Annotated in this window: 50 protein-coding genes (2 of these 50 cut by a window edge); 34 read left to right on the top strand and 16 right to left on the bottom strand. The window is 65.1% G+C overall.

The window, feature by feature from the left end; all coding sequences use genetic code 11:
* Positions 1 to 753 carry the 3' portion of a sulfite dehydrogenase gene (gene soxC, locus LC062_RS01755; protein ID WP_224909300.1) on the top strand. It extends 537 nt beyond the left edge of the window, so 753 of the gene's 1,290 nt are visible here — the last part of the coding sequence; its start codon lies off the left edge, out of view; the stop codon is at positions 751 to 753.
* The gene (locus tag LC062_RS01750) at positions 737 to 1,402 is read left to right on the top strand and encodes a c-type cytochrome (protein WP_224909299.1); all 666 of its coding nucleotides are present in this window, start codon (positions 737 to 739) and stop codon (positions 1,400 to 1,402) included. The genes soxC and LC062_RS01750 overlap by 17 nt, the downstream gene beginning before the upstream one ends.
* Before the next feature lie 79 nt (positions 1,403 to 1,481).
* Here the strand turns inward: LC062_RS01750 and LC062_RS01745 are convergent, their stop codons facing one another.
* Positions 1,482 to 2,438: a DMT family transporter gene (locus LC062_RS01745; protein WP_224909298.1), complete on the bottom strand. Its 957-nt coding sequence runs from the start codon at positions 2,436 to 2,438 to the stop codon at positions 1,482 to 1,484.
* A 90-nt stretch (positions 2,439 to 2,528) separates the two neighbouring features.
* Positions 2,529 to 3,614: an SPOR domain-containing protein gene (locus LC062_RS01740; protein ID WP_224909297.1), complete on the bottom strand. Its 1,086-nt coding sequence runs from the start codon at positions 3,612 to 3,614 to the stop codon at positions 2,529 to 2,531.
* 301 nt (positions 3,615 to 3,915) lie between these two features.
* Between LC062_RS01740 and glmS the strand changes: the two genes are divergently transcribed.
* On the top strand, positions 3,916 to 5,742 hold the full coding sequence (glmS, locus tag LC062_RS01735) for a glutamine--fructose-6-phosphate transaminase (isomerizing) (protein ID WP_224909296.1): 1,827 nt from the start codon (positions 3,916 to 3,918) through the stop codon (positions 5,740 to 5,742).
* 63 nt (positions 5,743 to 5,805) lie between these two features.
* Here the strand turns inward: glmS and LC062_RS01730 are convergent, their stop codons facing one another.
* Positions 5,806 to 6,549, bottom strand: coding sequence for a peptidoglycan-binding domain-containing protein (locus LC062_RS01730; RefSeq protein ID WP_224909295.1), 744 nt, complete (start codon positions 6,547 to 6,549; stop codon positions 5,806 to 5,808).
* 241 nt (positions 6,550 to 6,790) lie between these two features.
* Here LC062_RS01730 and LC062_RS01725 point away from each other — a divergent pair, with 241 nt between their 5' ends.
* Entirely contained in the window at positions 6,791 to 7,144 is a 354-nt protein-coding gene (locus LC062_RS01725; RefSeq protein WP_224909294.1) for a hypothetical protein, read from the top strand.
* A gap of 430 nt (positions 7,145 to 7,574) precedes the next feature.
* On the opposite strand, the gene LC062_RS01720 is transcribed toward LC062_RS01725, so the two are convergent.
* Complete coding sequence (locus LC062_RS01720) at positions 7,575 to 7,922, bottom strand: YbaN family protein (RefSeq protein WP_224909293.1); 348 nt, start codon at positions 7,920 to 7,922, stop codon at positions 7,575 to 7,577.
* Between the two features lie 278 nt (positions 7,923 to 8,200).
* Between LC062_RS01720 and LC062_RS01715 the strand changes: the two genes are divergently transcribed.
* Complete coding sequence (locus tag LC062_RS01715; RefSeq protein ID WP_224909778.1) at positions 8,201 to 8,878, top strand: DUF502 domain-containing protein; 678 nt, start codon at positions 8,201 to 8,203, stop codon at positions 8,876 to 8,878.
* Positions 8,879 to 8,906: 28 nt separating this feature from the next.
* Here LC062_RS01715 and recG read toward each other — a convergent pair whose 3' ends face one another.
* Complete coding sequence (gene recG / locus LC062_RS01710) at positions 8,907 to 11,009, bottom strand: ATP-dependent DNA helicase RecG (protein WP_224909292.1); 2,103 nt, start codon at positions 11,007 to 11,009, stop codon at positions 8,907 to 8,909.
* Between the two features lie 174 nt (positions 11,010 to 11,183).
* Between recG and LC062_RS01705 the strand changes: the two genes are divergently transcribed.
* The 11 genes from LC062_RS01705 to LC062_RS01655 all read left to right on the top strand — a co-directional run bounded on the left by LC062_RS01705 (position 11,184) and on the right by LC062_RS01655 (position 23,366).
* Positions 11,184 to 11,480, top strand: coding sequence for an FAD assembly factor SdhE (locus LC062_RS01705; protein ID WP_224909291.1), 297 nt, complete (start codon positions 11,184 to 11,186; stop codon positions 11,478 to 11,480).
* 79 nt (positions 11,481 to 11,559) lie between these two features.
* The gene (gene mfd / locus LC062_RS01700; protein ID WP_224909290.1) at positions 11,560 to 15,060 is read left to right on the top strand and encodes a transcription-repair coupling factor; all 3,501 of its coding nucleotides are present in this window, start codon (positions 11,560 to 11,562) and stop codon (positions 15,058 to 15,060) included.
* A gap of 191 nt (positions 15,061 to 15,251) precedes the next feature.
* Entirely contained in the window at positions 15,252 to 15,521 is a 270-nt protein-coding gene (locus LC062_RS01695; protein WP_224909777.1) for an FtsB family cell division protein, read from the top strand.
* Positions 15,522 to 15,718: 197 nt separating this feature from the next.
* Positions 15,719 to 16,771 carry a pyruvate dehydrogenase (acetyl-transferring) E1 component subunit alpha gene (gene pdhA, locus LC062_RS01690; protein WP_224909289.1) on the top strand — a complete coding sequence of 351 codons (1,053 nt, stop codon included), beginning with the start codon at positions 15,719 to 15,721 and terminating at the stop codon, positions 16,769 to 16,771.
* A 15-nt stretch (positions 16,772 to 16,786) separates the two neighbouring features.
* Positions 16,787 to 18,169, top strand: a complete 1,383-nt coding sequence (locus LC062_RS01685; protein ID WP_224909288.1) for a pyruvate dehydrogenase complex E1 component subunit beta — start codon at positions 16,787 to 16,789, stop codon at positions 18,167 to 18,169.
* A gap of 13 nt (positions 18,170 to 18,182) precedes the next feature.
* Complete coding sequence (locus LC062_RS01680) at positions 18,183 to 19,535, top strand: pyruvate dehydrogenase complex dihydrolipoamide acetyltransferase (protein ID WP_224909287.1); 1,353 nt, start codon at positions 18,183 to 18,185, stop codon at positions 19,533 to 19,535.
* Positions 19,536 to 19,647: 112 nt separating this feature from the next.
* Entirely contained in the window at positions 19,648 to 21,096 is a 1,449-nt protein-coding gene (gene lpdA, locus LC062_RS01675) for a dihydrolipoyl dehydrogenase (protein WP_224909286.1), read from the top strand.
* A 147-nt stretch (positions 21,097 to 21,243) separates the two neighbouring features.
* Positions 21,244 to 21,492 carry a GlsB/YeaQ/YmgE family stress response membrane protein gene (locus LC062_RS01670; protein WP_224909285.1) on the top strand — a complete coding sequence of 83 codons (249 nt, stop codon included), beginning with the start codon at positions 21,244 to 21,246 and terminating at the stop codon, positions 21,490 to 21,492.
* Complete coding sequence (locus tag LC062_RS01665) at positions 21,489 to 21,731, top strand: GlsB/YeaQ/YmgE family stress response membrane protein (RefSeq protein WP_224909284.1); 243 nt, start codon at positions 21,489 to 21,491, stop codon at positions 21,729 to 21,731. The genes LC062_RS01670 and LC062_RS01665 overlap by 4 nt, the downstream gene beginning before the upstream one ends.
* A 66-nt stretch (positions 21,732 to 21,797) precedes the next feature.
* On the top strand, positions 21,798 to 22,787 hold the full coding sequence (lipA, locus tag LC062_RS01660) for a lipoyl synthase (RefSeq protein ID WP_224909283.1): 990 nt from the start codon (positions 21,798 to 21,800) through the stop codon (positions 22,785 to 22,787).
* 123 nt (positions 22,788 to 22,910) lie between these two features.
* Positions 22,911 to 23,366, top strand: coding sequence for a type II toxin-antitoxin system RatA family toxin (locus LC062_RS01655; RefSeq protein WP_224909282.1), 456 nt, complete (start codon positions 22,911 to 22,913; stop codon positions 23,364 to 23,366).
* A 24-nt stretch (positions 23,367 to 23,390) separates the two neighbouring features.
* Here the strand turns inward: LC062_RS01655 and LC062_RS01650 are convergent, their stop codons facing one another.
* The 3 genes from LC062_RS01650 to LC062_RS01640 all read right to left on the bottom strand — a co-directional run bounded on the left by LC062_RS01650 (position 23,391) and on the right by LC062_RS01640 (position 25,714).
* A complete protein-coding gene (locus tag LC062_RS01650; RefSeq protein WP_224909281.1) occupies positions 23,391 to 23,852 on the bottom strand; it encodes a hypothetical protein in 462 nt (153 codons plus the stop codon).
* 105 nt (positions 23,853 to 23,957) lie between these two features.
* Positions 23,958 to 24,461, bottom strand: coding sequence for a CinA family protein (locus LC062_RS01645; protein WP_224909776.1), 504 nt, complete (start codon positions 24,459 to 24,461; stop codon positions 23,958 to 23,960).
* A complete protein-coding gene (locus LC062_RS01640) occupies positions 24,458 to 25,714 on the bottom strand; it encodes a bifunctional 2-C-methyl-D-erythritol 4-phosphate cytidylyltransferase/2-C-methyl-D-erythritol 2,4-cyclodiphosphate synthase (RefSeq protein ID WP_224909280.1) in 1,257 nt (418 codons plus the stop codon). The genes LC062_RS01645 and LC062_RS01640 overlap by 4 nt, the downstream gene beginning before the upstream one ends.
* 202 nt (positions 25,715 to 25,916) lie before the next feature.
* Between LC062_RS01640 and dusB the strand changes: the two genes are divergently transcribed.
* From dusB to hflX, 9 genes are all read left to right on the top strand, one after another.
* Positions 25,917 to 26,900, top strand: a complete 984-nt coding sequence (gene dusB, locus LC062_RS01635; RefSeq protein ID WP_318246088.1) for a tRNA dihydrouridine synthase DusB — start codon at positions 25,917 to 25,919, stop codon at positions 26,898 to 26,900.
* Between the two features lie 17 nt (positions 26,901 to 26,917).
* Positions 26,918 to 28,027 (top strand): two-component system sensor histidine kinase NtrB, encoded by a 1,110-nt coding sequence (locus LC062_RS01630; protein WP_224909775.1) that lies wholly within the window; start codon positions 26,918 to 26,920, stop codon positions 28,025 to 28,027.
* Between the two features lie 18 nt (positions 28,028 to 28,045).
* Positions 28,046 to 29,491, top strand: coding sequence for a nitrogen regulation protein NR(I) (gene ntrC, locus LC062_RS01625; RefSeq protein WP_224909278.1), 1,446 nt, complete (start codon positions 28,046 to 28,048; stop codon positions 29,489 to 29,491).
* Positions 29,492 to 29,739: 248 nt separating this feature from the next.
* Positions 29,740 to 32,001 (top strand): sensor histidine kinase NtrY-like, encoded by a 2,262-nt coding sequence (locus LC062_RS01620; RefSeq protein WP_224909277.1) that lies wholly within the window; start codon positions 29,740 to 29,742, stop codon positions 31,999 to 32,001.
* On the top strand, positions 31,991 to 33,358 hold the full coding sequence (gene ntrX / locus LC062_RS01615) for a nitrogen assimilation response regulator NtrX (protein ID WP_224909276.1): 1,368 nt from the start codon (positions 31,991 to 31,993) through the stop codon (positions 33,356 to 33,358). Before LC062_RS01620 ends, ntrX begins: the two co-directional genes overlap by 11 nt.
* 43 nt (positions 33,359 to 33,401) lie before the next feature.
* Positions 33,402 to 34,778: a Trk system potassium transporter TrkA gene (gene trkA / locus LC062_RS01610; RefSeq protein WP_224909275.1), complete on the top strand. Its 1,377-nt coding sequence runs from the start codon at positions 33,402 to 33,404 to the stop codon at positions 34,776 to 34,778.
* 92 nt (positions 34,779 to 34,870) lie between these two features.
* Entirely contained in the window at positions 34,871 to 35,734 is an 864-nt protein-coding gene (locus LC062_RS01605) for a D-amino-acid transaminase (protein ID WP_224909274.1), read from the top strand.
* Between the two features lie 200 nt (positions 35,735 to 35,934).
* Positions 35,935 to 36,192, top strand: a complete 258-nt coding sequence (gene hfq / locus LC062_RS01600; RefSeq protein WP_224909273.1) for an RNA chaperone Hfq — start codon at positions 35,935 to 35,937, stop codon at positions 36,190 to 36,192.
* Positions 36,193 to 37,677 (top strand): GTPase HflX, encoded by a 1,485-nt coding sequence (gene hflX, locus LC062_RS01595; RefSeq protein WP_263625389.1) that lies wholly within the window; start codon positions 36,193 to 36,195, stop codon positions 37,675 to 37,677.
* Here the strand turns inward: hflX and mazG are convergent.
* The gene (gene mazG / locus LC062_RS01590) at positions 37,663 to 38,559 is read right to left on the bottom strand and encodes a nucleoside triphosphate pyrophosphohydrolase (RefSeq protein ID WP_224909272.1); all 897 of its coding nucleotides are present in this window, start codon (positions 38,557 to 38,559) and stop codon (positions 37,663 to 37,665) included. The two genes, hflX and mazG, sit on opposite strands and share 15 nt — an antisense overlap.
* 205 nt (positions 38,560 to 38,764) lie before the next feature.
* Positions 38,765 to 38,968, bottom strand: a complete 204-nt coding sequence (locus LC062_RS01585) for a hypothetical protein (protein WP_181761366.1) — start codon at positions 38,966 to 38,968, stop codon at positions 38,765 to 38,767.
* 147 nt (positions 38,969 to 39,115) lie between these two features.
* Here LC062_RS01585 and LC062_RS01580 point away from each other — a divergent pair, with 147 nt between their 5' ends.
* The 6 genes from LC062_RS01580 (at position 39,116) to LC062_RS01555 (ending at position 47,503) form a co-directional block, all read left to right on the top strand.
* Positions 39,116 to 40,036, top strand: a complete 921-nt coding sequence (locus tag LC062_RS01580) for a LysR family transcriptional regulator (RefSeq protein ID WP_224909271.1) — start codon at positions 39,116 to 39,118, stop codon at positions 40,034 to 40,036.
* A 923-nt stretch (positions 40,037 to 40,959) separates the two neighbouring features.
* Positions 40,960 to 42,639, top strand: a complete 1,680-nt coding sequence (locus tag LC062_RS01575) for an ABC transporter substrate-binding protein (RefSeq protein WP_224909270.1) — start codon at positions 40,960 to 40,962, stop codon at positions 42,637 to 42,639.
* A gap of 109 nt (positions 42,640 to 42,748) precedes the next feature.
* Positions 42,749 to 43,699 carry an ABC transporter permease gene (locus tag LC062_RS01570; protein WP_224909269.1) on the top strand — a complete coding sequence of 317 codons (951 nt, stop codon included), beginning with the start codon at positions 42,749 to 42,751 and terminating at the stop codon, positions 43,697 to 43,699.
* A gap of 19 nt (positions 43,700 to 43,718) precedes the next feature.
* Complete coding sequence (locus LC062_RS01565; protein WP_224909268.1) at positions 43,719 to 44,738, top strand: ABC transporter permease; 1,020 nt, start codon at positions 43,719 to 43,721, stop codon at positions 44,736 to 44,738.
* Positions 44,739 to 44,749: 11 nt separating this feature from the next.
* Complete coding sequence (locus LC062_RS01560; RefSeq protein WP_224909267.1) at positions 44,750 to 46,828, top strand: dipeptide ABC transporter ATP-binding protein; 2,079 nt, start codon at positions 44,750 to 44,752, stop codon at positions 46,826 to 46,828.
* Between the two features lie 63 nt (positions 46,829 to 46,891).
* Positions 46,892 to 47,503, top strand: coding sequence for a pyridoxamine 5'-phosphate oxidase family protein (locus LC062_RS01555; RefSeq protein ID WP_224909266.1), 612 nt, complete (start codon positions 46,892 to 46,894; stop codon positions 47,501 to 47,503).
* Positions 47,504 to 47,556: 53 nt separating this feature from the next.
* Here LC062_RS01555 and LC062_RS01550 read toward each other — a convergent pair whose 3' ends face one another.
* Entirely contained in the window at positions 47,557 to 48,555 is a 999-nt protein-coding gene (locus LC062_RS01550) for an SLAC1 anion channel family protein (protein WP_224909265.1), read from the bottom strand.
* Between the two features lie 204 nt (positions 48,556 to 48,759).
* On the opposite strand from LC062_RS01550, the gene glmU reads away from it, so the two are divergent.
* Positions 48,760 to 50,139, top strand: coding sequence for a bifunctional UDP-N-acetylglucosamine diphosphorylase/glucosamine-1-phosphate N-acetyltransferase GlmU (gene glmU, locus LC062_RS01545; protein WP_224909264.1), 1,380 nt, complete (start codon positions 48,760 to 48,762; stop codon positions 50,137 to 50,139).
* Positions 50,140 to 50,490: 351 nt separating this feature from the next.
* Here the strand turns inward: glmU and LC062_RS01540 are convergent, their stop codons facing one another.
* Both LC062_RS01540 and galU read right to left on the bottom strand, forming a co-directional pair.
* Positions 50,491 to 51,504 (bottom strand): NAD-dependent epimerase, encoded by a 1,014-nt coding sequence (locus LC062_RS01540; RefSeq protein WP_224909773.1) that lies wholly within the window; start codon positions 51,502 to 51,504, stop codon positions 50,491 to 50,493.
* Between the two features lie 51 nt (positions 51,505 to 51,555).
* Positions 51,556 to 52,437: a UTP--glucose-1-phosphate uridylyltransferase GalU gene (gene galU / locus LC062_RS01535; protein WP_224909263.1), complete on the bottom strand. Its 882-nt coding sequence runs from the start codon at positions 52,435 to 52,437 to the stop codon at positions 51,556 to 51,558.
* A gap of 220 nt (positions 52,438 to 52,657) precedes the next feature.
* Here galU and kdsA point away from each other — a divergent pair, with 220 nt between their 5' ends.
* Together kdsA and eno are read left to right on the top strand one after the other, a co-directional pair.
* On the top strand, positions 52,658 to 53,509 hold the full coding sequence (gene kdsA / locus LC062_RS01530; protein WP_224909262.1) for a 3-deoxy-8-phosphooctulonate synthase: 852 nt from the start codon (positions 52,658 to 52,660) through the stop codon (positions 53,507 to 53,509).
* Positions 53,510 to 53,638: 129 nt separating this feature from the next.
* Positions 53,639 to 54,913, top strand: a complete 1,275-nt coding sequence (gene eno, locus LC062_RS01525) for a phosphopyruvate hydratase (RefSeq protein ID WP_224909261.1) — start codon at positions 53,639 to 53,641, stop codon at positions 54,911 to 54,913.
* A 224-nt stretch (positions 54,914 to 55,137) separates the two neighbouring features.
* Here eno and LC062_RS01520 read toward each other — a convergent pair whose 3' ends face one another.
* The 3 genes from LC062_RS01520 to LC062_RS01510 form a co-directional block, all read right to left on the bottom strand.
* Positions 55,138 to 55,893 carry a hypothetical protein gene (locus tag LC062_RS01520; protein WP_224909260.1) on the bottom strand — a complete coding sequence of 252 codons (756 nt, stop codon included), beginning with the start codon at positions 55,891 to 55,893 and terminating at the stop codon, positions 55,138 to 55,140.
* 62 nt (positions 55,894 to 55,955) lie between these two features.
* On the bottom strand, positions 55,956 to 56,618 hold the full coding sequence (locus LC062_RS01515; RefSeq protein WP_224909259.1) for a DsbA family oxidoreductase: 663 nt from the start codon (positions 56,616 to 56,618) through the stop codon (positions 55,956 to 55,958).
* 78 nt (positions 56,619 to 56,696) lie between these two features.
* On the bottom strand, positions 56,697 to 57,671 hold the 3' portion of the coding sequence (locus LC062_RS01510; RefSeq protein WP_224909258.1) for a PleD family two-component system response regulator. The gene runs 252 nt beyond the window's last position; the window shows 975 of its 1,227 coding nt (coding positions 253-1,227); the start codon falls outside the window, past its right edge — the gene reads right to left on this strand; it ends in the stop codon at positions 56,697 to 56,699.

The following is a 57,671-nucleotide window of genomic DNA, read 5'->3' as shown; positions in this document are numbered from 1 at the left end:
GGCATGGTCCATTGCGTGATGTACACCGGCGTGCCGCTGAAGTACCTGCTGGAAGAGGCCGGGCTGAAGACCAATGCCAAGTGGATCATGCCCGAGGGCGGCGATGCCGCCGGCATGAACCGCTCCGTGCCCATTGAGAAGGCGCTGGACGACTGCCTCGTCGCCTTCAAGATGAACGGCGAGGCGCTGCGCCCGGAGCAGGGTTACCCCGCCCGTCTGGTGGTGCCGGGTTGGGAAGGCAACATGTGGGTGAAGTGGCTGCGCCGCATCGAGGTCGGGGACATGCCCTGGCACGCCCGCGAGGAAACCTCGAAATACACCGACCTTCTGGAAGGCGGCAAGGCCCGTCGCTTCACCTGGGTGATGGACGCCAAGTCGGTGATCACCAGCCCGAGCCCGCAGGCGCCGATCCTGCATGCCAAGGGCGCGACCGTGCTGACCGGGCTTGCCTGGTCCGGCAATGGCCGCATCACCCGGGTCGATGTCACCCTTGACGGCGGCGAGAACTGGCATGAGGCGCGGATTGACGGTCCGAGCCTGCCGAAAGCGCTGCACCGGTTCTATTTCGAGTTCGACTGGGACGGTTCGGAACTCTTGCTGCAATCGCGCGCCCATGACGAGACCGGATATGTGCAGCCGACCAAGGACGCCTTGCGCGCGGTTCGCGGCACCAATTCCATCTACCACAACAACGGGATCCAGACCTGGTACGTGAAGGCCGACGGGGGAGTGGAAAATGTCGAGATTTCTTAAGGTTGCGGCCCTGTCGGTCGGCGCCGCGCTGGCGCTGTCGCAGCCGCTCCAGGCCGGCTCCTTCGGTCTTGGAACGCCGGCCTCGCCGGAGGAAATCGCCGGTTGGGACATCGACGTGCGTCCCGATGGCGCCGGCCTGCCGGAGGGGCGCGGCACGGTGGCGGAAGGCGAGGCGATCTTCACCGAGCAATGCGCCGTCTGCCATGGTGATTTCGGCGAGGGCGCCGGGCGCTGGCCGGTGCTGGCCGGCGGTCAGGACACCCTGACCAGCGAGGCGCCGGTCAAGACCATCGGCTCCTACTGGCCGTATCTGTCGACCGTCTACGACTACATCCACCGGGCCATGCCCTATGGCAATGCCCAGAGCCTTTCCGCCGACGAGACCTACGCGGTGGTCGCCTATCTGCTCTATCTGAACGACATCGTCGACGATGAGGAATTCGAGCTGTCGAAGGAGAATTTCAGCTCCGTCCGCCTGCCGAATGAAGGTGGCTTCATCGACGATGGCCGCCCGGATACGCCGCTGGCGAGCGAGGAGCCCCCTTGCATGAGCGAATGCAAGGCCGAGGTGAAGATCACCAAGCGGGCACGGATCATCGACGTGACGCCGGAGGAAGACGGCGAGGTCAGCGGCATGGCCGTCGACTGATCGCCGCGACCGTATCGTCTTGAGATGAAGGGCCCGGCCACGCAGGTGGTCGGGCCTTTTTCATGGGCGCTGAAGGCCCTTAGCGCGCCTGCGGCTTCAGCCGGGAGAGGAGCCGCAGCGACAGCCGCTGCACCAGCGCCGGCGGCGCGGTCGCCAGCACCAGACCGCTCATCACCAGCAGGAACCCGGCGAAATGATAGGCGTGCAGCGCCTCGCCCAGGAACACCACCGCCATCAGCACGCCATAGGGCGGCAGGAGATACATGAAGACACCGGTCACCGACGGGCCCACCACCTTGATGCCATACTGGAAGCAGGAAAACGCCAGCACCGAGGAGACCACGGCAACGCCGAAGATCGAGACCCACGCGTCGGAGGTGACCGGGAACTGTCCGGTCTCGGCGATCTCCCAGATCGCGAAGGGAAAGAGGGACACGGTGCCGGTAAGGGCCAGCGCGGCGAACAGCGACAAGGTCGGCACGGCGGTGAATTCGCCCCGCTTCAGCAGTACGGAATAAACCGCCCAACTGAGAGCGGCGAGGGCGAAGATCACATCGCCGCCGTTGAAGCGCAGGCTGAGCAGGGCCGACAGCGAGCCTTCGACCACGATGGTGATCACCCCGAGAATGGCAAGGACGATGCCCACCGCCTCGCGCGCCGAGATGGAGCGTCCGCGAAACAGCCACTCCAGCATCAGGATCAGCACCGGTGACGAGGTGTAGATCAGCGTGCCATTGGTGGCGGTGGTGAAGCGCAGGGCGAAATAGACGCCGGCACCGCAGAACCACATGCCGAGCAGCCCCATGATGCCCAGAAGGTCCCAATGGCGCAGCAGCGTGCCCCGATGGCGGGCAAGACCGCGATGGGCGAAGGGCAACAGGATCAGGAAGGCCAGCGTCCAGCGCAGGAAGGCCAGCGTCCACGGCTCGACCGTTTCCACCGCAGCTCGCCCGATCACCATGTTGGAGGAGAAGAACAGCGGCATGACAAACAGCAGCGCGAACGCCCGATGCCGGGGGGAAGACAGGTCAAGCATGAGGGCAAACCGTTGCGTCGAAGGGAAAAGAACCATTGGAAGCGGGCGCAGGGCATCCGCCGGGAAACATCAATTTATGAGCCGGGAGCGTTATTTCACAAAAACAGTCGGCTTGCAGGGGAATTCCTCTGCCGTCAGGAAGACGCAGGCACCGGCGGCATCGGCGGCGTTGGGGAAGGGCCCGGCGGTCAGTCGGGTACCGCCCTTCGCGGGCGCATCATCGAGAATCCGGCGGCGAACGCCGGAAAGCAGTTTCGGGTATTTTCCGGTCAGGCCGCTCCAGGCTGCTTCGGCGGCCGCCAGCGATCCGTAGGAGCCAAGATCCACGGCGAAGTCCGTGCGGCTGATCCGCTGGCCGCTGATCGAGGCCACCCGCCCGGCGGCCCGGGTCACCGGCAGGGCGTAGCGCTGCGGCGTGTCATCGGGTGCGCCGGCGCTGCCGCCGATGGAGGCGGTTGAGGATGGAACGATGCTGTCCTGCGGCGGCAGGACGATCCGCACCGGTGCCGGAGGAGGGACTGGGAGGACCTTCGCCGCCGGCGCAGCGACAGAGGCTGCGGCGACGGAGGCGGCTTCGGCGGGGGCTTCAGCCGGTTTGCCCTCCGGCTTTTGGGGCAGGACCGGCGCCGGCAGGGTCTCGATCTTGCTCGCCGGGCCGACAAGTCGCTCCACCGCGGTCAGAATGCGATCGCCAAGCCGTGCCACGGGCGCGGGCAGCGCGGCGGCCGCAGGTGCGGCCGGGACACTTCCGGTGATTTCGACGTCTTCCGGCGCGGTCGTCCTGTCACCTGGCTTGGAGACCGTGTTGCCTGGCGTGCCGGGAGTGGTGCCGGCCCGGGCTTCGGCACGAACACGAAACTCATCCCGCAAGGCGGCGAGCGCATGCTTCAGCGTCCCGACTTCTCGTTTCAGGGCGGCGATATCCAGCCATATGCGCCGGTGCTCGTCGGCGGCATCGCTTCCGCCTGCGGACGGGTAAAGGCCAACATCCAGCGGCGACAGGCCGTCGATCGAGGCGGTGGAGGAGACATCCCCGGACGGCGGCAGGGTGACCTGAGCGAAGCTGCGCCCCGTGAAGCCCACTGTCTGGTTGATGAACAGCGAGGAAATACCGACGACACCGAACAGAATCGCGGCACCACCCCACAGGAGCACCCAGCCCATGTCCCGAGACACGGACCGCCGTGGCGCCTTCCCTCTGCTGGTTTTGAGTGGTTTCACGCCACGGGTCCCGGATTCTCGCTAGCTCCTTTCTAGAGAACTCCAAATATGGTTAACAACCGATAAAATCGCCGGTTAAGGTCAGGGAAAACCCGGCGGAAACGTGCCTTTTCAACGCGGTTTTCCGGGGGGGGCGGCAGCGCTTGTCACGAAGTGAAACAGGTTTTGATTGTGCGGATGGGCTCTAGCCTCTCTATGAGTGAGCGCCATCGGGCCCGCCCGATGCCAGACTGCGTGAATCAGGAGACAGCAATCGATGTGCGGAATTGTCGGAATTCTTGGAAGCCAGGCGGTTGCCGCTCAGTTGGTCGACGCGCTGAAGCGCCTTGAATATCGCGGATATGATTCCGCCGGCATCGCCACCCTGGACGGCGGGCAGATCGTCCGGCGCCGGGCCGAAGGCAAGCTGCGCAACCTTCAGGAAAAGCTGGAGCGCGCGCCGCTGGCCGGCAACATCGGCATCGGCCATACCCGCTGGGCCACCCACGGCGCCGCCACCGAACACAACGCCCACCCCCATGCCGCGCCGGGTGTTTCCGTCGTCCACAACGGCATCATCGAGAATTTCCTGGAACTGCGCATGGAACTGGAGGGGCAGGGCGCGCGCTTTTCCAGCGACACGGACACCGAAACGGTGGCCCATCTCGTCTCGCGGGAACTCGCCGCCGGCGCCGATGCGCGCAGCGCAGTTGCCCGGGTGCTGCCACGTCTCAAGGGGGCCTTCGCGCTCGCCTTCCTGTTCGAGGGGGAGCCCGATCTTCTGATTGGCGCCCGGCGCGGCTCGCCGCTGGCCATCGGCCACGGGGAGGGCGAAATGTACCTGGGTTCCGACGCGATCGCCCTGTCGCCCTTCACCGACCGGATCACCTATCTGGAAGAGGGGGACTGGGCGGTCCTGACGCGCGCCGGCTGTGAGATCTTCGACGCGGACAACGCCCCCGTGTCCCGTCCGGTACAGACCTCGCGCGCCATGGCGCAGATGATCGACAAGGGCAATTTCCGCCACTTCATGGCTAAGGAAATCCATCAGCAGCCCGAAGTGATCGGCCATACCCTGACGCGCTATCTCGATCTGGCGAATATGAAGACTATACTCGAAGGTGCGGAAAAGATTGACTTTTCCAAGCTTGACCGGCTGATCATTTCTGCCTGCGGTACCGCCTATTACGCCGGGCTGGTCGCCAAATACTGGTTCGAGAAGGTCGCCCGCCTGCCGGTCGACATCGATATCGCCTCGGAGTTCCGCTACCGGGAAATGCCGGTGAAGGCGGGCGATCTGGCGCTGTTCATCTCCCAGTCCGGCGAGACGGCGGACACCCTGGCGGGCCTGCGCTATTGCAAGGGCGAGGGCATGACCATCGCCGCCGTGGTCAATGTGCCGGAATCGACCATTGCCCGCGAGGCCGATGTGGTGTTCCCCACGGTTGCCGGGCCGGAAATCGGCGTCGCCTCGACCAAGGCCTTCACTTGCCAGCTCTCGGTGCTGGCGGCGCTTGCGGTCCACGCGGGCTATCAGCGTGGGCATCTGGATGACAAGGGCGCGGCGGAGCTGGTGCGCGCGCTTGGGGAAACCCCCGGCTACGTCAACAGGGCGCTCGCCCTGGAAAGCGAGATCGAGGCGCTGGCACAACCGCTGTCGCGGGCCACGGATGTGCTGTATCTCGGTCGGGGCACCAGCTTTCCGCTGGCGATGGAAGGGGCCTTGAAGCTCAAGGAAATCTCCTACATCCACGCCGAAGGTTATGCGGCGGGGGAGCTCAAGCATGGCCCGATCGCGCTGATCGACGAGGACATGCCGGTGATCGTCATCGCCCCGCATGATCCGATCTTCGAAAAGACCGTCTCGAACATGCAGGAAGTGGCCGCCCGAGGCGGCAAGATCATCCTGATCACCGACGAAAAGGGCGCGGAGGCAAGCGGCGCGCTCGCCTGGAAAACAATTGCCTTGCCGGACGTGCCGGAATTCGTTGCGCCGATCGTCCACGCCCTGCCCATCCAGTTGCTCGCCTATCATACGGCGGTTTTCATGGGCACGGACGTGGATCAGCCGCGCAATCTGGCGAAGTCCGTCACGGTCGAATAACCGCTTCCAACATGAAAAAACCGCCCGGCGCTGGTCCGGGCGGCTTCTTCTTGGGCTCGGCCGCTACTGCGCGGCGGGAGCCTCACCGGCTTCTGCTTCGGACGGAGCCTCAGGCTCCGGGCACAGCAGGCCGAGCGACCCGACGCTGATGCAGGACTGACACCAGGTGATGCCCTGGGCTTCCGCCCGTTCCTGCAACTGGGCATCGTCGAGCCCTTCCGGAGGCGGGATGCAGGCACGCCCGCAAGGCTCCACCGATGCGCCTTGCGCGGTCAGCAGCGTGTAGAGCTTGCCGGTCGCGCATTGCGCCCGGTCCGGGGCAAAGTCCGCCAGTCCGGTGGGCTCGGCAGGGGTCTGAGCCGGGCCTGAGGCATCATCGGCGTCCTCCGCAGGAGCCGGTCCCTCGCTGTCATCCGGCTGACTGGCCTCGGCATCACCATCCGCAGGCGGCGTGCCTGCCTCTTCCGGCTGACAGGCCTTGAACAGGGCCGCCAGGGTTTCCGGATCGGTGTAGGGAACCTTCGCCTCGCCGAGACCGGCTGCGGCTCGGAACTCCTCCCAGGCGGAGCGGGTGCGCCGGCCAGCCAGACCATCGACCGTCCCGGCGTCATAGCCGGCGGCGTTCAGGCAGGACTGGATCCAGGTGATGTTGTCCTGCGGGGCCGGACGGGGCCGCTCGGGGGCACAACCGGCGCCATAAGGCCGGTACCCTTCAGCGCAGACGCAGCGCCCCTGGCTCGCCGAATAGACGAAGGGGAAGCTGCAGACCTGGCTGTCGCGCCGGACGCATTCGCCGCCTTCGACCACGTACCCCGACGGACAGATGCAGCCTCCGGCGGAGGTGGAATACTGCCAAGGCGGGATACACGCCGGCGGGGGCGCGATCGGCGGAATCGGTACGGGCAGAATGCACCGACGCTGGAGTGCCGAATAGACATAAGGCAGCCGGCAGACCACCGGCGGGCGAGGCGGCATCACGCAGCGGCCGTTACGCAAAACGCGCGGCGGAGCACAGACCACCGGCGGACGCGGCATCACGCAGCGACCGTTGCGCAACACGCGCGGCGGGGCGCAGACCACCGGCGGGCGCGGCATCACGCAGCGGCCGTTGCGCAAGACGCGCGGCGGAGCACAGACCACCGGCGGACGCTGGGGCATCACGCAGCGGCCGTTGCGCATGACACGCGGCGGAGCACAGACCACCGGCGGACGCGGCATCACGCAGCGACCGTTGCGCAAGACGCGCGGCGGGGCGCAGACGACCGGTGGACGCTGGGGCATCACGCAGCGGCCATTGCGCAAGACGCGCGGCGGGGCACAGACGACCGGCGGACGCTGGGGCATCACGCAGCGGCCGTTGCGCATGACACGCGGCGGGGCACAGACGACCGGCGGGCGCTGAGGCATCACACAACGGCCATTGCGCATGACACGAGGAGGAACGCAGACGGCAGGCCGCAGCTCTGGCCGGATATCGGGCAGGTTCGGGCGGAAATCCGGGACCTGGGCCTGTGCGGAGCCGAGAGCGAGCAAGGTTGCGAGTAAAGCAAGGCAAGCGCTGAGAAGCCATCCGGCTCGGGGATCGATCCCTTCTCGGCGTCGGTTCGGCGTCGATCCGGGGGTGTCTGGGCCTCTGATGAACATTTTCTTACCTCTCGCTTACCTGCTTTACATGACTCCAACGCACGTTCCTGATGGTCATCGCGCCGAGGCTTCCATCCTGACGATTGTCAGCCATCGTGCCGTGACCCGCGTCACAGCGTCTCACAAGAGAGTGATTTTTGGTAAACGAACTGCGCGGAAAGCTCCAGGCCCGTGTCAGGTCTCTGGCGTCACGTTTCCGGCGTCGGGCGCGACAGCACATAGGCCGCGCAGCAGGCGAGGGTGAGGGCGACGGCCAGCGCCAGCGGCCAGTCCGGGTCGGCGCCGAGATAGAACATGTAGAAACCGAATCCCATGCCGCCGACCGCCAGCATCTTCGCGCGCGGGGCAATCGCGCCGTTTTCGCGCCAGGCACGCACCCCGGGACCGAATTGCGGATGCGAGACGATCCACTCTTCCAGCCTCGGCGAAGACTTGGCGAAGCAGCCAGCGGCGGCGATGAAGAAGATGGTCGACGGCAACAGCGGCAGAAAGGCGCCGATCACGCCAATGGCGACCGAGAGGGCGCCAAGCGTCATGAAAAACGCACTTCTGGTGCGCTGATGTCGGATAAGCCCGGAAAGCTGGCGCATATTCCCCGTTACCGCCTGTGTATCAATTCCCCTTTGACCGGGAGTGGCCTATGTAGGTGTCATCACTGTCACGGAAACCCGGGCATGATGGCTGGCAAGAAAGATCCGGCCGACTTCGACACAAGATCAACGTCGGCACAAACAAGGTTGAGCACGCAATGACCGGCAGTTCCGAGGCGGACGATCACGACGACGCAGCGCCGAAGCATACACATTCGAGCGGCATGACCCGTTTGCGCAATTACTTTCTGACCGGTCTCGTCATTGCCGGTCCGCTCGGCATCACCGCCTATCTTACGTGGTCGATCGTTCAATGGATCGACGGCTGGATCAAACCGCTGATCCCCTCCGTTTACAACCCCGATACCTACGTTCCTTTTCCGGTTCCCGGTATCGGACTGATCGTCGCGTTCGTCGGCCTGGTGCTGATCGGCTTTTTCACCGCCAACATCGCCGGACGCACGCTGGTGTCCTACGGCGAATTGCTGCTCGGTCGGATGCCCGTGGTGCGCAATCTCTACAGCGGATTGAAGCAGATCTTCGAAACGGTGCTGGCCGAACGCTCCAACTCCTTCAAGAAGGCCGCCATCATCGAGTATCCCCGGCGTGGGCTGTGGGCGATCGTCTTCATCGCCACCGACGCCAAGGGCGAGGTGGCGGACAAACTGCACGCCGAGACGGATGTGACGGCCGTGTTCCTGCCGACGACGCCGAACCCGACCTCCGGCTTTCTGCTGTTTGTGCCGCGCAACGAAATCATCGAGCTGGATATGACGGTCGAGGCAGCGGCGAAGCTGGTGATCTCCGCCGGCCTCGTCAATCCGGACTACGACAAGACCCTGCCGCGCAAAGGGGCCAAATCCGACAGCGACACCATCCAGACGCCGGAAACGGTGGATTGACGCTGGGAGCGGCAGCGAGGGTGGGCCGTTATCCCGCCCGCAGCAGCCGGATCGCCTCATCGCGGGAAAACAGATAGAGCAGGGAGCGCAGCGCCGGGCCGCGCTTGCCGGTCAGATCGCCGTCGGTTTCCAGCACCAGCTTGGCATCGTCGCGCGCCATGTCCAGGAGCCCTGCGTGCTCGTCCGCCCGCGCGACCTTGAAGCCCGGCGCACCGGACTGGCGGGTGCCCAGGATCTCGCCCTCTCCGCGCAGTCGCAGATCCTCCTCGGCGATGCGGAAGCCGTCGTTGGTCTCGCGCATGATCGCCAGGCGCGCCCGCGCGACCTCTCCAATCGGTGTCTTGTAGAGCAGGAGGCAGGTGGATGCCTCCGCGCCGCGCCCGACCCGGCCGCGCAACTGATGCAACTGCGACAGGCCGAAGCGTTCCGCATGTTCGATCACCATGATGGTCGCATCGGGCACATCGACCCCCACCTCGATCACGGTGGTCGCCACCAGAAGCCGCTTGTCGCCATCCTTGAAGGCGGTCATGGCCGCGTTCTTTTCCTCGCTGGACAGACGGCCATGGACCAGCGCGACCCGATCGCCGAACACCTGTCGCAGCGCCTCGAACCGCTCCTCGGCGGCGGCGAGGTCCGACTTTTCCGATTCCTCCACCAGCGGGCAGACCCAATAGGCCTTGCGCCCCTCATCGAGCGCCCGATGGAGCCGGCCCACCACCTCGTCCATGCGCTCCGACGGCACGGTGACGGTGGTAATCTCCTGGCGCCCGGCGGGCTTCTCGGTCAGGCGCGAGACGTCCATGTCGCCGAAATAGGTGAGAACCAGCGTGCGCGGGATCGGCGTCGCCGTCATCACCAGCATGTCGACCCCATCGCCCTTGGCCGAGAGCGACAGGCGCTGATGCACGCCGAACCGGTGCTGCTCATCGACCACCGCCAGGCCGAGATTGTGGAACGCCACATCCCCCTGAAACAGCGCATGGGTGCCGATGACAAGGTCCAGTTCGCCGGCGGCCAGCGCCTCGCGGGTCTCGCGGCGATAGCGCGCGCCGTCCTTGCCGGTCAGCACCGCCGCGCGAATGCCGGCGGCCTCGCACAAGGGCGCCAGCGAAGCGTGATGCTGGCGGGCGAGGATCTCGGTCGGCGCCATCATCACCGCCTGCGTCCCGGCCTCCACGGCGGCGGCCACCGCCAGCAGCGCGACGATGGTCTTGCCGGCGCCGACATCGCCCTGCAGCAGGCGCAGCATCCGCACCGGCTCGGCAAGGTCCGTTTCGATCTCGGCAACGGCGGCGGCCTGCCCGGCGGTCAGCGCGTAGGGCAGGGCGGCGAGGATCTTCGCCTTCAAGCCGCCGGAAAACACCCGGGCGATGCCCTTGGTCTGGCGCAGCTTGCGCCGCACCAGCGCCAGCGCCAACTGGCTGGCAAGGAACTCGTCGAAGGCCAGCCGCTCCAGCTCCGGCGTCTCGGTGCTCCACGGCCGTTCCGGATCCGGGTGATGCAGGGCAAGCAGCGCCTGCCGGAATGATGGCCAACCGTGCTGCTGGCGCAAGGCCGGATCGAGCCATTCGGCCAGATCGGGAACGAGGTCGAGCGCCGCCGCCATCGCCTTTTGCAAGGTCTTGCCGGACAGCCCTTGCGTCAGCGGATAGACCGGCTCGACCAGCGGCAGATCGCCCGCATCCTCCGCCGCGACGATATGGTCCGGATGCACCATCTGCGGCTGGCCGTTGAACCATTCGATGCGGCCGGAGACCACCAGATCCGCGCCGACGGGGAGGGTCTTCTCCAGCCACGCCGTGTGCGCCCGGAAGAAGACCAGCGTCAACTCGCCGCTGTCGTCATGCACGCGGATCCGGTAGGGCGCGCGGCTGGAGCGGGGCGGCGCCTGATGGCCGTCAACCCGCACGTCCAGGGTAACGATTTCGCCCTCCGGCGCGGCGGCGATGCTGGGCCGGGCGCGCCGGTCGATCACCGAGGTGGGCAGATGCAGCAGAAGGTCGATGACATGCGGTTCGCGCTCCACGCCGGTGCCCAGAAGCACGGCGAGCTGGCGCGCGGTGCGCGGTCCGATGCCGGGAAGCGAGGAAACGGGCGCGAACAGGGGATCGAGTTGGGTGGGCCGCATGGTCCTCTTGCCGGCTGAGGTGGCGAAACAGCGACGGATTGAGTTTCCCGCCGAGGCCGTTATAACCCGCGAACCGGTTGCCGTCTGTCAAGGCCGCTGCTTCGAAACGCAAAGCAAGCGGTGGATGATGGCCCGCGCCGGCGACGATCACCCCCGGGGCGAAGGAACCAGAGCATGGGCGAGCAGTTGCAGACGCCATCGACCGACGACGCGGACCCGAACGCGCCGCGCCGCAAACGGATCCTCTATCGCTGCCAGCATCGCGGCATGAAGGAAATGGACATCCTGCTCGGCGGCTTCGCGCAGCATCGTCTGGCCGAGCTGGGGCCGGAGGAGCTGGACGTGCTCGAAACCCTGATGGATGTGCCGGATCAGGACCTGTTCAGCTGGATGATCGGCCGGGTGCCGGTTCCGGAGGCGTTCGACACCCCGATCTACCGCGAAATCGTCGCATTGCGCGGCAAGATCTGAAGCGGTCGATCCACGGACGCCGGGCGGCGCGCGCTGCCCGCGGGTGAATGGCAAAGCGTGAAGCGCAAGGAACGAAACGGTGCTTGAGACCCTATTCCAGCAGCAGAGCAACACCGTCGTCACCGGCGTGCCCGATGGCGCGGAGGCCTATGTGCTGGCCCGGCTGCTGGCCGGGGGCGGCAAGGGGCTTTCCTGCCTGTTCATCGCCCGCGATGCGCCGCACGCCCGTTCGGTGCAGGACGCACTCGGCTATTTCGCCCCCGATGTGGAGGTGATCGATCTGCCGGCCTGGGACTGCCTGCCCTATGACCGGGTTTCCCCCAACGGCACCGTTGTTGCCCGGCGGCTGGCGGCAATGGGGCGCCTTGCCGGCGGCCTGGCGAATGACCGCCAGACCGTGCTGATCACCACCGTCAACGCGGCGCTGCAGCGGCTGCCGACGCGGGACTGGGCGCGGGCACAGAACTGGCAGGCGCTGCCGGGCAACAGCGTCGACATCCAGGCGCTGGTGACCTGGTTGGAGACCAACGGCTTTTCCCGTTCGCCCACGGTGCAGGACACCGGCGAATACGCCGTGCGCGGCGGCATCATCGACATTTTCGCCCCCGGCATGGCCGCGCCGGTGCGGCTCGACTTCTTCGGCGACACGCTGGAATCAATCCGCGAATTCGACGCCGACAGCCAGCGCACCACCCGTCAGCTCAAGCGCATCGAATTGCTGGCGATGAGCGAGACCACTTTGTCGGAGGAGGTGATTTCCCGTTTCCGCAAAGGCTATGTGGCGCAGTTCGGCGCCACCGACCGGGACGATATCCTCTATCAGTCGATCAGCGAGGGGCGCCGCTACGCCGGCATGGAGCATTGGCTGCCGCTGTTCCACGAGCGGATGGAGACCGTCTTCGACTACGCCGAGGGCGCGCCGGTGGTGCTGTCGGCGGCGATCGACGACGTGGTGCGCGAACGGCTCGATCAGGTGGGCGAACACTACGCCGCCCGACAAGAGGCGATGGGAGCCGGCAAGGCCAGCGGCGCCGTGCCCTACCGGCCGCTGCCGCCGGGTGCGCTCTATCTCGACCAGAGCGGCTGGAACGCGGCGCTTGCCGATGGAACCTCGGTGCGCCTTTCGCCCTTCGATCTGCCGGCGGATGGCAGCGGCCGGCAAACGGTGGCGCTCGATGGCCGCAAGGGGCGCAGCTTCGCCGCCGAGCGCGCCGCCGGCGACATCAACATCTTCGATGCGCTGACCGCCCATGCCTCCGCCCGGCGCAAGGACGGCAGCCGGATCGTCATTGCCTGCTGGAGCGAGGGCTCGCGCGAGCGCCTCTCTCATGTGCTGGCCGATCACGGCCTTGACCGCGCCGCACCGGTCGCCTCCGACGCGGATGCGCGGGCCCTGCCGAAAGGCATGACCGCACTGGCGATTCTCGGTGTGGAATCCGGTTTCGAGATCGATGACCTGACTCTGGTCAGCGAGCAGGACATCCTTGGCGACCGGCTGGTGCGCCAGAGCCGCCGCCGTGCCAAGGGCGCCAATGTGCTGACCGAGGCGGCCAGCCTGTCGCAGAACGATCTGGTGGTGCATGTCGACCATGGTATCGGCCGCTTTATCGGCCTGAAGACCATCGAGGCGGTGGGCGCGCCGCATGACTGTCTGGAGCTGCAGTATGCCGGCGGCGACAAGCTGTTCCTTCCGGTGGAGAACATCGAGCTTCTGACCCGCTACGGCTCGGAGGATACCGAAGCCCAGCTCGACAAGCTGGGCGGCGGAGCCTGGCAGGCGCGCAAGGCGCGCATGAAGAAGCGCATCCTTGAGATCGCCGACGGCCTGATCAAGACCGCCGCCGCCCGGGCGCTGCGCACCGCGCCGCCCATCGACCCGCCGGAAGGGGTCTATGACGAGTTCGCCGCCCGCTTCCCCTATGACGAGACGGACGATCAGCTGAGCGCCATCGACGCCGTTTTCGCCGATCTGACCTCCGGCCGGCCGATGGACCGGCTGATCTGCGGCGACGTCGGCTTCGGCAAGACCGAAGTGGCGCTGCGGGCCGCCTTCATCACCGCCATGACCGGCCGTCAGGTGGCGCTGGTGGTGCCGACCACCTTGCTGGCACGGCAGCATTTCAAGACCTTCTCCGAACGCTTCCAGGGTCTGCCGATCACCGTTTGCCACGCCTCCCGGCTGGTGCCGCCCAAGGAGCTGTCGGCCACCAAGAAGGGCTTGGCGGACGGGTCCGTCGATATTGTCGTCGGCACCCATGCGCTGCTCGGCAAGGGCATGACCTTCCGCGATCTGGGCCTCCTGATCATCGACGAGGAGCAGCATTTCGGCGTGAAGCACAAGGAGCGGCTGAAGGAGCTGAAATCCGAGGTGCACGTCTTGACCCTGTCGGCAACCCCGATCCCGCGCACCTTGCAACTGGCGCTGACCGGCGTGCGCGAGCTGTCGCTGATCGCCACCCCGCCGGTGGACCGGCTGGCGGTGCGCACCTTCATTTCGCCGTTCGATCCGATCGTCGTGCGCGAGGCGCTGCTGCGTGAGCGCTATCGCGGCGGTCAGAGCTTCTACGTCTGCCCGCGCGTGTCGGACCTTGCCGACACCAAGGCGTTCCTCGACGAAACGGTGCCGGAGGTGAAGGTGGCCGTCGCCCATGGTCAGATGCCGCCGGGCGAGCTGGAAGACGTGATGAACGCCTTCTACGAGGGCAAGTACGACGTTCTGCTCTCCACCACCATCGTCGAATCCGGGCTGGACGTGCCCACGGCGAACACCCTGATCGTGCACCGGGCGGATATGTTCGGCCTGGCCCAGCTCTATCAGCTGCGTGGCCGCGTCGGCCGTTCCAAGACCCGCGCCTATGCGCTGTTCACGGTGCCGGCCAACAAGACCCTGACCGCCACCGCCGACCGGCGGCTGAAGGTGCTGCAATCGCTCGACAGCCTCGGCGCCGGCTTCCAGCTCGCCAGTCACGATCTCGACATTCGCGGCGCCGGCAATCTGCTCGGCGAGGAACAGTCCGGCCACATCAAGGAAGTGGGTTTCGAGCTCTACCAGCAGATGCTGGAGGAGGCGGTGGCCCAGCTCAAGGCCGGCGACGACAGCCTTGGCGAGGAAGCGTGGTCGCCGCAGATCCAGGTCGGCACACCGGTTCTGATTCCCGAGCCTTATGTTCCGGATCTGCAGCTGCGCCTGTCGCTCTACCGCCGCCTGTCGGAGCTGGCCGAACCGGAGGAGATCGACGCCTTCGGCGCGGAGCTGATCGACCGCTTCGGGCCGCTGCCGGAGGAGGTGGAACACCTCTTAAAGATCGTCTTCATCAAGGGACTGTGCCGCCGTGCCCATGTGGAGAAGATCGACGCCGGCCCCAAGGGCGTCGTCATCGCCTTCCGCGGCAACGAGTTCGCCAATCCGGCGGGGCTCGTCGCCTATATCGCCGAACAGGGCGTCCTGGCCAAGATTCGCCCCGACCAGAAGATCGTGCTGTCGCGCGACTGGGATACGGCGGAGCAGCGGCTGAAGGGCACTGCCGCCGTGCTTTTGAAGCTGGTGCGGCTGGCGGAGGCGGAAAGCAAGGCCGCCTGAGGGGCGAGCAAGGCGCTGACGCGGGAAAATTACGTTCCGGCGGGTGCCGGCAACGAAGCATTAAGCCTGATGGCACATAGTGAGGGCCGTCGAGCAGTGTGTTCCTGTCAGGTCTCGTCCCCGTGTCATTCAAAACCACCCGATATCGTCGCAAAACCCTTTGGCAGCGCCTCATTGCCCCGTTCGTGGCGATGGCATTGCTGGGCTATTTCGGCTTCCATGCGCTCAATGGCGAGTTGGGCCTTGTCGGCAAGGCGCGTCTGGAGCACCGCTTTGCCGCGCTGGAAACCGAGCTTGCCGAGCTGCGCGGCCAGCGCGAGGAGCTGGAAAGCCGGGTGGCCCTGATGCGCCCGGAGAGCCTCGATCCGGACATGATCGATGAGCGCGCCCGCGCCAGCCTCAATCTCGTGCATCCGGATGAGCTGGCGATCCTGCGCCCCTCGGCAAGGGCTGGTATTTAATCAAGATCAGGTTGATATGGCCATTTCAACCTGATTTCGATTAATCGGCAAATCCGTCATATAATTCATATGCTAAGCGCTGTATGGTCATCGCCGTACGTGGCCTTTTATTGACATTCTCCATCAGGTACCGTCCGCTAGGATTTTCTAGGGGAAGCGCTGTCCCGCAAGGGACTTAAATCATTGAGACGAGGGACATGGCAGCAACGTCGAAGAAAGCAGCCGCCTCGCGCGCGGGAAGCGCCGGGCGGTCCAGGGGAGGGGTGGCGAAAGCAGCGCCCGCGATCGCGGAGTTCACCAAGGAGCAGGAGTTCGACGCCTATCGGCACATGCTCATGATCCGCCGGTTCGAGGAAAAGGCCGGCCAGCTTTACGGCATGGGTCTCATCGGCGGATTCTGTCACCTCTACATCGGTCAGGAAGCGGTCGTCGTCGGCATGCGCATGGCGGCCAGCGAGGGCGACCAGATGATCACCGGGTACCGGGATCACGGCCACATGCTGGCCATGGACATGGACGCCAAGGGCGTCATGGCCGAGTTGACCGGACGCCGGGGCGGCTATTCCAAGGGGAAGGGCGGCTCCATGCACATGTTCTCCAAGGAAAAGAACTTCTACGGCGGTCACGGCATCGTCGGCGCGCAGGTGTCGCTCGGCACCGGCCTCGGCTTTGCCAACAAGTACCGTGAGAACGGCGCGGTCGCGATGACCTACTTCGGCGATGGCGCCGCCAACCAGGGGCAGGTCTACGAAAGCTTCAACATGGCCGAGCTGTGGAAGCTGCCGGTGATCTACGTCATCGAGAACAACAAATACGGCATGGGCACCAGCATCGAGCGTGCCTCCGCCACCACAGATCTTTCCCATCGCGGCGCCTCCTTCGGCATTCCCGGCGAGCAGGTCGACGGCATGGATGTGCGCGCGGTGATGGCCGCCAGCGAAAAGGCGCTGGAGCACTGCCGCTCCGGCAAGGGCCCCTACATCCTCGAAATGATCACCTACCGCTATCGCGGTCATTCCATGTCCGATCCGGCCAAGTACCGCTCCAAGGAGGAGGTGCAGAAGATGCGGACCGAGCACGATCCGATCGAGCAGGTCCGCGCCCGTCTTCTGGAAAAGGGCTGGGCCAGCGAGGATGAGCTGAAGGCCATCGATAAAGAGGTTCGCGAGATCGTCGCCGAGGCGGCCGAATTCGCCCAGACCGACCCGGAGCCGGATGCGTCCGAGCTCTACACCGACATTCTTCTCTGAGGGCGGGGACCTACGATGCCGATTGATATCTTGATGCCGGCCCTCTCGCCGACCATGGAAGAGGGCACCCTGGCGAAATGGGTGAAGAAAGAGGGCGACCAGGTGTCGTCCGGCGACGTGATCGCGGAAATCGAGACCGACAAGGCGACCATGGAGGTCGAGGCGGTCGATGAGGGCACCATCGGCAAGATCCTGGTGGCCGAGGGCACCGAGAACGTCAAGGTGAATACGCCGATTGCCGTTCTGCTGGCCGACGGAGAGGACGCTTCCGCCATGGACGCGGCTCCCGCATCGGCTCCGGCCGCCGAGGCCGCCCCGGCACCGCAGGCGGCCGCGCCCGTCGCGGCGGCGCCTGCGGCGGCTCCTGCTTCCGCAGAGGGGGCAAGCGAGCCGGATGTGCCGGAAGGCACGAAGATGGTCAGCTCCACCGTGCGCGAAGCGCTGCGCGATGCCATGGCCGAGGAAATGCGCCGCGATGGCGATGTGTTCCTGATGGGCGAGGAGGTTGCCGAATACCAGGGCGCCTACAAGATCTCGCAAGGGCTGCTTGAGGAATTCGGCGCCCGCCGGGTGATCGACACGCCGATCACCGAGCATGGCTTCACCGGCCTCGGCGTTGGCGCGGCGATGGCCGGGCTGAAGCCGATCGTCGAGTTCATGACCTTCAACTTCGCCATGCAGGCCATCGACCACATCATCAACTCCGCCGCCAAGACGCTGTACATGTCCGGCGGCCAGATGGGCGCGCCGATCGTCTTCCGCGGCGCCAATGGCGCGGCGGCCCGCGTCGCCGCCCAGCACAGCCAGGACTATGCCGCCTGGTATGCCCATGTTCCGGGCCTGAAGGTGGTGCAGCCCTGGTCGGCGGCGGACGCCAAGGGCCTCCTGAAGGCGGCGATCCGCGACCCCAACCCGGTCGTGTTCCTGGAAAACGAGATCCTCTACGGCCAGACCTTCGATCTGCCGGATGTAGAGGACTTCGTGCTGCCGATCGGCAAGGCGAAGATCGAGCGCGCCGGCAGCGATGTCACCATCGTCTCCTGGGGCATCGGCATGACCTACGCGATGAAGGCGGCGACCGAGCTGGAAGCTGCGGGCATCTCCGCCGAGATCGTCAACCTGCGCACCATTCGCCCGCTCGACATCGACACGGTGATCGCCTCGGTCAAGAAGACCGGGCGGCTCGTGACGGTCGAAGAGGCCTATCCGATGTGCTCGGTCTCCGCCGAGATCGGCTATCAGGTGCAGGAAAAGGCGTTCGACTGGCTCGACGCGCCGATCCTGCGGGTCACCGGCAAGGATGTGCCGATGCCCTATGCCGCCAACCTGGAAAAGCTGGCGCTGCCGACGGTCGGGGAAGTCATCGACGCGGTGAAAGCCGTGACCTACACGGCCTGAGGGGGAGACACAGATGCCGATCAAGATTTTGATGCCGGCCCTCTCGCCGACCATGGAAGAGGGCAATCTCGCCAAATGGCTGATCAAGGAAGGAGAGACCATCTCCGCCGGTGACGTCATTGCCGAGATCGAGACCGACAAGGCGACCATGGAAGTGGAAGCGGTCGACGAGGGCACCATGGGCAAGATCCTGGTGGCCGAGGGCACCGAGGGCGTGAAGGTCAATGAGGTGATCGCCCTTCTGCTGGAAGACGGCGAGGATGCTTCGGCGCTGGAAGGCGCCGCAAGTGGCGTCGGCGGCGACGGTGGCGGCCCGCAAACTGCCCCTGCGGAAACGCCCGCTGCAGCCGTTGCGCCTGCCGCCGAGGCACCGACGCCGGCCGCGCCCGCAGCGCCTGTGGCCGCCTCCGGCGAGCGCATCTTCGCCTCGCCGCTGGCCCGCCGGCTCGCCGCCCAGAACGCGCTGGACCTCAAGGCGCTCACCGGTTCCGGACCGCATGGCCGGATCGTCAAGCGCGACATCGACAAGGCCGTCAGCGAAGGCACGGGCAAGGCGGTGGCTGCGCCGGCCGCGGAAGCGCCGAAGCCTGCTGCGGCGGCGCCCGCGCCGGCCATGCCAACCGGCCCGTCCAGCGATCAGGTGCTGAAGCTGTTCGAGGAAGGCTCCTACGAGCTGGTGCCCCATGACGGCATGCGCAAGACGATTGCCCGCCGTCTGCAGGAATCCAAGCAGACCATCCCGCATTTCTACGTCACCGTGGATTGCGAGCTGGACGCTCTGCTGGCCCTGCGCGCCCAACTCAACGCCGCCGCGCCGACGAGCAAGGACGGCAAGCCCGCCTACAAGCTGTCGGTCAACGACATGGTGATCAAGGCGATGGCGCTGGCGCTTCGCGATGTGCCGGAGGCCAACGTCTCCTGGACGGATGAGGCCATGGTCAAGCACAAGCACGCCGATGTCGGCGTCGCCGTGTCGATCCCCGGCGGCCTGATCACGCCGATCGTGCGCAGCGCCGAAATGAAGCCGCTGTCGGTCGTCTCCAACGAGATGAAGGACATGGGCACCCGGGCCAAGGAGCGCAAGCTCAAGCCCGAGGAGTACCAGGGCGGCACCACGGCGGTCTCCAACATGGGGATGATGGGCGTGAAGGACTTCGCGGCGGTGGTCAATCCGCCCCATGCGACGATCCTGGCCGTCGGCGCCGGCGAAAAGCGCCCGGTGGTGAAGGACGACGCGCTGGCCATCGCCACGGTGATGTCCGTGACGCTCTCCACCGACCACCGCGCGGTTGATGGCGCGCTCGGGGCGGAGCTTCTCGCCGCCTTCAAGGGCTACATCGAAAACCCGATGTCGATGCTGGTGTGACCCAGCCGGCGGCGCGCGATCCAGCGCGCCGCTTCGTTTCCGCGATTACCGTCATTTCAAGGAGCGCGCGGCCCGTCGCAGCAGCTCCCACGACCCATCTGGAGGGGACTTCATGAGCGCGACGTCATATGACGTGATCATCATCGGCTCGGGTCCGGGCGGCTATGTGACGGCGATCCGCGCCGCGCAGCTTGGCCTGAAGACCGCCATCGTCGAACGTGAGCACCTCGGCGGCATCTGCCTCAACTGGGGCTGCATCCCGACCAAGGCGCTGCTGCGCTCCGCCGAAATGCTCGACCATGCCAACCACGCCAAGAGCTACGGGCTGACGCTCGAAGGCAAGATGACCGCCGACGTCAAGGACGTGGTCGCCCGCTCGCGCGGCGTGTCGGCGCGGCTCAACGGCGGCGTGGCCTTCCTGATGAAGAAGAACAAGATCGACGTGATCTGGGGCGAGGCCAAGCTGACCAAGCCCGGTGAGATCACCGTCGGAAAATCCTCCAAGCCCGTGGTCGAGCCGCAAAACCCGGTTCCCAAGGGCGTGAAGGGCGAGGGCACCTACACCGCCAAACACATCATCGTGGCGACCGGCGCCCGCCCGCGCGCCCTGCCGGGCATCGAGCCGGACGGCAAGCTGATCTGGACCTATTTCGAGGCGATGAAGCCGGATGTGATGCCGAAATCGCTGGTGGTGATGGGCTCGGGCGCCATCGGCATCGAATTCGCCTCCTTCTACCGCTCCATGGGGGCGGAGGTGACGGTGGTCGAGGTGATGCCGCAGGTGATGCCCGTGGAGGATGCGGAAATCTCCGCCCTGGCCCGCAAGCAGCTTGAAAAGCGCGGGCTGAAGATCCTGACCGAAGCCAAGGTCACCAAGGTCGAGAAGGGCGCCGATTCGATCACCGCCCATGTTGAGACCAAGGACGGCAAGGTGCAGACCATCACCGCCGACCGGCTGATCTCGGCCGTTGGCGTGCAGGGCAACATCGAAGGGCTGGGTCTTGAGGCCCTCAATGTGAAGACCGACCGGGGCTGCATCGTCATCGACGGCTACGGCAAGACCAACGTGCCGGGCCTTTATGCCATCGGCGACGTAGCCGGCCCGCCGATGCTCGCCCACAAGGCGGAGCATGAAGGCGTCGTCTGCATCGAGAAGATCGCCGGCCTGCCGAACGTTCACGCCATGGACAAGGGCAAGATCCCGGGCTGCACCTATTGCAACCCGCAGGTGGCGTCCGTCGGCCTGACCGAGGCGAAGGCAAAGGAAGCGGGCCGCGACATCCGCGTTGGCCGCTACAGCTTCGGCGCCAATGGCAAGGCCATCGCCCTTGGCGAGGATCAGGGCATGATCAAGACGATCTTCGACAAGAAGACCGGCGAGCTGCTCGGCGCGCATATGGTTGGCGCGGAAGTGACCGAACTGATCCAGGGCTTCGTCGTCGCCATGAACCTGGAGACGACCGAGGAAGAGCTGATGCACACGATCTTCCCGCACCCGACCCTGTCGGAGATGATGAAGGAAAGCGTGCTCGACGCCTATGGCAGGGTCCTGAACGCCTGAGGCGAGCGGGCGCCGGAGCCACGGCCCGACAGGCGGAGGGCCGGTCTCCTGCCGGGGTGCTCTTGAGTTGTCGCGGGGAAGGGGTACCCTTGAAGGGCGCGCCGGGATTGCCCCGGACGCGGGGACACGTGAACGGGGGATAAGGACATGGACGTCAAGAACATCGTCATCTGGTGCGTCATCGGCATCATCGCCGGCTGGCTCGCCAGCCTCGTCATCGGCGGCGGCGGGCTGATCCGCTATCTGGTGACCGGCATCATCGGCGCCTTCGTCGGCGGGTTCCTGTTCAGCTTCGCTGGCATCAACATCAATCTCGGCAATGCTTACGTCAATCAGGTGGTGGTCGCCGCCGTTGGCGCGATCGTCGTCGTGCTGATTGCCCGAGTGCTGGCATGAACTTCATTTTCTGGATCGCCATCGGGCTGATTGCCGGCGCGGTGGCGCACCGGGTGTTCGACAGTCGGGGCGGCTTTCTCGGCAGTCTTGTCGTCGGGTTGGTCGGTGCCCTGCTTGGCGGAAAACTCGCGGAAATCCTGAAGTTGAACGTCACCGGCGGCTTCATCGACCAGGTTGTGATCTCGACAATCGGCGCCATCCTTTTGCTGTTTGTCTGGCGAAAAATACGCGGAAACTGACGGCCGGCGACGGCTGCGACCACAGCGGCGCTTGACGCGCGCGGCGAAGAAGGACATTTGAGGCGCATGGTTACGATCCTCGACACCGTCTCGACACCGGCGAAGGACGACGCGCGTCCCCGCCATCCGGAAAAAGCGCATCGGCCGGACAATCCGATCAAGCGCAAGCCTGCCTGGATCCGGGTCAAGGCGCCGACCTCGCCGGTCTATCGCGAAACCCAGCAAGTGGTGCGCGGCAACAACCTGGTGACGGTTTGCGAGGAAGCGGGCTGTCCGAACATCGGCGAATGCTGGTCGAAGAAGCACGCCAGCTTCATGATCCTCGGCGACACCTGCACCCGCGCCTGCGCCTTCTGCAACGTGCGCACCGGCATGCCCGGTCCGGTCGATCCGAACGAGCCCTCCGGCATCGCCGAGGCGGTGGCGGCGATGGGGCTGGAGCATGTGGTCATCACCTCGGTCGACCGCGATGATCTCGACGATGGCGGCGCCGGCCACTTCGCTGATGTGATCCACGCCATTCGCGGCCGCTCACCCTCGACCACCATCGAGGTGCTGACCCCGGACTTCCTGCGCAAGCCCGGCGCCCTGGAAACGGTGGTCACCGCCCGTCCGGATGTGTTCAACCACAATCTGGAGACCGTTCCGTCGAAATACCTGAAGGTGCGCCCCGGCGCCCGCTACTTCCATTCCATTCGCCTGCTGCAGCGGGTCAAGGAACTGGATCCGGCAATGTTCACCAAATCGGGGATCATGGTCGGGCTGGGCGAGGAGCGCAACGAGGTGCTTCAGTTGATGGACGACCTGCGCACGGCGGACGTCGATTTCCTGACCATCGGCCAGTATCTGCAGCCCAGCTCCAAGCACCACACGGTAGAGCGTTTCGTCACGCCGGAAGAGTTCAAGGCCTTCGAGAAGATCGCCTATGCCAAGGGCTTCCTCAAGGTCTCGGCGAGCCCTCTGACCCGCTCCTCCCATCACGCGGGCGAAGACTTCGCGGATCTGCGCAAGGCTCGCGCCGCACGGATCGGAACACCGACGGACGTCACCAGCTAGGTGAGGCTGGCCGTCCCTGACTGCGGGGGGGCATTCGCCCCGCCAGTGCGGTGTGCGCCGGCGGTACCGCCGGGGCCGGCATGCAAAACAATAAACACGACCAGATCACGAGCACTGCCTGCAATGCCATCCTTTGAGAACCTGCATCCGGTCGCGCATTCGGCGGACGACATGTTCGCCCTTGTCGCCGATGTGGAGAAATACCCGGAATTCGTTCCGCTGTGTTCTGCCTTGCGGGTGCGTGGGCGCAAGGACCTGGAGGACGGGCGCAGTCTGCTCGTCGCCGACATGACGGTCGCCTACAAGATGTTCCGGGAAACCTTCACCAGCCGGGTGACCCTGTCGCCGGACAGGCGGGAGATCCTGGTGGAGTATCTCGACGGCCCGTTCAAGCACCTGGAAAACCGCTGGACCTTCCGGCCGACGGGCGAGGGCCGAAGCGAAATCGGCTTCTACATCACCTACGAGTTCAAGAGCCGCACTCTGGGCACGCTGATGTCGACCATGTTCGACCGGGCGTTCCGCAAGTTCTCCGCCGCTTTCGAGGCGCGCGCCGATCACGTCTATCCGACGGCCTGAGCGCGGGCGCGCGGGCGTTTCCGCTTACCAGAGGTGATAGGACTTCGTCTTCTCGCCGGAGTTCTTGTAGTCGGAAAACGCCTTGCTGATGTCCTTGAACCGCTGGCGGCGAGAAACGGCGCCATCGCTGGAGCGCATCACATCCGCATCGGTGCCGGAGACGCCGATATCCTCAAGCGAAACCTGCTTGTCCGGCTCTTCACAGACCCGGAACCACCCCTTGCCCTCGTTGTATTCCAGACCGACGTCGCGCCCTTCCGTAGCTTCATAGTTGACCCAGCCAACGGTTGCCGCCCGGGCGTAATACTCCCGGCCGCAGAGGGTGATCCGGTAGAGGTTCTCGCCGGCCTTCTCGAACACCCGGTGACTGGCGAAAAAGGTCCCATCGGCCTGGCGCGAAATCATGTAGAACTCGCCAGCTGTGGCGGGCGCGGCAAAAAGCACAAGCGCCATCGATGCATGCCGCATGGACCGGATGGACCACATGGAGGTTTCCCCTTCGAGCGTTGAAATTGCGTACAAAAATTTATGCAATCAACTCATGGGCACCGTATACGATCCCCGCTGGCAACAAAGAGCTTTTTTAGCCGGTCAAATTTTAAGCACCTCCAGATCCAGCAAACCTTCCAGCGCCTGAGCGATCGCGCCGGCGCGGATGGCGGCCCGGCCCCGATCCTCGAACCGGCGCATGACATGGCGCACCGGCGCGCCGCGCGCGGCAAAGCCGAAATGCACCAGGCCGACCGGCTTCACCGCCGATCCGCCGCCCGGGCCGGCGATCCCGGTGACGGACACGGCGATATCGGCACGCGAGGCGGTCAACGCCCCTTGCGCCATCGCCTCGGCGACCTCGCGGCTCACCGCGCCCACCCGGCCGATCAGCTCCGCCGGCACGTCGATCATTTCGGTCTTGGCCTCGTTGGAGTACGTGACGAAGCCGCGATCGAGCACGGCGGAAGACCCGGCGATTTCGGTGATCAGCCCGGCAATCAGCCCGCCGGTGCAGGATTCTGCGGTGGCCAGCATCACCCCGCGTTCCGTACAGCGCCGCACCAGGGTTTCGGCGGCGGGCAGGAGGGGCGCAAGCTCGGTCAGCATGACGTGTCTCCCGGCAGATAGTCGAACGGCAGCCGCAAGGTGGCCGTAGCGAGCGTCGCAATGCCTTCCTCGCGGCCGGTAAAGCCAAGCCGCTCCGAGGTGGTGGCCTTGACCGCGACCCGCCCCACCGGCACCCCGCAGATCTCCGCAATCCGCGCCCGCATGGCCTCGCGATGCGGCCCGACCTTCGGCCGCTCGCACACCACCGTGGCGTCGAGCAGGGAAATCGCTCCACCGGCGCGGCGCACCCGCTCGGCGGCAAAACGCAGGAACTGATCGGACGGCGCACCGCGCCACTGCGGATCGCTTGGCGGGAAGTGATGGCCGATGTCGCCGTCGCACAGGGCGCCGAGAATGGCGTCGGTCAGGGCGTGCAGCACCACATCCGCATCGGAATGCCCCTTCAGCGCCCGGTCGTGCGGAATGGCGATGCCGCCGAGAATGACCTCGTTGCCCGGCTCGAAGGCGTGAACGTCATAGGCGGTGGCCACCCGCACATCGCCGCATCGGGCAAACTCCTCCAACTGGATGATCCGGTCCGCCTGCATCAGGTCCTCCATGGTGGTGATCTTGCTGTTGGCCGCATCGCCCGGGCTGATCGCAACCGCCAGCCCCTGCCATTCGGCAACGGCGGCATCGTCGGTCAGTCCCTCGACCCCGGCCGCCGCCGCCCGCCGGTGAGCCTCCAGAATATCGGCAAAGACGAAGCCCTGCGGCGTCTGGGCAGCCCAGAGGCCCGTGCGCTCGACCGTGCCGCGCACCTGAACGCTGCCGTCCGGCGTCGCCACCTCGCCGCGCTTCAGCGTATCGGCCACCGGCACGGCCGCAACCACCGCCCGGGCGCCAGCGGCAAGCGCATCAAGGGCGCGCGTCACCACATCGGCGGTGGCGAAGGGGCGGGCGGCATCGTGAATGAGCACCAGATCCGGCGCGTCGCCGCGCAACGCCTCAAGCCCGCACAGGACCGAAGCCTGCCGGCTGTCCCCGCCGCCGACCGGCGGGCGCAGCTTCGCCTGGGCCGTGCTTCCTGCCAGCGCCGCGTCGTACAGCGCGCGATCATCGGCATGGATCACCACCTGAATTGAGCCGACCCGGTCAACCCTCGCAAGGGCCTCGACCGTGCGTCGCAGGACGGCAACACCGCCGATCCGGCGGTACTGCTTCGGCGTCTCGCCGCCGCCGGCCCGGGTGCCGCGTCCGGCGGCAACGACAAGAACCGCCACCTTCGTGGCGGATGCAGTTTCAGGCATGGTCAATTCCGACCCCATTCTTGGAAAATCCGCTTACTGGACTGATTGCTACGGTTTTGGCGGTTTCCGCGCGGGCCCTCAAGCCTTATGTGCAGTGCGAAAAAATGAGGCTTGCGGGCCAGTCGCGAATGACTATTCTGTAGGCATAATGAAAAGTGCACATCATATGAGCAGAAATAGCCAGTCACCCACAGAGGCGCCGATGCAGATCGCCGATATTCCCGTGCCCAACCGCGCGTTTCTCGCGCCGATGGCCGGCGTGACCGATGTGGTGTTCCGCCGGCTGGCGCATCGCTTCGGCGCCGGCCTGGTGGTGTCGGAAATGGTGGCGGGCGAACAACTGGCCGATGGCAATGCGGACACGCGCCTGCGCAGCGAAAGCGCCGGCGTCGATCCGCATGTGGTGCAGCTCGCCGGGCGGGAAGCCCGCTGGATGGCCGAGGGCGCGCGCATGGCCGAGGGCGCTGGCGCGGCAATCATCGACATCAACATGGGCTGCCCGGCGAAGAAGGTCACCTCCGGTTACTCCGGTTCGGCCCTGATGCGCGATCCGGACCATGCGCTGACGCTGATCGAGGCGACGGTGGCGGCGGTCAAGGTGCCGGTCACCCTGAAGATGCGGCTTGGCTGGGACGATGACAGCATCAACGCCCCGGAACTGGCCGCCCGGGCCGAGGCGGCCGGGGTTGCCATGATCACCGTGCATGGTCGCACCCGTTGCCAGTTTTACAAGGGTTCTGCCAACTGGGACGCGATCCGTCTCGTGCGCGAGCGCATCTCCGTGCCGCTGGTGGCCAATGGCGACTGCCGTTCGGCGGCGGATGCGCGCGAAATGCTGGCCCGCTCCGGCGCCGATGCGGTGATGATCGGCCGCGCCTCCTTCGGAAAGCCGTGGCTGCCGGGTGCCATCGGCGCCGCGCTCGACGGCACACCGGCGCCGAAAATTCCGGCCGGACCGGATCTGGCGGATCTTGTCTGCGAACATGTGGAGGGAATGTTCTCCCACTACGGAACCGAAAAAGGCGTGCGCAACGCCCGCAAGCACATTGCCTGGTATCTCGACGGGGCGGAAACGCCGATGCCGGCGGATCAGCGCCGGGAGCTGCTGACGGCAACCGTGCCCGCTCAGGTGCTGACCATGCTGCGAAGCTGGTTCTCGTCGGCGCAAATGGGAGTGGCGGCATGAACGTCGGCGGTAAGAAAATGACCTCTGGCGAGCCGATGCCCGGCGGCGGGTCGCAGGTGCAGATCCTCGACGCCCTGCCGCATCCGCTGGTGCTGGTCGGCCCGCAAGGGGAGATCGAGGAGGCCAACACGGCGGCGGAGAATTTCTTCCGCGCCAGTGCCCAGGTGTTGCGCCGCCACCCGATTGCCCATTTCGTGCCCTTCGGCAGCCCGCTCTTGCTGCTCCTGTCCCAGGTGCGTGAACGCGGCACCCCGGTCAATGAATACAAGGTCGACATCGGCTCGCCGCGCATCGGCGCGGAAAAGGTGGTCGACATCATGGCCGCCCCGGTGGCCGACCGCCCCGGCTTCGTGGTCCTGATGCTGCAGGAACGGGGGATGGCGGAAAAGATCGACCGGCAACTGACCTCGCGCGGCGCCGCCCGCACCGTCTCGGGGCTCGCCACCATGCTGGCGCATGAGATCAAGAACCCGCTCTCAGGCATTCGCGGCGCGGCGCAGCTGCTGGAAGCCTCCGCCGATGAGGACGACCGCCCGCTGACCCGCCTGATCATGGACGAGACCGACCGGATCGTGAAACTGGTCGACCGGATGGAGGTGTTTTCCGACGAGCGCCCAATCGAGCGCGAGCCGCTGAACATCCACGTGGTCCTCGACCGGGTGCAGCGGCTGGCGACATCCGGCTTCGCCCGCAACCAGACCATCAACGTCGAATACGACCCCTCGCTGCCGCAGGTCTTCGCCAACCGCGACCAGTTGGTACAGGTGTTTCTCAATCTGGTGAAGAACGCCTCGGAGGCGCTGTCCGGTCAGGAGCATGGGGAAATCACCCTGACGACGGCTTACCGTCCCGGCATCCGCCTTGCCGTGCCCGGTTCCCAGGAGAAGGTCAGCCTGCCGCTGGAATTCTGCGTCCGCGACAATGGCATCGACGGCGTGCCGGAAGAGCTGCTTCCCCACCTTTTCGACCCCTTCGTCACCACCAAGGCCAATGGCTCCGGCCTTGGTCTGGCGCTGGTCGCCAAGATCATCGGCGACCACGGCGGGGTGATCGAATGCGACAGCCAGCCCGGCCGCACGGTGTTTCGCATTCTCATGCCGGCCCATGTGCCGGGCGACGAGCGCTAAGGACAGGATTTCGACATCATGGCAAACGGCACGATCCTTGTCGCCGACGACGACACCGCCATCCGCACCGTGCTGAACCAGGCCCTGTCCCGGGCCGGCTACACGGTGCGCCTTACCTCCAACGCGGCCACCCTGTGGCGCTGGGTCAGCTCCGGCGACGGCGACCTGGTGATCACCGATGTGATGATGCCCGATGAAAACGCCTTCGATGTGCTGCCGCGCATCAAGAAGATGCGGCCGGACCTGCCGGTGATCGTCATGAGTGCCCAGAACACCTTCATGACGGCGATCCGCGCCTCTGAGAAGGGTGCCTACGAGTACCTGCCGAAGCCGTTCGACCTGAAGGAGCTGATCGGCATCGTCGGGCGGGCGCTGGCCGAGCCCAAGGGCCGCCGTACCGAAACGCTGGAGGAGGGGGGCGAGAACATCCCTCTGATCGGCCGCTCGCCCGCCATGCAGGAAATCTACCGGGTGCTGGCCCGGCTGATGCAGACCGACCTGTCGGTGATGATCAACGGCGAATCCGGCACCGGCAAGGAACTGGTCGCCCGCGCCCTGCATGACTACGGCAAGCGCCGCAACGGCCCGTTCGTTGCGATCAACATGGCGGCGATCCCGCGCGACCTGATCGAGGCGGAACTGTTCGGCCATGAAAAGGGCGCCTTCACCGGCGCCCAGCAACGCTCCGTGGGCCGGTTCGAACAGGCCGATGGCGGCACCCTGTTCCTCGACGAGATCGGCGACATGCCGATGGAGGCCCAGACCCGGCTCTTGCGGGTGCTGCAGCAGGGGGAATACACCACCGTCGGTGGCCGGGTGCCGATCAAGACCGATGTGCGGATCGTCGCCGCCACCAACAAGGACCTGCGCCAGCTGATCAATCAGGGGCTTTTCCGCGAGGACCTCTACTATCGGCTGAACGTGGTGCCGATCCGCCTGCCGCCGCTGCGCGAGCGCACCGAGGACATTCCCGACCTCGTGCGCCATTTTTTCTCCCTGGCGGAGAAGGAGGGGCTGCCGCCCAAGCAGATCGAGACGGCGGCGGTCGACCGGCTGCGCCGCTACCGCTGGCCGGGCAACGTGCGCGAGCTTGAAAACCTCGTGCGCCGGCTGTCCGCGCTCTATCCGCAGGATGTGATTTCCGCCGCCCTGGTCGATCAGGAACTGAGCCAGCCGGCAAATGGTGGCGTCGAGGACGAGGCGGAGGAGGGCGCGCCCATCGACCTGTCGGCTTCCGTGGAGCGTTACCTCAACACCTACTTCCAGACCTTCGGCGACGCCCTGCCGCCGCCGGGGCTTTATCATCGCATCCTGCGGGAAGTGGAATATCCGCTGATCGGCGCGGCGCTGGCGGCCACCCGCGGCAACCAGATCAAGGCGGCGGAGCTGCTCGGGGTGAACCGCAACACCTTGCGCAAGAAGATCCGCGACCTCGACGTCCAGGTGATCCGCGCCCATCGGTAGCGCCTGATCCGACAATGCTTGCCGCGCGGAAAGGGGGCTTTCGCGCCTTTCCCGGCGGTTCAGTGCCGGTTGCATGGCCGTGGCAGTCCGTCGCATGACGGGGCGGTCCGGCCAACAGGGGCATTCACATCTCGTTATCCCTGTCGTATTTTGGCAACATTGTGTGGTAACGGTGCCGCATCCGGTGGACCGTTCCGCCCATTCCGATTCTTCAAGGTGGTTGCCAGACCGTGATCGCGGACAAATCCATGAGCAACGATTTCCAGATGGAGCGCGGCGGGCGCAACCGCGTGATCCGCAAGCTCGGTCTGGTGTTCGTCATCGCCGCGCTGATTTCGATCACCGTGACCTTCTTCGTGCTGATGGGGGTGACGCCGATCGCCCCCGATGGCATGGCCACGACAGTCGCCATGATCATCAACGGCATCCTGGTCGCCGGGCTGCTGGTGCTGATCGCGCTGGAGTTCATCAGCCTGTTGCAGGCGCGCCGGCGCGGACGGGCCGCCGCCCGCCTGCATGGCCGGATCGTGACCCTGTTCAGCGTCGTCGCCGCGGTGCCGGCCGTGCTGGTGGCGATCCTTGCCACCATCACCCTCGACCGGGGGCTCGACCGCTGGTTCGAGGACCGTACCCGCCTGATCATCGACAATGCGCTGACCGTGGCCCAGGCCTATTTGCAGGAACATGCAAGGGTGCTGCGCGGCGAGTTGATCGCCATGGCCAATGACGTGGATCGGGCCAAGACCGTCTACGATTTCGAGCCGACCCGCTTCGACAGCTTCTTCCAGACCCAGACCTCGCTGCGTTCCCTGCTTGGGGCTTTCCTGATGCGCTCGGACGGCACCGTCATCACCCGGGTGATCGTCAATCCGGACATCGAGGTGCTGCCGCCGCCGCAGGAGGCGTTCGGTCAGGCCGATGGCGGCGAACCGGTGCTGATCGCCCCGGGCATCTCCAATCTGGTCGGCGGTGTGATGAAGCTTTCCGCCTATGACGACATGTATCTCTATGTCGCCCGGGCGATGGACAAGCGGGTGGTCGACTACATGCGGCTGGCGCAGGAGGGGGCCAGCCAGTACACGGTGATGGAACAGAGCCGCTTCGGCGTGCAGGTCGCCTTCGCACTGGTCTATACCGGCGTCACCCTGGTGTTGCTGCTCTCCTCGGTCTGGATCGGCTTCGGCTTCGCCAACATGCTGGTTTCACCGATCCGCCGGTTGATCGGCGCTGCCGATCAGGTCTCCAAGGGCAATCTCTATGTCCAGGTGGAAACCGACAAATCCGCCGGCGATCTCGCCAATCTCGGCGCGACCTTCAACAACATGACCGCTCAGCTTCGCGGCCAGCGCGAGGCCCTCTTGGCCGCCAACGACCAGATCGACCGCCGCCGCCGCTTTACCGAGGCGGTGCTGTCCGGCGTCACCGCAGGGGTGATTGGCGTCGACGATGGCGGCCGGATTACCCTGGTCAACCGCTCGGCGCTCGCCCTTCTCGATGTCGAGGAAGACGACTTGCTCGACCAACCCGTCGGCACCGCCGTGCCGGAACTTGCCGAGATGCTCGGCGAGGCGCTGGCGCGGGAGGACGACCGGATGCGCGAGGACCAGCTCTCGCTTCACCGCCAGGGCCGGGAGCGCACCATCAACGTGCGGGTCACCAGCGAACAGTCAACCCGCAGCGAGCACGGTTTCGTCGTTACCCTCGATGACATCACCGATCTGGTGTCGGCGCAGCGCACCTCCGCCTGGGCCGATGTTGCCCGGCGCATCGCCCATGAGATCAAGAACCCGCTTACCCCGATCCAGCTCTCGGCGGAGCGGATCCGGCGGCGCTACGGCAAGAAGATCACCGACGACCGTACTGTGTTCGATCAATGCGTCGACACGATCATTCGTCAGGTCGGTGATATCGGCCGGATGGTCGACGAATTCTCCTCTTTCGCCCGGATGCCGAAACCGACCAAGAGCAGTGCCGATCTGCGCAACACCGTGCGCGAGGCCGCGTTCCTGCAAACGGTCGCCAATCCGGACATCTCGATTTCCACTCAGCTTCCGGAAGATCCCGCCCGCGCCTGCTTCGATGCACGGCTTGTCGGCCAGGCGCTGACCAATGTGATCAAGAACGCGGCGGAATCGGTGTCGGCCCTGCCGCCGGAGCAGCTTGAGCATGGCCGCATCACCGTCACCTTGCACAACCAGGGCGACCGGCTGGCGATCGAGGTGGTCGACAACGGCATCGGCCTGCCGGTGGAGAACCGGCAACGGCTGCTGGAGCCTTACATGACGACCCGCGAGAAGGGCACCGGCCTTGGCCTCGCCATCGTCAAGAAGATCATGGAAGAACACGGCGGCGGCATCGAGTTGCTGGATGCGCCGGTGGATGCGGACGGCTCCGGCGGCGGACGCGGCGCGATGGTGCGGCTGACCATGGCCACCGAGCGCCAGGACGCCGCGACGGACGCCACGGACGAACACCTTACCTCGGGAACGGTTGTGACAGATGGCCTATGATATTTTGATTGTCGATGACGAAGCGGATATCAGGGACCTGATTGCCGGTATCCTTGAAGACGACGGCTTCGATACGCGCACGGCCAGCGACAGCGATACGGCGCTGGCCGCGATCCAGGAACGGCGCCCCTCGCTGGTGGTGCTGGACATCTGGCTCCAGGGCAGCCGGCTCGACGGGCTCGGCCTGCTCGACGTGATCAAGGAGCAGGATCCGGATCTGCCGGTGGTGATCATTTCCGGCCATGGCAACATCGAGACCGCCGTCTCGGCCATCAAGCGCGGCGCCTACGACTATATCGAAAAGCCGTTCAAGGCCGACCGGCTGGTGCTGATCACCGAGCGCGCGCTGGAAGCCTCCTCGCTGAAACGCGAGATCCGCGAGCTGAAACAGCGCAGTGCCGACGCGCTCGACCTCCTGGGCAACAGCGGTCCCATCAACCAGCTGCGCAACACCATCGAGCGGGTCGCGCCGACCAACAGCCGGGTGCTGATCACCGGCCCGTCCGGCTCGGGCAAGGAGCTTACCGCCCGCAGCATCCACGCCCTGTCGCAGCGCGCGCGCAATCCCTTCGTGGTGATCAATGCCGCCACCATCACCCCGGAGCGGATGGAGGAGGAGCTGTTCGGCATCGAGGACCAGGACGGCCGGATCCGCAAGATCGGCGCGATGGAGGAGGCCCACGGCGGCACGCTCTACATCGACGAGGTCGCCGACATGCCCTACGAGACCCAGGGCAAGATCCTGCGGGTGCTCGTCGACCAGACCTTCACCCGGGTCGGCGGCGCGGGCCGGGTCAGCGTCGACATTCGTATCCTGTCCTCCAGCGCCCGCAATCTGGAACAGGAGATCGCCGAGGCGCGCATGCGCGAGGACCTGTTCCACCGTCTGGGCGTGGTGCCGATGCATGTGCCGGCGCTGGCCGACCGGCGCGAGGACATCCCCGGCCTGGTGGAATTCTTCATGGAGCAGATTTCGGTGGCCTCGGGCCTGCCGATCCGCCGCATCGGCGCCGACGCCATGGCGGTGCTGCAGGCCCATGACTGGCCCGGCAACGTGCGCCAGCTGCGCAACAACGTGGAACGGCTGATGATCCTCACAAGGGCCGATCCGGAGGCGGTGATCACCGCCGATCTTCTGCCGAGCGAGATCGGCGCCGACGCTCCGAACCTGCCGACCAACGGCGGCGGCGAGCATCTGATGGCCTTGCCCCTGCGCGATGCGCGCGAGATGTTCGAGCGGGACTATCTTCAGGCGCAGATCAAGCGGTTCGGCGGCAACATCTCCCGCACCGCCGAGTTCGTCGGCATGGAGCGCTCGGCCCTGCATCGCAAGCTCAAGTCCCTCGGCCTTTCGTGATACACACCGCGCCAAATGGCACACTAAGAGGACGCGCTGACCCATGAGAGTGGTGATTTGTGGAGCCGGCCAGGTTGGCTACGGCATAGCGGAAAAACTCGCCTCGGAGCAGAACGACGTCTCGGTCATCGATTCGTCGCCGCGGCTGATCAACGCCATTCGCGACACGCTCGACGTGCGCGGTTTCGTCGGTCATGGCGCCCATCCGGACGTTCTGGCCCAGGCTGGCGCCGACCAGGCCGACATGCTGATCGCCGTCACGCTTTACGACGAAGTCAACATGGTCGCCTGCCAGGTGGCCCATTCGCTGTTCAGCGTGCCGACCAAGGTCGCCCGCGTGCGCGCCCAGAGCTATCTGACGCCGCAGTGGAGCGACCTTTTCTCCCGCGACAACATGCCGATCGACGTGATCATCTCGCCCGAGATCGAGGTGGGCGAAATGGTCATGCGCCGGCTGGCGCTGCCCGGCGCGGTGGAGACGATCCGCTTCGCCGACGATCAGGTCGTCGTCGTCGGCGTGATCTGCCGCGAGGATTGCCCGGTGGTCAATACACCGCTGCGCCAGCTCACCGAACTGTTCCCGGACCTTGGGGCGGTGGTCACCGGCGTCTTTCGCGGCAATCACCTGTTCGTGCCCAAGAGCTCCGATTCCCTGCTGGTGGGCGACCTGGTCTATGTCACCGCCCGCCGCGACCGGGTGCGGCGCACCCTGGCGATCTTCGGCCATGAGGAGCCGGAGGCGAACCGGGTGGTGATTGCCGGCGGCGGCAACATCGGCCTTTATGTCGCACGTACGCTGGAACAGCGGCAATCGGCCGCCAAGGTGAAGATCATCGAGCACTCGCGCGAGCGGGCGGTAAGCGTCGCCGACACGCTGAAGCGGGCGGTGATCCTGCACGGCAGCGCGCTGGACCAGAAGCTGTTGCTGGAGGCCGATGTTCAGGACGCCGATACGCTGATCGCCCTGACCAATGAGGACGAGGTGAACATCCTGTCCTGCGTCATGGCCAAGAAGCTCGGTTGCAAGCGCAACCTGTCGCTGCTCAACAACCCCAGCTATCCGGCCTTTGCCCACGCGCTCGGCATCGATGCCTTCGTCAATCCGCGCCAGGTGACGATTTCCAAGATCCTGCAGCATGTGCGCCGGGGCCGCATCCGCGGGGTGCATGCCCTGCAGAACGGCGCTGCCGAGGTGATCGAGGCCGAGGCGCTGGAAACCTCGCCGCTGGTCGGCCGCCCGTTGCGCGACATCGACCTGCCGGACGGAATCCGCGTTGGCGCGATCTTCCGCGATGGCGAGGTGATCACGCCTGACGGCAGCACCATCATCCGGGCGCATGACCGGGCGGTGCTGTTCGCGATCGCGGAGCGCGTGCGCCAGGTGGAGCAGATGTTCCGCGTCAGTCTGGAATTTTTCTGATAGGTGTGGAATCGAATGGTGCATCCGTGCGTCCGCGCGAGCAGGATGCCCGGGGATGCGAGGGCGTCCGGCGCGAGACATTCGGAGGGATGATGAGTCGTATTGCTTATGTGAACGGTCGTTATGTTCGCCATGCCGAAGCGGCGGTGCATATCGAGGACCGGGGCTACCAGTTCGCCGATGGCGTCTACGAGGTCTGCGAGATCTGGCGCGGCAAGGTCGTCGATGAGCGGCGGCATCTGGATCGGCTGGAACGGTCCTTGCGCGAGCTGTCGATCGCCATGCCGATGTCGCGTGCCGCGCTGGCGCAGGTGATGCGCGAGGTGATCCACCGCAACCGGGTGCAGTCGGGCATCGTCTATCTTCAGGTGACCCGGGGCGTGGCCCGGCGCGACCATGTGTTCCCGCCGGCCGGCACCAGGCCGGCGCTGGTGATCACCTCCCGTGCCGTTCGGCCGGAAGTTGGCGACAAGGCCGCCGAGGCGGGCGTCGGCGTCATCACCGTGCCGGAAAACCGCTGGGACCGGGTGGACATCAAGTCGGTCGGCCTGCTGCCGAACGTCCTGGTGAAGCAGAAGGCCAAGGAGGCCGGCGCTAAGGAAGCCTGGTTCGTTGACGCGGACGGGTTCGTCACCGAAGGCGGCTCGACCAACGCCTGGATCATCACCACCGACAACACCCTCGTCACCCGCCCGGCCGAACACGGCATTCTGGCAGGGATTACCCGGCGGGTTGTTCTCGATATGATTGAACGTGAGGGTTTATCGTTTGACGAACGACCCTTTACCGTGGAAGAAGCGAAGAACGCGAAGGAGGCGTTCATCACCGCCGCAACCACCCTCGTCATGCCGGTGGTGAAGGTCGATGATGCCGTGATCGGGAATGGGCACCCCGGTTCATTCGCAAGCGAACTTCGTTCAAAATTCCATGAGGTTAGTGAATTGGAACCAGTTTGAATGCCGCGCTTGACGTTTTGTAAAAACGGGCAGAATTCCCCGTAAGGATACGATAGACTGTCCGCCGCGTCGTCATGCGCCTTCCTCCAGGGTGCATGACTTCGGGCTGGCCGCGCGAGATGGCGCCGGCTGGCCGGGCACGCGAAACGTCGGTGCGGGCGCACCTATAATGCAAAGGCAAAATCAGGAAAAAATAAAACATGGCTGACCGCGCTCAAAACCTTCAAGACACTTTTCTCAACCACGTTCGCAAGCAGAAGACGCCGCTGACGATCTTTCTGATCAATGGCGTCAAGCTGCAGGGCGTCGTGACGTGGTTCGACAATTTCTGCGTGTTGCTCCGCCGTGACGGCCATTCGCAGCTCGTCTACAAACATGCGATCTCCACTGTGATGCCGAACGCACCGGTGCAACTGTTCGATCCGTCCGAGGAAGCGGGCGAGAAAGCCGCGGGCTGATTGAAAAAACAGCCACGCCAGACCTCCGGCGCCCCCAGCGGGGGCGGACCGGACCATGCCAGCGATGGCCCGCGTTCCTCCACCGGGGCGCGGGCCGTCGTGATCGTTCCCGTCCTCGACCCTCGCCGTCGTTCGGACACCGGCCAGGAGACGCCGCGCCGGTCGCCCGAAGCCCGGCTTGAGGAGGCCGTCGGCCTCGCCGCGGCGATCGAACTGGATGTGATCTCCAGCGCCATCGTCAGCGTGAGTGCGCCGCGTCCCGCGACCCTGCTTGGCAGCGGCAAGGTCGACGATCTCGCCGCCATCGTCCGGGCGGAGGAGATCGAACTTCTCATCGTCGATCACCCGCTGACGCCGATCCAGCAGCGCAACCTGGAAAAGGCGCTGGAGTGCAAGGTACTCGACCGCACCGGCCTGATCCTGGAGATTTTCGGCGCTCGCGCCAGCACGGCGGAGGGCACCCTTCAGGTCGAACTCGCCCACCTCAAGTGGCAGAAGAGCCGCCTCGTGCGCTCCTGGACCCACCTGGAGCGGCAGCGCGGCGGTCTGGGCTTCATCGGTGGCCCTGGCGAAACCCAGATCGAGGCCGACCGGCGGCTGATTCAGGAGCGGATCACCCGACTGGAGAAGGACCTGAAGCAGGTCAGCCGCACCCGCGAGTTGCACCGGTCCAAGCGGCGCAAGGTGCCGCAGCCGGTGATCGCGCTGGTGGGCTATACCAATGCCGGAAAATCGACCCTGTTTAACCGGCTGACCCAATCCGAGGTGTTTGCCAAGGATCTGTTGTTCGCGACTCTCGACCCGACCTTGCGCCGGATCGCGCTGCCCCATGGCGGCGAGGTGATCCTGTCGGACACGGTCGGCTTCATCTCCGATCTGCCGACCCATCTGGTCGCCGCCTTCCGGGCGACGCTGGAGGAGGTCACCGAGGCCGATCTGATCCTGCATGTCCGCGACATTTCCCACGAGGACAGCGAGGCCCAGGCGGCCGATGTCGCCGACACGTTGGCGCTGCTCGGTCTGGAGGGAGACCAGGACGCGACCATCATCGAGGTGTGGAACAAGATCGACCGGCTGGCGGAAGACCGCAAACGGGCGATCCTGGCGGAAAACGCCCGGCGCCCCAACGGTGCCATCGGCCTGTCGGCGCAAACCGGGGAGGGGGTTGACGCCCTTCTGGCGCGGATCGAGGCGGAGCTGTCCACCCGGAGCATCACCTATGAACTGCGCCTGCCCGTCGATGATGGCGAGACCCTCGCCTGGCTCTATCGCAACACTGAAGTGATGGCCCGCCAGGACGGCGAAGAGGGCGTACGGATCAGCGCAAGGGTGAGCGAGCGCCACCGGGGCGGGTTTCTTGCCCGGTGCCGCGGCTATCTCGCAGCGCCGGAACCGCTCTTCCCCTCGGACGAGGATGCGGGCAAGGACAACGCGCCCGCGAAACCTTCCGGTTACGATCCGACCTCGGGATCAGGAACCGACTGACTCCGAACCGACGGTCTGAGCGGTAGGGGAGGCCGGCGCCGCGCCGGCGGCGGTCTCTTCGGGCAGGCGCTTGGCCGCCTGCCACACCGCCTCCATGTCCTCAAGGGTCATGGCGTCGAGTGTCGTCCCTTGCGCCGCCGCCGCATCCTCGATGGCGGCGAAGCGGCGGCGAAATTTCCGGTTGGTCCGCTTCAGGGCTTCCTCCGGATCGATGTCGAGATGGCGGGCGAGATTGGCCATGGCGAAGATCATGTCGCCGATCTCATCGGCGATCCGCTCCCGGTCCGGCTGTGGCGCACAGACCTCATCGGCCAGTTCCTCGACCTCTTCGCGGATCTTGTCGAGCACCGGACCGGCCGCGCCCCAGTCGAAGCCGACGCGGGAGGCCTTGCGCTGCAGCTTTTCCGCCTCCGTCAGCGCCGGGAACACCGGCGGCACCGCGTCGAGAAAGCGCGGCGCCTCCTCGCTCAATCCCTCGGCGGCCCGCGCCTCGGCTCGCAGACGCTTTTCCTCCTGCTTGATCCGCTCCCAGGCGCCCTTGGCCATGCCGGCGCTGCGTGCATCCTCATCGCCGAACACATGCGGGTGACGGCGGATCATCTTGGCGGTGATGCCCTCCACCACATCGGCGAAGACGAACGCCTGATCCTCCTCGGCGATCCGCGCGTGATAGACCACCTGAAGCAGCAAGTCGCCCAGTTCCTCACGCAGATCCGTCATGTCGCCGCGCGCGATCGCGTCGGTGACCTCGTAGGCTTCCTCGATCGTGTAAGGAGCAATGGTGCCGAAGTCCTGCTCCAGGTCCCAGGGGCAACCGGTTCCGGGCGTGCGCAAGGCCGCCATGATCTCGATCAGTCGCTGAATGTCGCGTGCCGGCTGCATGGCAGTCTCCCCGAAATGACGTTGGTCTGTCTCGCGCGGTTGGTCTGCCCCGTGACTTAGATCAGGCACAGCCAAAGGGGAACCGGTTTTCCGTGCCGGGCGCCCTGTCCTGTCCATCGGACCGCCAAACGACAAAGCCCCCGCCGAGGAAATCGGCGAGGGCTTGTGATCTGAATTTCTCAGCGCGTGGCTGTCCCGGTGGGCCTCAGCGCCCGTTGATACCGAGACGGGCGGCAAAGGAAGACACCGGCTCGCCGAAGCGCAGGGACTTGAACCGGGCACGCGCGGCTTCGCTATCGGCAACGCCAATATCGGACAGGCTGCGCGCGTCGCGATCCGCGACCTGCAGGGTGTGAACGCGGGATGCGACACCGAGGGTCTGGCCGAGAACCCGGGTCAGATAGGACATGATGTTCTCCTCTTGCGAGATCGACATGGGGACACGCGCTGCGCCAAGCGTCAGCGCCATTACGCGGGATATGTGCGCATTTGACCTGTCAATCAAACGAAAAGAACTTAATTATGAAATCAAATAATTTGAACGATCGAGGTTAAGATGGACAACCTGCCGGGCAAGGGCGCGCCGCTGGTCGAAATGGACCTTTACCGCACCTTTCTGACCATTGCCGAGACCGGGGGCTTTTCCAAGGCTGCCGAGGCGGTCGGGCGAACCCCGTCGGCCGTTTCCATGCAGATCAAGAAGCTGGAGGGGCTGCTGGGCGTCTCGGTCTTTTCCCGGGAAGGCCGCTCGGTCCGGCTGACGGCGGAAGGGGAGGCGCTGCTCGGCTACGCCCGGCGCATCCTGATGCTGAATGACGAGGCGGTGTCCCTGTTCCGGGCGCCGGCGGTGGAAGGTGAGGTGCGCTTTGGCGCCCCTTCCGATTTCGGCACCCGTTTCCTGCCGAACATCCTCACCCGCTTTGCCCGCTCTCACCCGGCGGTCAATGTGGATGTGCATCTGGACGGCAGCCCGCCGCTGTTGCAGAAGTTGAAGGATCGGCAACTCGACCTGATCCTCTACACCGCGCGCCCAGACAGTGAACTCGCGCGCGGCGGAGAGATCGTCTACACCGAGCCGCTGGTCTGGGCCGGTCTTGAGGGCGGTGTCGCCTATAGCCGCGACCCGGTTCCGCTGGCGCTTTCGGTCTCCGGCTGCCCCTGGCGCAAGGCGGCGCGTGCGGCGCTCGACAAGGCCGCGCACCCCTATCGCATTGCCTACCAGAGCTTCCACAGCGCCGGGCAGGAAGCCGCCCTGCTGGCGGACCTCGCCATTGCTCCATTCCCGGCAAGCGTGGTTCAGCCGCCCTTGCAGCGGTTCGGCCGCCGGCACGGGCTGCCGGAGATCGGTACCTATCATCTGATCCTCAAGGAGGCGGGCAAGACCGGAAAGGCCACCGACGCCTTCGCCAGCCATGTCATCGCTTGCTTCGGCGAGATGATGCATGGACAGGTTGGGGATGATGAAGAGGACTCTTAAAACTCAACAAAGACATAAACTTATCGAAATCACCTCATGAACGACACGAGAAATGAAGCTTTCTCGATCGATGCGAGATGACAATTAAGTTTATAAAAATCATATAACAATCTGAATTCAATCGCTTATTTCATATTCAATTTGACTGAATGAGAGGGCGGCGGCCAGGCCCTGGTTCGCGCGGAGCACCCGCGATCCAGCCGCCGCTCGAATCGCGAGACGCCAGTCCTTTTTGTCTGGGCAGGGCGCGAAACGCCGTCCGGAAACCGCTTTTCCCGTCCTTTTGCAGGTGCAAAAAAACGCGAGCTGCGCGAGGGCGCTGCCGCCGGGCGGCAAGGTTTCGTCAAGGTTCGACGGCGACACCGGCGAGCTGGTCGCACCCCCCCCGGAATGCGCGGTTTACCTACCCGCGCGGCGTGTGGCCGCAGGGTGGGGCGCACCACTCCGACGAGGGAAGTCCGTCTGCCATTTTCCGCGTCGAAAGAAGACGAAATAACAAGCGCAAATTCTCATGAATTCCGTGCGCAGACGGGTGATGAAATGTCAGGTATATTTCCTGTTCGCCCCAAAAATGCGTGAGATTAATTAATTTTCCCGCAAATTCAGAGGCGGCAAGACGGACGGCAATAGCCAGCTGCGAACGGCAAAATTTCTGCCGCAAAGCAAAAAAATCAAATTTGAGGCTTTGCGAAATTGACCTGATCGTGTGCTAAATTAAGATCATAGCCAAGTGACAGGCTCGGCGATGTAACTGAATGAGATCAACAAGCATCAGCCATGCTCCCCGATCGGGGAGGGTGAAACTCACCGAGAGACCTCGGCCTTTCGCCGCCTGCCGAACACGCGACACCGCCGCCGCGCGGTCTTCGCACCCCGACAGTTCGACACCGGACAAACTGAAAATGAGGAGGTAGACAGGGCACATGTCGACCAACAATTCTTCGACGGGACTGCATTCCAAGGTTCCGCAATTGCGGAAGCAGATGAAGGATGGTGCGCTGAGCCGCCGCGAGTTCGTTCGCTTCGCCGCGCTTCTTGGCGTTGGCGCCGGCGCCGCCTATTCGATGGCCGGCCTGCCGAGCCCCGCCTTCGCCGATGACCAGGCCAACATGCCGTTCCCGCCCGATGACCCGAACGCCCAGTCCGGCGGCGTGCTGAAGGTCGCCATGCAGGTGCAGAAGATGGAGGATCCGGCGACCTATTCCTGGGTGGAGATGTCCAACCAGACCCGGCACATCCTGGAACACCTGACGATGACCGGCCCGGACAACGTCACCCGGCCGATGCTGGCCGAGCGCTGGGAGGCCTCGGACGATCTCAAGACCTGGACGTTCTACCTGCGCAAGGGCGTGAAGTGGAACAATGGCGACGACTTCACCACCGAGGACGTGAAGTTCAACTTCGAGCGCTGGATGAACCCGGATCTCGGCTCGTCGAATGTCGGCCTGTCGTCCATTGCCGCGCTGATGGAGGAAAAGGACGGCAAGAAGGTGATGCGCGACGGTGCCATCGAGGTAATCGACGACCACACCATCCGCTTCCATCTGTCGAAGGCGGTGCTGTCCTTCCCCGAGGACATGTACAACTATCCGACGGCCCTCGTGCACCGCAGCTTCAAGCCGCCGTTCTCCGACAATGCCATCGGCACCGGCCCGTTCACGCTGGTTGAAAACACCGTCGGCGACCGCTGCATCCTGAAGCGAGTGGAGGGCATCGAGTACTGGGGCGGCAAGGTCTATCTCGACGAGATCCACTACTACAATTTCGATGAGGACAACCAGCTCACCACCTTCGCCGGCGGCGACGTGGATGCGATCTACGAATTCGGCGTCGAGCAGATGGAACTGGCCAAGGCGCTGGATGGCAACATCATCGCGGCGCGCACCGCACAGACCCTGTGCTGCCGCTTCCAGGTGACGGAAAAGCCGTTCGACGACAAGCGGGTGCGCCAGGCGATCGTCAAGGCGGTCGACAATGCGCTGATCAAGGAGCTGGTCTATCCGGAAGGCGGCGATATCGGTGAGAACCAGCATGTGGCGCCGATCCATCCGGAATACTTCAAGCTGCCGCCGCTGGTGCGGGACGTCGACGGTGCCAAGGCGCTACTCGCCGAAGCGGGCTATCCGGACGGGCTGGAGCTGACCATTGACGTCGGCAACACCGATGGCCCGTGGCACCAGACCGTGGCCGAGGCCATGCGCGACCAGTTGAAGGACGCAGGCATCACCCTCAACGTCAATGTGATGCCGCCCTCGAAATACTGGGAGATCTGGGACAAGACGCCGTTCGGCGCCACCGCCTGGACCCACCGCCCGCTCGGCACCATGGTGCTGTCGCTCGGCTACCGGACCGGTGTTCCCTGGAACGAGACGAAGTACTCCAACCCGGAATGGGACAAGGCCCTGGATGAGGCCGAAGCAACGCTCGACGTGGAAAAGCGCCGCGCGTTGATGGAGAACATCGAGAAGGTGCTTCAGGACGATGCGGTGATGGTGCAGCCGATCTGCCGCCCGGTCTACACCATCGCCAGCAAGGCGGTGCATGGCTACCCGGCGCACCCGACCCAGTATCACCAGTTCAACAAGGTCTGGAAGGCGGCCTGACGCCCATGACGATCCGGCCGGGCGGGGGACGATCTCCCGCCCGGCAGCCCTTCGCCGCACCGCCTCTCCAGGGCGGCCCGGCGCCGGGATCCAGACATGGTGACCCAATATGCTGAAACTGATCCTGCGACGGCTTCTCCAGATGCTGTTGATCATGGCCGTCGCGTCGCTGCTCTTGTTCGCGATCTTCGACACGCCGGAGTTCAAGAAGCGTCTCGCGGTTCAGGAACTCGGCGGCTTTGCCGTCTCCGCGCTGACGGAGGAGAGCTACAACGCCTGGCTGGCGGAGAAGGGGCTGGATGTGCCCTTCCACACCCGCTACCTGAACTGGGTGGGGGACATCCTGCAAGGCGACATGGGCTTTTCCTATGAGAAGAACCGCCCCGTCGGCCCCTTGCTGCTCGACCGGCTGGCGAACACCGGCATCCTCGCCTTCTTCGTCTTCGCGCTGATGATCCCGCTGTCGCTGGTGCTGGGCATTCTCGCCGGAATGAAGGAGGGGTCCGTGCAGGACCGGACGATCTCCTTCCTGTCGGTCTTCACCACCAGTATCCCGGAAATCGCCACGGCGATCCTGCTGACGGTGGTGCTGTCGCTCGGCCTTGGCTGGCTGCCGGCGAAGGCGGCGATGATCAACGGCTTCAGTTTCCGCGAACTGCTGCTGCCGGTGCTGACGCTGGTGATCTACGACTTTGGCTATGTCGCCCGCATGACCCGCGCCTCCATGGCCGAGGTGATGACCTCGCAATACATCCGCACCGCCGTGCTCAAGGGACTGCCCTATCGGCGCGTGGTGATGAAACACGCCCTGCGCAACGCGCTGATCGCGCCCTTCACGCTGATCGTGCTGCAGCTCAACTGGCTGCTCTCCGGCGTGGTCGTGGTCGAGGTGTTCTTTGAATACGACGGCTTCGGCAAGTTGTTGCTGGAGGCCGCCCTGTTCCCGGATGTGGAGGTGGTGCAGGCCTGCACCCTGGTCGCCGTGGCCGTGGCCGTGCTGTCGCAGATCATTTCCGACATCGGCTACACCTTCCTCAATCCGCGCATCCGCTTCGCCTGAAGGACGGGAGAGACCCTCAATGGCTGTTACCGAAATCGAGGCGGGACCTTCGGCGCTGGAGCGCTTGTCGCACCCACGGGCGCTGATCGCCCTGGGGCTGCTGATGTGGCTGCCGCTGATGAGCTATGTCATGGGCGGCAGCGCGCTCGGGCCGGCCGCCGACTACATCCTGTTGCCGGCCATTCCGGCAACGCTGCTGCTCTATGTGCTGGGCGTGCGCGCCTTTCGCGAAAGCCGGGTCGCGGTGATCGGCCTGACCCTCGTCTTCTTCTGGCTGCTTGCCGCCGTCGCCGCGCCCTATCTGCCGCTGCTCGACCCGAACAAGCCGATCGCGCCCTTCGTCACCCCGCTCAGCGAAAAGCGCGACGTGTTCTTCTGGCTCGGCACCGATTTCAAGGGCCGGGACATGCTGTCGCGGATGATCTGGGGCTGCCAGCGGGTGATCGTCTGGGGCGTTTCGGCCACCTTCGTCGCCTATGTGGTCGGCGCCCTGTTCGGCCTGATTTCCGGCTATCTCAGCGGCTGGTGGGACGAGATCATCTCCTTCGTCGCCAATGTGCTGTTGTCCTTCCCGGTGATGGTGCTGTTCATCGTCATCCTCAACTATCTCGGCCCTTCGGGCTTCAACATCGTGGTGGCGGTGACCTTCGCCTCGGCGCCGGCGATCATGCGCATCGTTCGCGGGCTGACCCTTGACATCAAGACCCGCGACTATGTGTTCGCGGCGCAAACGCGCGGCGAGCATCCGCTCTACATCATGATCGTCGAGCTGCTGCCGAATGTGCGCGGACCGATCATCGTCGATGCCTGCCTGCGCCTTGGCTACACCACCGTGGCGATCACCACCCTGACCTTCCTCGGCCTCGGACTGCAGCCGCCCGACCCGGACTGGGGACTGATGATCCGCGAGAGCGCCAAGACGGCGATGCTCTGGAAATTCTCCTACATGCTGCTGGTGCCGGCGCTGGCCGTCTCCAGCCTGATCCTCGGCTTCAACCTGATGGCCGACGGCCTTCGGGAAATGAGCCTGCGGGACTGAGGAGCCACATGATGACCGAACAGACACCGGTGCTGGAGTGCCGCAACCTGTGCATCTCCTATTACACCCGGGCCGGCGAAATTCCCGCCGTTGTCGACTTCAACCTGAAGCTCATGCCCGGCGAGGCCCATGGCATCGTCGGTGAGAGCGGCTGCGGCAAGTCGACCGTGGCGCTGGCGATCATGCAGTACATGGGCCGGAACGGTGCCATCGTCGGCGGCGAGATCCTGTTCGAGGGGCGCGACATGCGCACCATGTCCGAGGAGGAGCTGCGGCAAATCCGCGGGTCGAAGATCGCCATGGTCTATCAGGAGCCGATGGCCTCCCTGAACCCGGCCATGACCATCGGCGACCAGCTCGCCGAAGTGCCGATCTATCATGACGGCCTGTCCCAGAGTGAAGCGCTGGCGCGGGCGGAGGAGATGCTCGCCAAGGTCCGCCTGCCGGATCCGCGCCGCATCCTGCGCTCCTATCCGCACCAGATCTCCGGCGGCCAGCAGCAGCGGGTGGTGATCGCCATGGCGCTGTTGTCGAACCCGCGCCTGTTGCTGCTCGATGAGCCGACCACTGCCCTCGATGTCACCGTGGAAGCGGGCATCGTCGAGCTGATCAACGAGATTTCCGCCGAATTCGGCACCTCGATGATCTACATCTCGCACAATCTCGGGCTGATCCTGGAGACCTGTCACCGGCTCACCGTGATGTATTCCGGCGAGGCGGTGGAGGTTGGCGATATCGAGGATGTCTTCGACGAGATGCGCCACCCGTATACGCGCGGCCTGTTCGGCTCGATCCCGCTGCCCGGTGCGGACAAGAACGCCCATCCGCTGATGGCGATCCCCGGTCAGTTGCCATTGCCGCACGAGCGCCCGCCGGGGTGCAACTTCGGTCCGCGCTGCAGCTTCTTCAAGGGCGGGCTGTGCGACGCCCGCGCATTGCCGATGCATCCCGTGCCCGGCGACGACGATCACCGGGTGCGCTGCGAGCGCTTTGCCGAGATCGATTGGGACCGGGACCTGCCGAAGGGCGAGGCCAAACCGCCGATCAAGGCCGGCCCGGTGGTCCTGTCGGTCAAGGACATGACCAAGCATTACGCCATCGAGACCGGCGGCCTTCTGGCCATGGGCGGGGCGACTCGCACGGTGAAGGCGAACGAGAAGCTGACCTTTTCCGCCCGCGAAGCGGAGACGGTGGCCATCGTCGGCGAAAGCGGCTGCGGCAAGTCGACCTTCGCCAAGGTGCTGATGGGGCTGGAAGACGCGACCGACGGTCAGGTGCTGCTCGGCGACACCGAGCTTGGCGATCTGCCCGTGCAGAAGCGGACGAAGGACACCATCGCCAACTTGCAGATGGTGTTTCAAAACCCGTTCGACACCCTCAACCCCTCGCACACCATCGGCGCGCAGATCGGCCGGGTGATCCGCAAGTTTGGCGTTGCCCGGAGCGAGGAGGAGGTCAACGAGATCGTCTATCGGCTGCTCGACACGGTGAAGCTGCCGCGCGATTTCGCCAAGCGCAAGCCGCGCCAGCTCTCCGGCGGCCAGAAGCAGCGCGTCGGCATCGCCCGCGCCTTTGCCGGCAACCCCAGCGTGGTGATCGCCGACGAGCCGGTCTCCGCCCTCGATGTCTCCGTTCAGGCCGCCGTCACCGAGCTGCTGATGGACATCCAGCGCGAAAACCGCACCACTATGCTGTTCATCAGCCATGACCTTTCGGTGGTGCGCTATCTCGCCGACCGCATCGTCGTCATGTATCTTGGCCGGATCATGGAGCAGGGGACCACCGAGGAGGTGTTCTCGCCGCCCTATCATCCCTATACCGAGGCACTTCTGGCCGCCGTGCCGATTGCCGACACGCGGGTCAAGAAGCGGCATATTGTGCTGAAGGGCGAAATCCCGTCACCCTCCAATCCGCCGAAGGGATGCCCGTTCTCCACCCGCTGCCCCTACATGATCCCCGGCACCTGCGATGTGGAGCTGCCGCCGAACCGCACCTTCGGCCAGGACCACCGGATCCTGTGCCACCTCCAGCCTTCGGAGCTGGAAGGCATGGAGCCGGTGATCAGCCCCAGGGCGGAGGCTGCCGAATAGGCAGCGTTGACCGGTGCGGCGGAGGTGCTACTTTCGCTGCCACCCGCCCACCGGAGCTCCCCCATGTCGCGCATCGACAGCATTGCCCAGCTTGAGGCCCTTTACGGCCTGCCGAACGCCGCCTCGACGGTGAAGGAAATCGACTACGTGTCGGAGGACTACGCGGCCTTCATCGCCGCATCGCCGTTCCTGACGATTGCGACATCCGGACCGGAGGGGCTCGACTGCTCGCCGCGCGGCGACCGGCCGGGGTTCGTACGCATCGCCGATGAAAAGACGCTGATGATCCCGGACCGGCGCGGCAACAACCGGGTCGATACCTTGCGCAACATCATCGCCGACCCGCGCGTCGGCCTGTTGTTCCTGATCCCCGGCAGCGGCACCACCTTGCGGGTGAACGGCACCGCCCATCTGTCGGTCGACCCGGAGCTTCTGGCCTCCTTCGCCGTTGACGGCAAGGCTCCGCGCAGCGTGATCGTCCTCACCATCACCACCGTGTTCTTCCAATGCGCCCGGGCCATCGTCCGCTCCGCGCTCTGGGATCCGGGCGAGCAGGTAGCCCCAGATAGTCTTCCGACCCCGGGCAGCATTCTGGCGCGGCTGAGCAAGGACACGGTCGGCGGTGCGGAGTATGACCGCGCATGGCCGGAGCGGGCGCAGAAGACCCTCTGGTAACGCAAGGCCCGCGAAGGGGCGGGCGAGGGGGGCAGCCCCCGCCGGCCAAAGTTTCATTCCGGGCGGCAGATCTCACCGCGCAGGATTCCCCGGCCGGTCTTGACGAGCAAAAGCGCGATCACCACGGCCAGCACCGCATAGGTCGCGTACATCGCCGCCATGTGAAACTCGGACCCGGTGCGGGTGCCGAAATGGGCCGAGGCGATGGTGAAGGCGGCGAGCGGGAAGGAATAGGCCCACCAGGACATGGTGAAGGGCAGGCGGAACAGCCGGTGCACCTGGGTCAGGAGAATCAGCACGAACATCACCGCGACGTAGTAGAGCACCCGGGCCAGCGGATCGAGCGCACCGCCGTTGATTTCCTGCCAGGCGATGAAGCCGGCGGAGGGCGGAGCGATCAGGATCACCAGGGTCGGCAACAGCCGTTCCGGCAGCGGGTTGTGAAAGATCAGCCGGTTGAACACCAGCGTCAGGAACACCAGCCAGAACAGGATGCCGACCGAGAAGAAGAACCACGACACCTCCACATAGCCAAGGCGCACGCCAGCGACCGGCACCAGCACATTGCCGACGGCGGGAATGAACCAGGCCGGGGTCAGATGCGCCTGTTCGAACGGCCGGTGGCTGATCCAGGCGGAAACGACGCCAAGGGTCACCGCCAGATGGGCAACCGTTGCCGCGCACCACAGACCACGCGCCAGCGGCTCCGACACAGGCAGCAGGCCAGCGGAGATCAGCAAGACGCCAATGGTGATCGCCGGAAAGAAGGCGATGCGCACCGGATGGTTCCATTCCGCCCGCAACGCCGCCGGATAGCGCAGGCCCTTGGCGATGAAGAAGACGGCAATGGCAAGGAAGACCAGCGCCGTTGCCCCGATCACCAACCGGCTGGCGGTAAAGGGCAGGTCAAGCGCCAGCTCGATCTGCCGGGTGGCGAGACCGAACCCGGCCAGCCCCATCACCGCTGCGAAAAACGTCACCGGGAAATGCATCAGCCTCGGTTCCTCGGCTTCGCCTTGCATCTGTTCGACCACCCCGTCCGTCATTGCCATCCTCTGTCTTCCATCCACGCGGGTCGCGTCGCGCCGCGCCGTCGCCCTTACTTGCACAGCTTCGCCTGCGACAACAGGGCACAGATCGTCTCAGGTGAATGTGTTTCACGGAACAGTTTTTCCGATCGCGCACGCCATGACTTGACGAGCGCGCGCGCGTCGTGGTGACTGACCCTCATTCCTGACCCCATCTTGAGGATGCCGATGCGCACTCAGTCCTGTCTCGCGATCATTCTGGCCGCCGGCCTTGGCACCCGCATGAAATCGCAGCTCCCGAAGGTGCTGCATGAGGTCGGGGGGCTGTCGCTTGTCGGACATGTGCTGAAGGCCGTGCGCTCCGCCGGGTGCGATCAGGTGGCCGTGGTCATCGGCCCGCAGATGCCGGAGCTTGCCGGCCATGTCGCGGCGCTGGATCCCGCCGCCTCAATCCATGAGCAGGTGGAACGGCTCGGCACGGCCCATGCCGCCCGTAGCGCCGCACCGGCCTATGCCGAGCCCGCCGATCACATCCTCGTCCTGTTCGGCGATACCCCGCTCGTCACGCCGGAAACGATTGCCCGGGTGCGCCAGCGCCTGACCGCCGGCGCCGATGTGGTCGTCCTCGGTTTTGAAGCCGCCGACCCGACCGGCTATGGTCGGCTTTTGACTGAAGGCGACAACCTGACGGCGATTCGCGAGGAAAAGGACGCCAGCGCGGCGGAGCGGGCGGTCACCTTCTGCAATTCGGGGATCATGGGTTTTCGCGGCACGCACTTCGCCGACATTCTGGAGGCCATCGGCAACGCCAATGCCCAGAATGAATTCTACCTCACCGATGCGGTCGAGATCGCCCGGGCGCAAGGGCTCAACGTCGCCGCCGAAACCGCGCCGGAAGCCGAGGTGCAGGGGATCAACACCCGCGTCCAGCTCGCGGCGGTGGAGGCGGAGTTCCAGTCCCGCCGCCGCGGGGCGGCCATGCTTGACGGTGCCACGCTGGTCGCGCCGGAAACCGTGTTCTTTTCCCACGACACAAGGCTTGGCCGCGATGTGGTGATCGAGCCGAATGTGGTGTTCGCCCCCGGCGTCTCGGTTGCCGATGGCACCCGCATCCGCGCCTTTTCGCATCTGGAGGGGGCTGACGTCGGCGCCCGCGTCACCGCCGGGCCCTATGCCCGTCTGCGCCCGGGGGCGCGGATCGGTGCCGGCGCGCATATCGGAAATTTCGTCGAGATCAAGAATGCGCGGGTCGATGAGGGCGCGAAGGTCAACCATCTCAGCTACATCGGTGATGCCACCGTCGGCGCCAAGGCAAACATCGGCGCGGGCACCATCACCTGCAACTACGATGGTTTCGGAAAGCACCTGACGGAAATCGGTGCCAACAGCTTCATCGGCTCCAACTCCACCCTGGTCGCGCCGGTGCGCATCGGCGATGGCGCCTATCTCGCCGCCGGCAGCGTCGTCACCGAAGAGGTGCCGGCCGACGCGCTGGCGCTTGGCCGCGCCCGCCAGACGGTGAAACCGGGCAAGGCGGAAGAGCTGCGCGCCCGCTTCGCCGCCGCCAAGGCGGAAAAGGCCGCGAAGGCCGCCAACCAGGGGAAATAGCTCCGGGGGCAGGGAACAAGGGGCGAAAAGGGCGCACGTTTCCAAAGGGCTTGAGCCGACAGGGCCGTGGCTCTCCGATCCCGGATCTCCGCTTGCGCTCCGTCCGGGAGGACGCGGAGCGTGAGGCGATGTCCGGTGTAGAGCCGCCCTTGCCCATGAAGTGGGGTCAGCAACTCATTGCGGTGAGTTGTCTCTCATGCGTGCGTCAAGGGTGACCGCAATGCCCCGTATGACTGAAGTCGATGCCCCGCGCCTCGGCGTCATCCCGGCCCCCGAGCCGGGATCGGGGAGCCCCAAAGCGCGCGGTTTCAATAGGTCCGAGCCGGAACGGCGTGGCTCGCCGCCCTGCCGTCAGACGTTGTAGTGGGCGCGGTACCAGTCGACGAAGGCCTTGACGCCATCACGCACGCTGGTTTGCGGCCGGAACCCGGTGACCTCGATCAGGTCTTCCACATCGGCCCAGGTCGACAGCACATCGCCCGGCTGCAGCGGCATGTAGTTGCGGATAGCCTTGCGCCCGCAGGCTTCCTCGATGGCCTCGACGTAGCTCATCAGCTCCACCGGCTGCGAATTGCCGATGTTGTAGAGCCGGTAGGGCGCGCCGCCGCTGCTCGCCGGATCCGGATCGAGCGGCTGCCAGTCGGGATCCTCCGCCGCCGGCCGGTCGGCGATGCGCACGATGCCTTCGACGATATCATCCACATAGGTGAAGTCGCGCACCATCTGGCCGTTGTTGTAGATGTCGATCGGCTCGCCGGCGAGGATCGCCTGGGTGAACTTGTAAAGCGCCATGTCCGGCCGCGCCCAGGGGCCGTAGACGGTAAAGAAGCGCAAGCCCGTCACCGGGATCTTGAACAGATGCGAATAGCTGTGCGCCATCGCCTCGTTCGCTTTCTTCGTCGCCGCATAAAGCGAGATCGGATGATTGCCGCCGCGATGGGGCGACAGCGGCATCGCCCCGTCGAGCCCGTAGACCGAGGAGGTGGAGGCATAGACGAGATGCTCCACCGGAAAGGCACGCGCCGCCTCCAGAACCGTCAGGAAACCGGTGACATTGGCGTCCACATAGGCCTGCGGCTCGGTCAGCGAGTAGCGCACCCCCGGCTGGGCGGCGAGATGGATGATCCGCGACGGCGCTTCACGCTCCACCAGCGCCAGCACCGCCTCGCGATCCTCCAGCGACATCCGCGCTTCCTGAAACCGGTTGGACCGACGCAGGATCGCCACCCGCGCCTCCTTCAACTCCGGATCGTAATAGGGGCTGACGCTGTCAAGGCCGACAACCCGCCAGCCATCGGCAAGAAGCCGCTGGCAAACGTGAAACCCGATGAAGCCGGCGGAGCCGGTGACAAGAACAGTGCGCATCATGATCCGATATCGAAGGCAACGGTAAGCGGCGAGGGGTGGAACACCCGGTCAGGAATTCAGGATTTCCGCAAGCAGGGGACGGATCTGGCCGGCCAGTTCGTCGTTGTCGAGCGCATAGGCGATATTCGCCGCCAGGAAGCCCGGCTTGGAGCCACAGTCGAAGCTGCGCCCCTCATAGGCGACCGCGCTGAAGTTTTGCGTCTTCATCAGGGCGATCATCGCATCGGTGAGCTGGATTTCGCCGCCCGCGCCGGTTTCCTGGGTCTGCAGCAGATCGAAGATTTCCGGCTGAAGAATATAGCGGCCGGTCAGGCTGAGGTTGGACGGCGCGGTCCCCGGCGCCGGCTTCTCCACCATGCCCTTGATGGAAATCTCGCGGCCGCCATCCCAGTCCTGCGGGTCGACGATGCCGTAATTGTGGGTCTGATCCGGCGCCACCTCGTCCACGGCAACCACATTGCCGCCGCGCTCCTCGTAGGTATGTACCATCTGGGCCAGACAGCCGACCTCGGCCTTGACCAGCACGTCCGGCAGCATGACGGCAAAGGGCTCGTTGCCGACGAGATCACGGGCGCACCAGATGGCATGGCCCAGACCGAGCGGCGCCTGCTGGCGGGTAAAGCTGGTGGTGCCGGGCGCCGGTCGGATCGCGTCGAGCAGCGCCATCGCCGATTTCTTGTCCCGCTCCATCAGTGTGTGTTCCAGCTCATAGGCGATGTCGAAGTGATCCTCGATCACATGCTTGTTGCGGCCGGTGACGAAGACGATGTGCTCGATGCCGGCGTTCCGTGCCTCGTCGACCACATATTGAATGATCGGCCGGTCGACGATGGTCAGCATTTCCTTTGGCACCGCCTTGGTCGCGGGCAGGAAGCGGGTACCAAGACCGGCGACCGGAAGAACCGCCTTGCGAATTTTCGTCGGAGCCATGCGCGTACCTTCTCAAATATGCCGTGCTGAAACAGCTAATGTGGTTGTGTATCCCGGCTGATGCCAAGAACCAAGTCGAAGCGGCCGATCCGGGAGGTTCTCCCCCAATCCCGAAGCCCCACTATACATGCATGCCTGCCGGCGCTTGCGAATGGGGGGGGATGCGTTTAATCAACCGGGAACTGCCGGCCTCGGGGGCAATGTAGGAGCTGATTCCGAAATGACGGTAAACTGCAACACCACCGTGCGTGCGGGCACGGTCACTTTTGACAATTCGGCACCCTTTGCCCTGATTGCCGGCCCCTGCCAGATGGAGAGCCGGGCGCATGTGCTGGAATGCGCCGCCGCGGTGAAGGAAATTACCGACGCGCTCGGGATTGGCGTCGTGTTCAAGGCTTCCTTCGACAAGGCAAACCGCACGTCTCTGTCCGCAAGCCGGGGCGTTGGCCTCGATGAGGCCCTGCCGGTCTTTGCCGAGATCCGGGAGACCTACGGCATGCCGGTGCTGACCGATATCCACTCGGCCGAGCAGTGCGCGCCGGTGGCGGAAGTGGTGGACGTGCTGCAGATCCCGGCCTTCCTGTGCCGCCAGACCGACATCCTCGTCGCGGCTGCAAAGACCGGGGCGGTGGTCAACGTCAAGAAGGGCCAGTTCCTCGCCCCCTGGGACATGAAGAACGTTCTGACCAAGATCGTCGAGAGCGGCAATCCCAACGTGCTCCTGACCGAGCGCGGCGCGTCCTTTGGCTACAACACGCTGGTGTCCGACATGCGCGCGCTGCCGGTGATGGCCGCCACCGGCGCGCCGGTCGTCTTCGACGCCACCCACTCGGTGCAACAACCCGGCGGCAAGGGTGACTCCTCGGGCGGCGAGCGCGAGATGGTCGCGGTGCTGGCGCGCGCGGCCGTTGCCGTCGGCGTCGGCGGCCTCTTTATCGAGACCCATCCGGATCCGGACAACACCATCTCCTCCGACGGGCCGAACATGATTGCCCTCAAGGACCTGAAGGGACTTCTTCAGGAGTTGATGGAGATCGACGCGGTGTCCAAGAAGTACCGCGCCACCGCCTGACCCTCCGCCGCCGACCGGCGGCGGGCTTGCCCCGTTTCATCCCGCTTCCGGCCAGCCGCCGCGAAGCAACCCCCTCCGAAATCCGGCCCATATTCCCCCAGCCGGACCGACATCTTCAGGGAGATGATTATGACCGCTATCGTGGACATCATTGGCCGCGAAATTCTCGACAGCCGCGGCAATCCGACCGTGGAAGTCGACGTTCACCTGGAGGACGGCTCCTTCGGCCGCGCCGCCGTTCCCTCCGGCGCCTCCACCGGCGCCCATGAGGCGGTGGAGCTGCGCGATGGCGGCTCCCGCTATCTCGGCAAGGGCGTCACCGCGGCGGTCGATGCGGTCAATGGCGAGATCTTCGACACGGTCGGCGGCCTCGACGCGGAAGACCAGATCAAGATCGACGAGGCGATGATTGCCCTCGACGGCACCGAGAACAAGGCCCGCCTCGGCGCCAACGCCATCCTCGGCGTGTCCCTTGCCGTTGCCAAGGCGGCTGCCGATGCCAGCGGTCTGCCGCTCTACCGCTATGTCGGCGGCAGCGGCGCGCGCGTCCTGCCGGTACCGATGATGAACATCATCAACGGCGGCGCCCATGCGGACAACCCGATCGACGTCCAGGAATTCATGATCATGCCGGTCGGCGCCCCCTCCTTGCGCGACGCCGTGCGCATGGGCGCGGAGGTGTTCCACACCCTGCGCAAGGCCCTGAAGGATGCCGGCCACAACACCAATGTGGGCGACGAGGGCGGCTTTGCTCCCAACATCGGCTCCACCGACGAGGCGATCGGCTTCGTCATGAAGGCGATCGAGACGGCCGGCTACCGCCCGGGCGAGGACATCTGCCTTGCGCTCGACGCGGCCTCGACCGAGTTCTTCAAGGACGGCAAGTATCACCTGGCCGGCGAAGGCAAGGTGCTGGGCCCGGACGAGATGGCGGCTTATCTCGCCGACTTCGTCAAGCGCTACCCGATCATCTCCATCGAGGACGGCATGGCCGAGGATGACTGGGCCGGCTGGAAGGCGCTGACCGAGATGACCGGTGACCGGTGCCAGCTTGTCGGCGACGACCTGTTCGTCACCAACTCCGCGCGCCTGCGCGAAGGCATCGAGAAGGGCGTGGCCAACTCGATCCTGGTCAAGGTCAACCAGATCGGCACGCTGACGGAAACCCTTGATGCGGTCGAGACCGCCCACAAGGCCGGCTACACCGCCGTGATGTCGCATCGCTCGGGCGAGACCGAGGACGCGACCATCGCCGATCTCGCCGTCGCCACCAACTGCGGACAGATCAAGACCGGCTCGCTGGCGCGCTCCGACCGGCTCGCCAAGTACAACCAGTTGATCCGCATCGAGGAAGAGCTCGGCCAGCAGGCCCGCTACGCCGGCAAGGGCATCCTGCGCCGCTAGGCCGGTGGCCCGATAGCAGCTAAAACGAACGGCGGCCCGTTTCTCCGATGGGCCGCCGTCAGACTGCAAACAAGGGGCAACGGCGCTTCTCGGCGTCATCCCCAGATCGCTGGAACAGGCCTCAAGGCGAGGCATTCTCAATCAATGGCCAAAAAACGAAAGATCCCGGCGTGCCTGTGGCGCTCCGGGTATGTTTTGAAGAAAACTCAACCGATCTTGGGAGCTCAGGGCGTAACGGAAGCTCCAAGACGACCAATCTGACTGAGTGCAATCACGCAGGCGACACCAAAATTCAGGAAGTATATCCTGCGTGTAAAAGTGAGAGGGGGCGCTACCCCCACTACGATCAATCCGCAAAGTATAGCGCTAATTCCCGAAAGGAAAAATGACGCAGTATCAGAGACACCCGCCTCCTGGGAAGAAGTTGCCGCATAACCAAAAATAAAGCTAAAAAAAATCATGCTTGCCGCAATAGATATAGAGGTCCATAGAGGCCATCCTTTCAACCCAATCACGATTGCTCCGACATATAAAACGTAAAGAAGAGAAATAAAAATATATGGGAAATTAAAATACAAATTATAAATAAATGAAATTTTATTTATAGAAAAAACAATTAAAGCATGAAATGAGTACATAAATATACCAAATAGGACTCGGGCATTAAATATCCTCCCTCGGCCCCACCTCCACTCTTCGTCGGAATCTACCTTTATTCTTTTTTCGAAATTCGAACCGATAGCAATAGCGCTAACAAATACCGCCATCGCGATCATTGATATGGCGATGGACGAAACCTTGAATCCGATGAGATCAATAAATCCTGAGAAAATAGGAAAAACCGTTGCGCGCCACTTAAGAATCAGCCAATCAGCCCACTTCCCCAGCTCAACAATACCTTGAATATTAGAGATAAGCGTTATCGCCCCACCTATAATTCCTATCCACGTCAGAGCAGAATTCTTAATTACTTCAAACATGGCTGGGGAACTCAAAGTGAGAAAATTTTACTCTGGTTTTTGAGGCAGCGGAGACAGCGCGGTCAGGCGCCGTTGCCGGGCCGGGTCTCATGCGCATGACGGATTGCCGCCGCCAGGGTTTCCGGCGCTTCCGCCCCCATCACCATGAAGCGCTCATCGATGATGAAACAGGGAACGCCGGTAACCCCGATGGCGCGGGCGTTGTCGAGATCCCGCTGCACCTTGTCCTTGTCGGAATCGGTCGGCAGCAGCTCCGCCACCAGATCGGACATCATGCCCACATCGTCGGCGGCCTGGATCAGGGTTTCCGGGTCGGTCAGATCGGCGCCTTCCACGAAATAGAGCTGGAACAGCCGCTCCGCCATTTCGCTCTGGGCGTTCTCCGCACGGGACCACAGGATCAGCCGGTGGCAATCGAGGGTGTTGGGCGATTTGCGAATGCGGTCGAAGGCGAAGGGAATGCCTTCCGCGGCGCCCGCCGCCCGCACCGGCGCATAGGCGGCCTCGGCCCGCTCCGCTCCGCCGAATTTCTCGTTGAGATACTGCGCCCGGTCCTTGCCTTCCGGCGGGAGCGTCTCATCGAGCTGAAACGGCATCCAGCGCAAGGAGACGGCGATATCCGGCACTTCGGCCAGGGCCTTTTCCAGCCGGCGCTTGCCGATATAGCACCACGGGCACATCACGTCTGACACGATATCGATACGCAGGGGATCGCCTTCTTCCATCAAACAGTCCTTCAGCGTTGACGGCACCCGCCGGTTGCGGGCGGGCGTCTGTTCCGGATCCGCGCGCGGGTCGCCGCCTCAGAGGAAGCTGGTCGCGCTCACGATCGATGACAGGCGACGGGCCAGCCGGCCGACGGCGGCGGCGTCGCGCAGGACGACCATGTCGCCCAGCCCCTCGACCGTAGCAACAAAATCCTCCTCGCGCGAGGCGGCGAGCGCCGCAGAGCGCAGCGGATTGCCGCCTGCGGGACGAAACGCCTCGTCATTCGCCGCGCTCCGCCACAGCGGATCAGGATGAAACGAGGTAAGTGGTACCGCCAGGGGCTCTCGCCCCTGCAAGGCCAGGATGCGACTGAGTTCGGCAAGGTAGCGGTCATAGGCCGCACGCGGCAGCCGGCCGCGTTCGCCCAGATGCCGGTGACGGAAGCGGCGCAGCAACGCGCCGGCCAGATGGCGCCGCGCTCCGGCACGGATGGCGATCCGCACCCGCTCCGAAAGCTCTGCCGGGTCCAGCCCATGGGCCAGCACATCGCTCGCCCCCGCCGCGTGCAACCGGGCCGCATCCGCCGCATCCCTTGCGCAAGCGATCACGGGAAGATTGACATGCCTGGGATCGAAGCGCAGCCGGGTCACATAGTCGATAGCCATCTCCGGCGGACAATCGATCAGCACCGCATCGAACCGCCGGGCTTCGAGAAACTGCATCGCCATGTCGAACGTGAAGGCTCCGACGATCTCGAACCGTCCCGCGCCCACGCCGAACACCGCGCCGAACCGGTGACTGAGGCCGAGCACCAGCAAGGCGATGGTCGAATGCTCGCGGCTCTCCGCCGTCCACTCTCCCGGCAGGGCGCCGAACACCCGCCGCCGTAGCCGGATTTCGCTGAGACGGCCGATCTCGCGGATCACGTCCCCCAGCCGCTCCCCAAATAGCGGGGCCGAAAGGCTTGGATCCGCATAGGCTGCAGGGCGCACGGCCCCGTCGTACTGTCCGGCACGCCCGCCGATGACGAAGACCGGAAGCTCCAACCCGCGAGCCCGGGCGAGGTGCAC

The sequence above is a fragment of the Stappia indica genome (genome assembly GCF_020177335.1).
Taxonomy (GTDB): domain Bacteria; phylum Pseudomonadota; class Alphaproteobacteria; order Rhizobiales; family Stappiaceae; genus Stappia; species Stappia indica_B.
Note: the sequence above shows the minus strand (reverse complement) of the source record. Positions and strands in the feature narration are given on the sequence as shown.

Coding starts and splice junctions, on each gene's coding strand:
- LC062_RS01580 (WP_224909271.1), top strand. CDS start 39,116: ATGGACAACCTGCCGGGCAAGGGCGCGCCGCTGGTCGAAATGGACCTT.
- LC062_RS01750 (WP_224909299.1), top strand. CDS start 737: ATGTCGAGATTTCTTAAGGTTGCGGCCCTGTCGGTCGGCGCCGCGCTG.
- LC062_RS01680 (WP_224909287.1), top strand. CDS start 18,183: ATGCCGATCAAGATTTTGATGCCGGCCCTCTCGCCGACCATGGAAGAG.
- glmU (WP_224909264.1), top strand. CDS start 48,760: ATGCGCACTCAGTCCTGTCTCGCGATCATTCTGGCCGCCGGCCTTGGC.
- hfq (WP_224909273.1), top strand. CDS start 35,935: ATGGCTGACCGCGCTCAAAACCTTCAAGACACTTTTCTCAACCACGTT.
- LC062_RS01665 (WP_224909284.1), top strand. CDS start 21,489: ATGAACTTCATTTTCTGGATCGCCATCGGGCTGATTGCCGGCGCGGTG.
- LC062_RS01555 (WP_224909266.1), top strand. CDS start 46,892: ATGTCGCGCATCGACAGCATTGCCCAGCTTGAGGCCCTTTACGGCCTG.
- eno (WP_224909261.1), top strand. CDS start 53,639: ATGACCGCTATCGTGGACATCATTGGCCGCGAAATTCTCGACAGCCGC.
- LC062_RS01565 (WP_224909268.1), top strand. CDS start 43,719: ATGGCTGTTACCGAAATCGAGGCGGGACCTTCGGCGCTGGAGCGCTTG.
- ntrC (WP_224909278.1), top strand. CDS start 28,046: ATGGCAAACGGCACGATCCTTGTCGCCGACGACGACACCGCCATCCGC.
- trkA (WP_224909275.1), top strand. CDS start 33,402: ATGAGAGTGGTGATTTGTGGAGCCGGCCAGGTTGGCTACGGCATAGCG.
- ntrX (WP_224909276.1), top strand. CDS start 31,991: ATGGCCTATGATATTTTGATTGTCGATGACGAAGCGGATATCAGGGAC.
- dusB (WP_318246088.1), top strand. CDS start 25,917: ATGCAGATCGCCGATATTCCCGTGCCCAACCGCGCGTTTCTCGCGCCG.
- LC062_RS01620 (WP_224909277.1), top strand. CDS start 29,740: ATGAGCAACGATTTCCAGATGGAGCGCGGCGGGCGCAACCGCGTGATC.
- LC062_RS01585 (WP_181761366.1), bottom strand. CDS start 38,968: ATGTCCTATCTGACCCGGGTTCTCGGCCAGACCCTCGGTGTCGCATCC.
- pdhA (WP_224909289.1), top strand. CDS start 15,719: ATGGCAGCAACGTCGAAGAAAGCAGCCGCCTCGCGCGCGGGAAGCGCC.
- LC062_RS01705 (WP_224909291.1), top strand. CDS start 11,184: ATGGGCGAGCAGTTGCAGACGCCATCGACCGACGACGCGGACCCGAAC.
- LC062_RS01560 (WP_224909267.1), top strand. CDS start 44,750: ATGACCGAACAGACACCGGTGCTGGAGTGCCGCAACCTGTGCATCTCC.
- LC062_RS01540 (WP_224909773.1), bottom strand. CDS start 51,504: ATGCGCACTGTTCTTGTCACCGGCTCCGCCGGCTTCATCGGGTTTCAC.
- glmS (WP_224909296.1), top strand. CDS start 3,916: ATGTGCGGAATTGTCGGAATTCTTGGAAGCCAGGCGGTTGCCGCTCAG.
- LC062_RS01745 (WP_224909298.1), bottom strand. CDS start 2,438: ATGCTTGACCTGTCTTCCCCCCGGCATCGGGCGTTCGCGCTGCTGTTT.
- LC062_RS01520 (WP_224909260.1), bottom strand. CDS start 55,893: ATGTTTGAAGTAATTAAGAATTCTGCTCTGACGTGGATAGGAATTATA.
- LC062_RS01650 (WP_224909281.1), bottom strand. CDS start 23,852: ATGTGGTCCATCCGGTCCATGCGGCATGCATCGATGGCGCTTGTGCTT.
- lpdA (WP_224909286.1), top strand. CDS start 19,648: ATGAGCGCGACGTCATATGACGTGATCATCATCGGCTCGGGTCCGGGC.
- LC062_RS01515 (WP_224909259.1), bottom strand. CDS start 56,618: ATGGAAGAAGGCGATCCCCTGCGTATCGATATCGTGTCAGACGTGATG.
- LC062_RS01695 (WP_224909777.1), top strand. CDS start 15,252: ATGGCATTGCTGGGCTATTTCGGCTTCCATGCGCTCAATGGCGAGTTG.
- galU (WP_224909263.1), bottom strand. CDS start 52,437: ATGGCTCCGACGAAAATTCGCAAGGCGGTTCTTCCGGTCGCCGGTCTT.
- LC062_RS01570 (WP_224909269.1), top strand. CDS start 42,749: ATGCTGAAACTGATCCTGCGACGGCTTCTCCAGATGCTGTTGATCATG.
- LC062_RS01670 (WP_224909285.1), top strand. CDS start 21,244: ATGGACGTCAAGAACATCGTCATCTGGTGCGTCATCGGCATCATCGCC.
- LC062_RS01550 (WP_224909265.1), bottom strand. CDS start 48,555: ATGGCAATGACGGACGGGGTGGTCGAACAGATGCAAGGCGAAGCCGAG.
- LC062_RS01640 (WP_224909280.1), bottom strand. CDS start 25,714: ATGCCTGAAACTGCATCCGCCACGAAGGTGGCGGTTCTTGTCGTTGCC.
- LC062_RS01720 (WP_224909293.1), bottom strand. CDS start 7,922: ATGACGCTTGGCGCCCTCTCGGTCGCCATTGGCGTGATCGGCGCCTTT.
- LC062_RS01575 (WP_224909270.1), top strand. CDS start 40,960: ATGTCGACCAACAATTCTTCGACGGGACTGCATTCCAAGGTTCCGCAA.
- LC062_RS01605 (WP_224909274.1), top strand. CDS start 34,871: ATGAGTCGTATTGCTTATGTGAACGGTCGTTATGTTCGCCATGCCGAA.
- mazG (WP_224909272.1), bottom strand. CDS start 38,559: ATGCAGCCGGCACGCGACATTCAGCGACTGATCGAGATCATGGCGGCC.
- LC062_RS01715 (WP_224909778.1), top strand. CDS start 8,201: ATGACCCGTTTGCGCAATTACTTTCTGACCGGTCTCGTCATTGCCGGT.
- LC062_RS01685 (WP_224909288.1), top strand. CDS start 16,787: ATGCCGATTGATATCTTGATGCCGGCCCTCTCGCCGACCATGGAAGAG.
- LC062_RS01630 (WP_224909775.1), top strand. CDS start 26,918: ATGACCTCTGGCGAGCCGATGCCCGGCGGCGGGTCGCAGGTGCAGATC.
- recG (WP_224909292.1), bottom strand. CDS start 11,009: ATGCGGCCCACCCAACTCGATCCCCTGTTCGCGCCCGTTTCCTCGCTT.
- LC062_RS01655 (WP_224909282.1), top strand. CDS start 22,911: ATGCCATCCTTTGAGAACCTGCATCCGGTCGCGCATTCGGCGGACGAC.
- lipA (WP_224909283.1), top strand. CDS start 21,798: ATGGTTACGATCCTCGACACCGTCTCGACACCGGCGAAGGACGACGCG.
- kdsA (WP_224909262.1), top strand. CDS start 52,658: ATGACGGTAAACTGCAACACCACCGTGCGTGCGGGCACGGTCACTTTT.